Below are 57,671 nucleotides of genomic sequence, written 5' to 3'. Positions count from 1 at the left end.
AGACCCTAGTACAGTACCAGATACATATCCATTAATTTGGCTGACTCAAAACTCTATCACCCTCTCTTCCTTACCTTTGGGTAGTCGCTGGGTTTTATGGGAAAATACTTCTTCACCCTCACCACAGGCGATCGTTAACAGAGATTATCCCGGTATCATTTTACAAAATGAACAGGAATTACAACTCCAGTTACAAAAGCCTTTAAATTGATGGTAACGAACCGCAGAGAACGCAGAGAACACAGAGAAATAAGAGTTTGAGCGGTTTTTGCCTTGTCTATTTGCCAATTTCCAACTTTGGGGAAATCTCCCTAGCAAAAGCAGACTAAGACTGAGGTACAATGCAAAGAAATGTTTAAATAATGAGCAGCCGATTCAAATGATTTCATCAGAAGTTAACACAACATCCAGCGATAAAAGTCTAGAAGCAATGCGGCATTTTTCTGAACAATACGCAAAGCGGACTGGAACATACTTCTGTTCAGAACCTTCCGTTACTGCTGTCGTCATTGAAGGATTAGCCAAACATAAAGATGATCTTGGCGCACCTTTGTGTCCCTGTCGTCATTATGAAGATAAAGAAGCTGAAGTCAACGCTGCCTTTTGGAACTGTCCCTGTGTACCCATGCGCGAACGCAAAGAGTGTCACTGTATGCTATTCCTCACCCCTGACAACGAGTTTGCTGGTGACAAACAAGAAATTTCCCTAGCAACCATTAAAGAAGTGCGAGATAGTATGGGATGATTGAAACCATGCCCCAGGAGTTTTGGCAAGGCGTAGAACAGTTCAATGCTGGAGAGTTTTACGCTTGCCATGATACTTTAGAAGCTTTGTGGATTGAATCAACTGAGCCAGAAAAAAGCTTGTATCAAGGAATTTTGCAAATTGCGGTAGCACTATATCATCTCGGTAATCGCAATTTGCGGGGAGCAATGATTTTATTAGGAGAAGGTAGCAATCGTCTACGACGTTACCCAGAAAGTTTTGGCGGTATCAATGTAGAAGAATTATTAATTGAAAGTGTCACACTTTTAAAAACACTCCAACAAACAGACCCAGAGCAGATTACTACTTTTAATTTGGCTGAAAATCCTGCCTGGATCATACCTAAAATTTCTTTACTCTCTTGACTGCCCCCTACCTCCTGACTCCTGACTCCGGTCACTGAGCGTAGCCGATAGCGTAGCGTGGCGTTAGCCATAGTGCTGCCTCCTAGCCCTAACGAAAGGACTTTTTCCGCAAACCCTAAATATTATTCAAATCCGTGTAATCATTTAATCCGTTTTAATCAGTGATTTATCTTTTCTCAATTCTAACCACCACACACCAACGGCAAATAATGTAGAAATAACCAAGAGAACAGCTACCACACGAAAGGTAATTTGTGTGCCAAAAACTAAGGATTTTATAGGTGCATTGGTAACATCAATACCCGATATTAAGTTAGCATGAGTAATAGTGATAAAAGAGAATAAAGCACCTACCAAAGGTACACCTGCTATTTGTCCTAATATTCGTGACAACGATAATAACCCAGATGCAATACCTAACTGGTCTTTTGGCGCTGCCCCCATGATGGCACTATTGTTAGGTGATTGGAACATTCCTACCCCTAATCCATAGGGAATAATCTCTATAATATAATTTATTGTAGTTAATTCTGTATCAAAGGTGCTGACCAATAAACACCCGATCGCCATTAAGATTAATCCCATTAAACTAATACTACGCGAACCATAACGATCAGAAAGAAAGCCGGCAATGGGGGCTGTTAAAACAATAATTATGGGTGGTATTGCTAACAATAAACCTGCTTGTTCTGTCGGATAGTTCTGAACTAACTTGAGGAAGAATGGCAACATAAATATAACTCCTGCCATCACAAAATTCCCTAGAAAACGTAGTGTTAAACCTAAACTAAATTCTAGGGATTTAAATATCTTGAAATCTAACATGGGATCTGGTAGATTTGTTTCTGCTAATAAAAAACCAATTAAGCTGATTACAGAAGCAACAATTAAGGTTAGGGCTATTTGATAACTAAAATTTTCACTCTGTAATAAAGTTATACCGAGTGTAAAGCAAGTTAAAGTGAGGGTGAGGATTAATGTACCTATCCAATCAAAGGTTTGTTTACCGGGAATAATCACAGAAGAGGGGACAAAATAGGCAACTATTGAACAACCAATAATCCCAATGGGAACGTTAATTAAAAAGATTAAAGGCCAGTCTCCAAGACTAATTAATAATCCTCCTATTGTTGGACCAAGCATAATTCCTAGTCCAAATATACCGGCTCTAATACCCAATCCTAATCCCCTTTCTTCTGGGGGAAATACTTCTACAATCATTGCTGTTCCGAGTCCTGAAATGAAGGCTGCACCTAGTCCTTGAAGAAATCGAAAGATGATTAAAAAATGTACTGTTGGTGCAATTCCACAGAATAGAGAACTAATGGTGAATACTATTAATCCAGTGATATATAGCCATTTTTTGCTCCACATATCGCCCAATTTGGCAGCACTGAGGACAAATATAGCGATCGCTAACAGATAACTTAACACTACCCATTGAATCATCGCAAAGCTTGTGTGGAGCGATTCTACCATTATTGGTAAAGCTAGGTTAATAATGTAAACATCTAAAGCCAAGATAAATACACCAATACCAACACCCAGCATCGTCCACCATTTACTAACTTTTCGTGTTGTTTGGGTTAATTGGTCAAATTCTACTTCTAGAGATTTTGATTTTATTTCTGTCTTCATCTCAATTACCTAAAATTCTAAAATGTCTTAACTCCAACAGCAGCCGTATAAATTTCTTTAGGAATAGGAAGAATATTCATGCAGCAGCGTTCTATAATTTCCGGTAGTTCTTTTTCAATATTTATTGGTGTTCCTCTTTTGGCGATCGCTTTAATTTCTTGGAGAATTTTATCAACTAAATCTCTGTTTTCTGCTATCTCTCCCCGGCCAATCTGCTTCACAGCTATTTCTACCGCAGTATGTCCTGATTGCATCCCCAAGGCTACACTACTTTTGATCCCTAAAATTTCTGGATCTATACTTTGGTAAAGCATTTCATCTTTCGATACTGCTTTGACATGAACACCTGCATAATGAGTAAAGGCATTTTTCCCCACTACTGGACAATGGGGAGGAATAGATATATGGGTATGATGACTGACAAATTTATATAAATCATTGAGATAATTAAGCTCCCAGTTTGTTTTTTCTTCGATCATTTCTGTTAAATTTATCAGCAATTCGGCTAAGTCAACTATGCCGGCTCTTTCTCCCAATCCCATTACAGATGTGTCGATAATCTCTGCTCCACCCCGATAAGCATCTAGGGCATTTGCTAAGGCTAATCCCCGATCATTATGACAATGAACTGCTATTTGGGGATGTAAATTTTCCTTGGCTAGTTCTTCTTTCAAGGTTTTCACACAATTATAAATGCTACGTTGGGGATGAAAGGGCATTGTATATCCAGTTGTATCAGCGATACTAATAATATTCACTCCAGCCCTAACTGCTGCACTTGCGGCTGCAACTACATTTTCAATGGGCGATCGCACTGTATCTTCTGGTGTATATCTAATTAATAAATCCTGCTTCTGCTCTCTGGCATAACTAATAACTTCGACTATTTTCGCGATCGCTTCCTCTAAACTAATATTGTAGTCTTGATGTAACCTTCTTTGCGAAACACTGAAAAATATACCTAAAAAATCTACTCCACAATCTAAGGCTCTATTCACATGATCTATTCTGCACAGCGAATGAGCGCCTATTTTAGCTTTGAGTCCAGCTTTGCTAATTTTGCTAATAGCAAGGGCAATTTCCCTATCTACTGCGGGATTTCCAGCCTCAATAATATCAACTCCGATTTGATCTAAAAACTGCGCGATCGCTAACTTTGTTGGCGGAGTAAAATAAACTCCAGGAGTTTGTTCTCCTTCTCTCAAGGTAGAATCAAGAATTTGAATCATATCTGCTATGAATTGAGAAATATATTGTCAACAACACTCGTTTATAGGTAATTAAATTAATAGTGTAAAGCTATTATTCAATAAATTGCTTTAACACCCATGTTAAGTAAAAAAATATACTATTACAATTCAATTAAACTAAACTAAGGTTAGCACAACTTATACACCATAGAATTGGACTTAACGAATTTATCAAGATTAGGACTTACCCATTGACAGAATCTATTAGGGTTATAGGTTTTATCACTGGTAGGGTGCGTCAGACCCGATAATTTAGCATCTAACAGATTTTTTCTATCTGACGCACCGCACTAATAGGCGATTTCAAAAGCCTGAAACTAGGCAATTTCCTATCTGGATTATACATCTGGTGAAAAATAATGTAGAGCCGAGAATCCCTACATGAGGAACGTCTCTACAAGGATTGTGGATAACGCATACTTAGTTGAAGGAGATGTCTATTGTGTACACAGTAAAATCCAAGTGATCAACCCTCGTTAAGTTGACACCCATAAAAACATTAAAAATCCCTCAGTATTATAAAACCGAGGGGAGCTATTTTGTACAAATAAAGTTAAGTGTTGACCAATACAGAAAATATGCTATAATTACCTGCGGTAGTCAACAAGGGTTTAGTAGTAATCGTGTTGTCTTTCTAACTCTGGCTGGGTCATGACAAAGTTAGAAGAATCATAGAGATAACGGCTTGCTTCTTCCTCTAGTCGATGAATCAGATAAGCCTCAATAGCGTTACTGTTTCTCAATGCGGCTAGATACCCATCCAAATACATCCGCATATCATCCATGCGATAACCGCGATTCCATAGCTCGACGAAGGCATCGGTGAGTCTTTGGTAATAGCGAATGGTTTGTGTGTCTTGGAGCATAACTGCTGTATTTATCTCTTTAGAATGAGAATTGTAATTGATTCACACAAAAAAGTGAAGTCTTACATCCTTCTTTAGTATTAACTCAAAGTTAACATTTTGGCATTGGTTGATACCCCCAAAGCCAAAACTTTAATTGGGGAGTGGCTTGGGGTAAGCCATAAAGGTTTTTTTGTGATAATTTAATTAGGGTTTGCGGAAAAAGTCTTTTCATTAGGGCTAGGAGTCAGGAGTCAGGAGTCAGGAGTCAGGAGGAAGAATTAGAAGGAGATTAGAATAGTCTCGAATCTTGGTAAATGAACAGTTTTTGATGATTTCATCGCTTATTACTTGCATCTTCTCCAACTTTTTCAGCCTGAAACTGTTGATATATCTAGGTTTTTGGTTTATATGCCTAACGGCACGCTACGCTATCAGCAAACCCTAATTATTTATTTTCTTCCCTGTTCCCTGACTTTACTTTGATGTCACAAGCATAACAAAAATTTAACAATATAACTAACTTGGCTGTGGTTAAAGCCTAAATTAAAGTTATTGCAAGTTTTTCTATAGTAAAATATGAAGATAATAGCACTTGAAGTAACCAAGGCTACAAAACCTTGGGCGTGAGATTGTTAATTTGAGAGTCATCGACGCTAAGGGGTCTTGACACTGTGGGTTCGGTTTGTATAGAAATCGTTGAGGGGAATCCCCATCTTAGATCATTGTTGGGTTGGCACTTGCAACAATTAGAATACCGAGTGCATCAAGCCGCTAGTATTTATCAAGCAAGGGAATTATTCCTCAGCTACCAACCAACGCTCGTGATTCTAGATGCGGATTTATCGGATGGTGATGGGATTGAGTTTTGTCGTTGGTTGCACCGTCAGCAACAGCCTTTAATTTTGATGCTTTCTGCCAAAAATAATGAAGCTGATATTGTTGCGGGGTTGAAAGCGGGAGCAGATGATTACTTGAGTAAACCTTTTGGGATGCAAGAGTTTTTAGCCAGAGTAGAGGCTTTAATTCGTCGCAATCGCACACCTACAGCACCAGCTTATTTAGATTATGGCACATTGCAAATTGATTTAGTACAGCGCCGTGTGCGTTTTCAAGGAGAATTTATTGATTTAACACCCCAAGAGTTTAGTTTATTGTATGTTTTAGCCCAAGCTGGGGGTGTTCCTTTAAGTAGATCGGAATTACTGCGTCGTGCTTGGCCTGACGCAATTGATAACCCCCGGACTATTGATACTCACGTTTTATCACTACGAAAAAAAGTAGAACTTGATCCGCGTCAACCTAGTTTAATTCAAACTATCCGTAATGTGGGATATAGATTTAACATGGAAATTCTCAATACTAATGTTCCCCAACCACCAGCCAAGTTGGAGTTGGCAAAAGAGAGATTTAGCAATCAACGTCCTACATTGACTACTCAAAGATCATAAGTAGGGATTTTCAGCGATCGCTCTCTGTGTAATATACCAAAAAGAGCGATCGCTTTTATTATTAAGTTAGTCATGGTGCAACATCAAAAGATTGACCTACAACCGTAGGGTGTGTCAGACAAAACGATTTAGGCTAAGATCATTAAATTTAAAATTCTGACGCACCTTATTTAATCTAACTGGCAACTTATGGTTAATTAGGAAGTGAGTGCTAAAGATTGTCTGGCTAATTGTTCAATTATAAGCGATCGGCAAAGTGCCTCAATTTTGTTGTTTCCACCGATATCAAAAAATATATGCAGCCATTCATCCGGGGAAAGAGAGAGGTTTTCTATCCAAGGGGAGGGGGTGACTTTACCCCAGCCAATAATTGTGCCAAGATTAGCCGGGATTCCTTCTAAGTCGTTAAGATTTGAATTAAGTTGTATATCGAGCCGAATGCAGGATTTCAGGATTACTTTTAAGACTTGTTGGGTGGCAGCAATTTCAGAATTTATATTAGTTGGATTAAGTTCCCAGTAGTAATTAAAATTGAGGATATAATCATGGGGAAATTGCCACCCCATTGAGAGCAATTCTGCTTCAGTAAAGTCATAAGTTAAAATGTTACCTGACGGCATGGTTTAGTAGTTTGGAGAGGCGAAAGTTATTCATTGAGATAGTTCTTCTTCTAAACGTTGTCTTCCCCTTGCTTTGATGGAGGTGAGTAAAGAAGGTAAGCTATTTTCGTCATACTCTGTATATTCTCCTTTTTCGAGTTGTTCAATACCTGCGGCTATATCCTGTTTTAAGGATATAAAATATTGTTGTTTTTGTTGTGATGTTAGGGAAGAAGGTTGAATTTTTTTTATCAGAATTTGGTATTCTTCTTGGGAAAGGGAAAGAATAATTTGAGCGAGGGAGTCTAGGAGTTTGGTGTTAATGGTAGAGGTAGGTTGATTCATAATTAAGTATGTGGCTGTTGTAGGAATCAATAATGCAGCTTGTTAACTGGTCTAATTATACCAAAAAGAGCGATCGCTTTTATTATTAAGTTAGTCATGATGCAACATCGAAAGATTGACCTACTAGAATTAAGTCTTGTGTTTCTTGTTTTTCTAATTTAGCTTTAATAGTTTCAAATTTCCTGATTGTATCTGGGTGATAATAACGTTCACCGCAATTATCACAAACTAAAGCACTGATTTTTAATGTTGCGGTATTACCACCACCTCTAATAATTTCAATGACTTTTTTTTCTAAAAGATTGCCATTACAAACAACACATTTATCAATGGGAATCATAATTATTACTTCCTATATGTTATATTAGGTCATTAACCAGAAAAGAAATAATTTAGTCTAATTGGGATCTCCGTATATTTTTCTAATACGCCAATTAATCCATTTATTTGAATCAGGACGATAGACAGTAATTAGCACGGCGAACCCTGTATCCTTATTATATGCCCACACACTATGAATAGGATCGCCTTTCTGATTATGTCCATAAATTAAGCAACTAGGATAGGGAGTATCTTTGGGATAGTCTTCAATTATCTCTCCTACAGTGACAGAAAAATTAATTTCGTCTATAACTAGATTATCTTTCTCTGCTTCTTCTTTTGCATGACGAGTCACAACTAGCTGATTTGATTTAATCGCTACAATAATATTGTTAATCATTATAATAAATTAAGTTGTAGGAATCAATAATGCAGCTTGTTAACTGGTCTAATTATACCAAAAAGAGCGATCGCTTTGATTATTAAGTTAGATATGATGCAAAATCGAAAGATTGGCCTACATCTGTAGGGTTATATTCAGACACAACAATTTAGGCTAAAATCACTTGCCAATAATTTATTGTTACTAAAAGTTCTTAGTTAACAAAGTATCCACATCACTGGGAAACGGGCAAATATCAGAAAAATAAACATCAGGATAACCATCTCTCACATTTTCTAATGCCATTTCATAACTTTTAGAGAGAATTTCTAAAACAAAACTTTTTAAACTTGGTGAATCTTCTAACTCAATTTGTAACCTTTGTCGAAAATTTCTAATTTCAATTTCCCAACCCCGATAACAGTCTGATATTGGTACATAACACCGCTTTAATAAAAGTTCCAATAAACGTACTAAAAAAATCCGCACAGTTTTACGGTGACTTTTTCCCAAAGATTCTACCTCTTCAATTAAGTTTTCCCAGTCTAAATTTTCGTTGTCTCTTGCTTTTAATTTACTGACTGTATCTTCAGTCCAGAGATAAAAATCTTCATCATATAGATTTTTTACTGGTGTTTTAATCATAATTTGTATCTCCTAGTATAACTTTAGCCTTGGTAATTAAGGCTCGGGCGATCGCTCTCTTGTAATATACCAAAAAAGAGCGAGTTTTCACCGACATCAAAAAATATATACAGCCATTCTATTTATGTTGATCGTATAAGACAATACAGTTTTATTGAATGGAAATTTTGGCAAATTGGCAGCCATAATTGCTGCGTTGTAGTTTTAATAGAAATATCAACAAGGGAATAGGATTGTCAAGCAGTTATGAGAGGAATGGATTTGTGCCAACCCTCAAAATTCCTACCCCGTTGCCAGTTGTTGAGAGAGTGCAGTTAAACATCTCTACAAATTGCTGCATTCTCTCACCGCTTCACGACAACTGGCTAATAATCTCACAGCAAAAATATGGTATTCGATTAGTTAATTTCATGAATACCTCAAAGTGTACATTGTTTAATTGTGTTTAGATGACAATCTGAAAACCAAATTTTTTAATCACTCAGCATTTGGGATATGATTGCATCGGCTTGTAATCTTTTATAGGTCAAACGGATGAGATTTGCAGAATCAAATAACCCACAAACATAACAGGCATAACCTAAAGCATCTAATAACATTAAAGTAGTCACACCTTCTAAAGCTAGAGATGAGATGAACTTTGTTAATCCATGATCGTTAGGGTTGACATCTATGGGCATTGCCAACAGCAAAAATCGAAAACAATCGACGGAGACAATCATCCCGTCTAATTCATGGTTTTCTGTTGCTAGATGAACAATACCTAGCATAATCTGATTGGGGGTGATGCCCTCTCTGATGAGGAGGCTAAATAAGGATACTAGATACTCAGGAGTGTGGTGGTCAAGTTTAAAGTTCATAATGCTGACCTATTTAGGTGTAACAATAAACGACGATTTTTTTGCAGATCCGGAAAAATTTGAGGCATTTTTTTTTATTTTTTGGTAGCGAGTGCATCCAAATTGATTAGATATTGATTTATTCAATCCAGCAAGAAGGGTGATACACTCTTTCCATACGGCTACTTGACTGGGATTGGTTTGTAACACTTTATTATTTTTGTCGAATATATATGCGTAAATCAGGTTTAATTTTAGCGATCGCTCCCATCATATTTACTCTAAGTGCTTGTAACGGTGAATCGCAAACAACTACAACCAGTACATCTCCAGCACCAGTAACTCGTAATCTCTGGGATGGGATTAAAAGCCGTAATCAAATCATCTGTGGTGTTAGTGGTGAATTACCAGGATTCAGTTTTGTGGGGACTGATGGTAAATATAGTGGGATTGATGTGGATATTTGTCGGGCTGTAGCTGCGGCTGTGTTTGATAATCCTAATGCTGTGGAATATCGCAATCTCAATGCTAAAGAACGGTTTACAGCTTTACAAACAGGGGAAGTAGATATTCTTAGCCGTAACACTAGCTGGACTTTTAGCCGTGATACTTCCCAAGGTTTAAATTTTGCTCCCGTGGTGTTTTATGATGGGCAAGCGTTAATGGTTCGCCAAAATAGCGGGATTAAATCTTTAGCAGACCTACAAGGAAAGGCGATTTGTGTCCAAACGGGTACTACCACTGAACAAAATTTAGCGGACCAAATGCGAAAACGGGGTATAACTTACAAACCGATTGTTTTTGAAGATATTAACGTTACGTTCGCAACCTATCAGGAAGGGCGTTGTGACGGTGTTACGGCTGACCGTTCGGCTTTGGTTGCCAGAAGGTCAACTCTGCCAAAACCTGAAGATAACACCATTCTCGATGATGTTCTTTCTTCAGAACCTCTTGCTCCAGCAGTAGCAAAAGGGGATGCAAAGTGGGCTGATATAGTGAAATGGACGATTTATTCTCTGGTAAAAGCCGAAGAGTTGGGGATTAATTCTCAAAATGTTACTCAGTTAGTTAGTAGTAACGACCCAGATATCAAGCGTTTTTTGGGTGTAGAAGATAATTTAGGTGAGGGATTAGGTTTAACTAAGGATTTCGCTGCACGGATAGTTAAGCACGTTGGTAATTATGGAGAAATTTACGATCGCAATTTAGGAACTAAAACTAAACTTAATTTACCTCGTGGTCAAAATCAACTCTGGTCAAATGGTGGGTTGTTGTATTCTCCACCTTTTCGGTAAACAGATTTGATGTATAGCAGGAGGCAGGAGGCAGGAGGCAGGAGTCAGGAGGCAGGAGTCAGGAGTCAGGAGTCAGGAGTCAGGAGTCAAACCCTGTTTTAGCAGGACTAAAAAACCTCAAACTCTTATTTCTCCGCGTCCTCTGCGTCCTCTGCGGTTTGATATTCCGTGATTAAAAAAACCCAACATTTTGGGGATTGTGTTGGGTTAGGGGATTAACTTTTTCAGCTAAATGCTAAATGCTGGACGGTGCTGAATCCAAGGTTTAGCGGCTTCTATTTGGGCAGCGAGACTAATGAGAGTAGACTCAGCCGCAGGTTTACCAATTAGTTGTACACTGATGGGTAAGCCATGACTATCAAAACCCATAGGAATAGCGATCGCTGGCAACCCAGTCGCATTGGCCACAGGACATGGTGCAACCCAATTCATAATATTTTGAAATGCCTCTTCTGGACTTAAATTAGCATATTCACCAACCATAATCGGTGAGTGCATATAAACAGGCAAAACTAGCACATCTACGCTATCAAAAAACGCCACAATCTGCCTTGAAAAAATCTGCATTTTAGAAAGCGCGTTTAAATAGTCAGCTACCGAACCAGTTCTAGCTAACAACCAGCGATTTATCGGTTGTAAAGCCGACGCAGGAAGTCCAGATGCAGCTACTCCCGATTGCCATACCATTTGAAATGGTTCTATTAACCCACTAAAATCGGGGCATTTTTGCTCAACTTGGTGCCCAAATTGTGATAGTAACTCAACAGTTTGTAAAACCCCTTGCTGACAGTTAGCGTCTGCTTCCCCAAAGGGAATGATCCCCGTGCTAAAGGCAATTTGCAAAGTACCAAGTTTTTGTTGAGTAGCAGCGAGAAAGCTTGGTTCTGGATTAGGTAGCCAATAAGGATCACCAGTCACATAACCAGAGATTGTGTCTAACATTGCGGCTGCATCAGCCACAGTTCTGGCAATTGGTCCATTGACAGCTATTCCCCCCAAGCGATCGCCCACCGGGGCTTTTGTGACTCTGCCCCTGGATGGTTTAATCCCTACCAAACCACAACAAGCCGCAGGACCACGAATAGAACCACCACCATCAGAACCTTGAGCGATCGCACATAATCCGGCTGCCACAGATGAAGCTGCACCACCACTAGAACCACCGGGGGTATATTCTAAATTCCAAGGGTTTCTGGCTGCGGGAAAGCCTGTAGGCTCACTGTAAGGTAAAGAACCTATTTCGGAAGTTGCGGTTTTGCCGAGAATAATAAACCCGGCTTTTTTAATTAGCGTTACTACGCCATCATCATAGTCAGGGATGTTATTCAGCAAAGCGGTATTACCGTAGGTACAACGAACACCAGCTACAGGATTCAAGTCTTTAATCGAAATCGGGACACCAAAAAATGGTGGTAATTCTGAAGTCGTAGCTAGTAATTCTGTTTTACTGGTGGCTTCAGCGATCGCCCTTTCTGCCGTAACCGTAAAATAACTTCCTAGTTGGGGGTTTAAACGCTCAATTCGGTCTAAATATATTTCTACCAGATCCAGGGGTGAGACTTCCTTGTTGCGAATCAACTGCGCCAATTCTAGGGCTGGAGTAAAAGCTAAATCAATTTTATTCATTTTTTTTAATCAACAACACCATACACCCTATACCCTACATCCTACAATCTACACTGGATTTGCAATTTGCCATAACTGTTTGGTCATTTGGCAAGAATTGGGTTAAAATGAGCGATCGCATATAGTAAGTAATGCCCGGATATTTCCCGGAGGTGTAATTGACCAAGTTCATTTTGAAAATTCTCTGGTTAGACGAGAACGTTGCTCTAGCAGTCGATCAAGTTGTCGGTAAAGGCACCAGCCCTTTGACTAAATACTTTTTTTGGCCCAGAAATGATGCCTGGGAAGAATTAAAAAAAGAGTTAGAATCCAAACACTGGATTACAGATGTTGATCGCGTTGAATTGCTTAATAAAGCAACAGAAGTGATTAACTACTGGCAAGAAGAAGGCAAAAACCGTCCCATGGCAGAAGCTCAGTTGAAGTTTCCAGAAGTTACCTTTACAGGTAGTGCTTGAGTATCACTTAAATACCTGTCGCTAGAATTTGCCCATCTGCACTGAAGGCGACTATCAAAACTGCCCATGTATGACCCAAAAGGTTGCTTAATCAGCTATAACATGGGTGGTTTTGAATTTCTTTAAATCCCACATTCACTAAGTTTAAAACTCAGGGTTTTGATCTCACCAATTACCCATTATAATTCAGGCGCTTGCAATTAACTTCGCAATTTGCTAATATTATTCCATGCAAAATCTAAAGCCTAACTTCTTCCTATTAATTAGGCAAGGCTTTTAGTTACTGAACATGAAATCAGGAGAAAAGATGATGAAAAGTATTTTTATTTGTATACGAGGAAAACCTGATTATGCGAATTGTTACCAAAACCAGGCTCAAGAACGCTTGTGAAAAGTATCCAGACGCTCAAGGAAGTATACAAACCTGGATAAAACTTGTAAAATTACAAGAATGGAATAGTTTTACGGATGTTAAAACTACTGTACCTTTTGCACCTGACCAAGTTAAAAACTTTGTCATTTTTGATATTGGAGGAAACAAATACAGATTGATAACCTGTATCAATTATAAGAAGAAAGCTATATATATTCGTGGCTTTCTTACTCATGCAGAATATAGTAAAGATAACTGGAAGAATGACGAATGGTTTGATAGCTAACCTGAATTAAAATGCCATTATTGAAAACTAGGATTAACGTTTATTAATCTGAGTTTGATTAACCAAATAATCCCATCAACATGAAATGCTAAATCAAAACACTAGCTATATAGAATTAATTACGTCTTTTCCTCCTCGTACCATAAAATCTGAAGAAGATTTAGAAAAAACTCAAGTAGTTGTTGATAAACTTCTTGATAAAGGAGAATTAACAGAGGCGGAAGAAGATTATTTGGATCTGTTGGGAATTTTAATCCATGAATATGAGCAACAACAAGATTTAGTTCCTGATATTTATGGAGTAGACCTTCTCAAAGTTCTGATTGCAGAATTAAATCTCAAACAAAAAGATTTAGTCCCTATCTTTAAAACCGAATCCATTGTTTCTGATGTACTCAATGATAAACGTAAATTAACTGTTGAACATATCCAAAAACTTGCAGAGTTTTTTAAAGTTTCACCTGCTGTATTTTTTCCAGAAAATCCCTTACAGCAAGATTTTTTAGAGGCTGCTTAAAGTTTGACAATCAAGACATTTACCAAGTGAAATGTAATACTTGTCAGTTAAGCTAAAAACATTAAATCAGGTAGGTTCGGTTGACGTTAGGAAACCCAACATTTACGGGCTTTTGTTGAGTTGCGCTGTCGCTTGACCCAACCTACAAAAACTGTACCTTTTGCACCTGACCAAGTTAAAAACTTTTAATAGGAATCCGAATTGAAAACTTTGTTCCGACTCCTGGAGTTGAAAAACAACTTATTTCACCATTATGCTTTTCCGTAATAATTTGATGACTAATAGCCATTCCCATCCCCGTACCCTTGCCAATAGGTTTTGTTGTAAAAAAGGGATTAAAAATCTGCTTTTGAACTGATTCAGGCATCCCTGGTCCATTGTCAGCAATGCTAACTTCTACCCATTTTGAATTAATTACGGTGGTAGAAATTGTAATACAACTGGTATGATTTTTAATTTTTGGATCTGTCTGATTATGATTAAATTCTTCTATAGCATCAATGGCATTTACTAAAATATTAAGAAATACTTGATTGAGTTGAGCCGGATAGCAACTGATTAGGGGTATATTCCCGTATTCTTTAATTAATTTAATTGCAGAATCATCAGAGTTAGCTTTCAAACGATGTTGCAAAATTAATAATGTGCTTTCTATGCCTTCATGAATATCTATGCCTTGAGTTTGTAATTGATCTAAACGGGAGAATGTTCGCAAAGATTTGACGATTTCTTGAATGCGTTCAGTCCCGATTTCCATTGAAGAAAGTAATTTTATAATATCTTCTTTGAGGAATTGTAAATCAATATCTGCAACTTTATCTTCAATAGCTACATTGTCACCAGGAAATTCTTGCTGATAGAGTTCTACCAATTCCAACAGATTTTGAGTATATTCTTTAATATGAATAACATTACCAGAAATAAAGTTCACGGGATTGTTAATTTCATGGGCAATACCAGCCATCAACAAACCCAAACTAGCCATTTTTTCACTTTGAATCATTTGGGATTGAGAATACTGGAGTTGTTCTAAGGTTTCTCTTAGTTGTGATGTTCGCTCTTCTACCCTTTGTTCTAATTGTTCATTAGTCTGTTCTAAGGCAGTAAATGATTCGCGCAGTTGTTGTGCCATTTTATTAAATACCTGCGCTAAAACCCCCATTTCTTTGACATTTGCAGGTTCTACAGTTTGGTTTAAAGCCCCATTAGCGATCGCTTCCGATGCCTGAATTAAGTGTAAAATCGGCTGGGTAATCCATTGTGAGGTATAAATTCCTAAAACAATGGCTACTATTAATGCTATTAGGCATAAAAAGATAGTCAATCGAGTGTTAGCCTGAATTGCTGCCATAAAATCTGATTCAGGAATCACCACCACACTCAACCAATCAATCCCTCTAGTATCTTGAATGACTGATAATTGAACAAACTGCTGCTGACCATTAAGTGAAAAATTAATTTGTTCATTGCCTTGAACATTCCGAAAATCACCGAATTTTTGTAACACGGTTTGGGCTGTGGAATGAATAATTGGATTTTCTGCTTTGATTGCCGGAATTAAAGTGAGTTTTTGATCTTTAATCAGATAAGGTCGCTCAATTACTGAACTAACAATTAAATTACCTGACCGATCAATAATAAAAGTTTGACCAGTCCGCCCAATTTTTAAATTTTTCAAAAATTCATGGATTTTTTCAATCCTAAATAGAGCATTCTGCACCCCCAGAAATTTGCCAGTTTTACTGTAAATAGGCTCAGATAAAGAAATTGCTACTGATGAAAAATTAAAACTGGCACTGATATAAAGATCACTCCATACTGGTTGATTGGCCTTAATAGGAGCCAGATACCAGGGACGATTTCGGGGGTCAAATTTTTGAATTTTTAACAGTTGAGATGGCTTACCTTGATCATCAAGCTCTTGGATGCGTCGATTGGGTAAATTAGCTGCTTCTCCAATGCGAGAGACAATTTTTTTATTTTGTAAGCGTTCTACACCAAGACTCGTACCTTGAGGAGTGCCGATTTGAAGATAATCTGTGGTGTTTTGCTGAATTAAGCGCCAAAATAATTGCTGTAATACCTGTAAATCTGTCAATTTAATGTGTTCTTCTGCAATAGCGATCGCTATAGTATGGTTAACCACATAATGTCTATCTAGAAATACCAATACTTGCTGACGAATGCGATTACTTGTTTCTTCCCGTAATTGACTTGCTACATCATTAATTGCCTTTTCACCATTACGCAGAGAGAAATAACCAGTTAATCCAACTGCTAAACAAATCTGTATAACAAAGGGAACAACCAAAATCAACCGCAGGGGAATCTGCTTGGTCATATTGATACGGATATGTTTTTCAGGTGTTAGACCCATAATTTTGATATAAAAGGTTTTGGCTAATAGTGTGTCCAGATATTAAAAATTAAACGTTGTTCTAAATCCACCGATCACAATATCTTCGTTATCAGCATCCTGATTAGGCGCTGTAATCCAAATAACAGAGGGGGTAATGGAGAGGTTCCTTGTAATTTGATGTCTATAATAACCTTCAATATGTAGTGATGTGTCTTTTTTAAATTGCTGATAGGGTAGTTCACTTCTCACACCTGTAAGAGTAGGTTCTACTCCCACAATTAAGCCTCCTTGATTTCCCTGTTTAAACAAATCAGGAAAGGCTGTTTGAATTGAGTAAGTCCAAATATCAGCATCTCCTTTTCCTAGTAGTCTGGCTTGAATTAAATTAGCCCAACCGCCAACTAAAACCTTGGGAGTAATGGCAAAATAGCCGCCAATTTGATAAGCATTGGTGCTAACGGCAGAAGCCTCATCAAACAATACACCAGCATCATCAAACCGATTGGCTAAAGCTGTACCAACAAAACCATTACCTCTAAAGGTTTGACCATTGTTAAAACCGAAATTACCAGGAGCAAAGTAACCGTGTTGATATAAAAGTTGTAAGAACAAACCAGGATTGGGATTATAGTTAATTTGGGCAGCAGCAACGTAGTCTCCATTAAATAGACCTCCTGCTTGGGATTCATTAGCAAAGGTAGATAGGTAGGTCAAGGTTAAAACAGTGGAATCAAAAATTTTAGAACTAGCTGAAACTCCTGTTCCAGCGCCTACTAAATAAATGGGGGGGGCTTCAGCAAAGGTACTTGTGGGACCAAGACCAATTCTATAATAAGGGGCAAATCGAGAGAGTAAGACAGGGCTAAAACGATAGCGATTAGCGGCAACTACGTCTATAATTAAATTTTTGCCGACGGGAAATTGATATTCCAAACCTATTATTCTCGCATTACCAAAGGTATCACCTGAACCTGTGGTATCACTAGCACCTTCCCTAGTTGAACCAACATTTCTCCCATTATTGTTGGTGGTTAATTCTGCAAATTCTGAATTTGTACTACCAATAGCTGTCAACAATAAATCTTTACCTGTGAAGCTAGTCAGCAACCCTAAAAAGAGGTTATATTGCATATTAGCTTGAGGATTTCCATCACCTGAAAAATAGGTATTGGTTTGAACTCTTAAATTTCCGAATAGTTTGGTGGTGGTGGAAAATTGATTTGTTTCTAGTTTGGTGATATTACTTTCTAAGGTATCTAGTCTATTGCTTAATGTTGCTAAGTCACCAGAAAATTCCTGTTGTAAACGCTGTAAGGTAATCAAGTCTTGCTGATTAACTAGATCCTTGGTTGATGTGGCAATTAGTTCATTAATTCGCTCTAAACAAGCATTTAAACCTGCGGCAAATTCATAACGGCTGATGGGACGATTACCACGATAGGTATTGTTCGGATAACCTGCAATACAACCATATCGTTCAACTAGGGATTGTAAAGCTTGAAATGCCCAGTCTGATGAAGAAACGTCTTGTAATTGAGAAACATTGGTGAACTGAGCTACAGGGTCAGTATTGTTACTTATATCATCAATGGGTAAATTAGGGGTTGTGGGAATGGAGATACCTGTTTGAGGTTTTGGGGTTGGTAATTCTTGTTCAATTTTATTGCCAAGTATAGGCGATATCTCTGCTTCTAAGGGTGACTGAGCGATCGCTGGTGTTAAAGTAGAAATTAACAATTGGGAAACTAAAACTATCAGTCCCATGCTCGAATTGGAAAAATATTGTTGTTTCATATTGAATATGAATTGATTGCCTTGTTTTTTTTGATAATTAGCTCTGTATACTAGCAGAATTTGGTTGATAGGAGTTATGCATTGACAGAATCTATTACATCAAGGTTATAAATTGTATCTCTTTTAGGATACCTCAGACCCACATAGTCTTTATAATTCTTTTAGCTTCTGTAGAAATCGAACATGATTAACTAAAATCAAAAGCTTTGCTGGGAGGTGAACCTAGTACACAAAACTGATTCTTGCCATTTACCCGGCAAATACTTACTTAAATATTCAGCTTTGAGCAATTTTTTCCATCTCTAAACTAAAAAGGAAATTAACTATATGACACATCCCATAGGTTCTTTGCCAACAAACTCATCCGGCACCGAGACTGATTCTAGTCACTCCGATGAAACAAAAGACTATTCTATATTCAACAACACATTGGCGGGTAATTATCTAATAGTCCCCCAAGACGCTCCCCCAGATAAACGTCCGGCCATCTATACATCTGGTGACTTATACACCTTCCTACTCACCACCAAAGAAACCAACTTCGGATTAAATGCCTTTGATTTCTTTATTCCCACTGCTGGCGGTCCACCACCACACATTCACAACTTTGAACACGAAGCATTCTTTGTCGAAGAAGGTACAGTTAGCTTCTTTGTTGGTAACGAAGCCGGCGCACTAGATATTCCATCAGGAGATCCTGGCAAAGCAGAATTTATCCTACAAGGATTACCAGAAGGTACTTTCATCTTCGGACCGAGACTCAGACCCCACGGATTTGCCAACCCAAGCTCAACTGTGGCAACATCAGGAACAAACACCGGGGCAAGGATTCTCTCAATTACTACCCCCGGAGGATTAGACCTGTTATTTCAATTTGCAGGTATTCCCGTTACAGACAGAAATGACCCAATCCCCCCACCACCAGCCGGTATTGACCCCAAACAATTAGAATTTGGACAACGCACCGGCGGAGGAGTGGCATTTAATGGTTATGTCCCCCCCGCAGGAACTCCAAATTATATATTGGTGTTACCAGATAGCGCATCTCAAGAGTTAAAGGACACAATACAGTCTCAATTAGCCGGGGTAGAAGGATTCACTATTTCAACCTATAGTGAGAGACCAAAAGTTACAGGACCCTTTGGCATCGAATATACTTCCCTGAGTAGCTTTGCAGAAACAGTAGATGATCAAGGTAATAAACTTGCATACAATAGTTTTTCCCTAGCACCTCAAACCACTGACAGCTTTGTTCAAGCATACTTGAATGGTAGTCAAGTCGTACAGCCAAAACAATCACCGGGTACTGGCACTGCTGATCTAAAAATCAATGATCAAGGAGAAATTGAGTACACCTTAACCGTGAAAGGCCTAGATTTTGGCGAATTGGTAGAAGGTGGTACACCCCAAACTGCTGATACTCATGATGATGTCACAGCTATCCATATTCACGCGGGTGAACGGGGTAGCAATGGTGGACATATATTTAACATTTTGGATGCTAACGCACAAGATGAAACGGACCTGAGCATTGAGTTAAGTGAAGGAGAAGCTACTATTAGCGGGATCTGGAATCAGACAGAAAAAGAAATTCCCGCCATTTTAAGTAGTTTTCTCAATGATCCTGGTTTACCTGGAACTGAAAGCAATTTCTATCTACAGGTGCATACCAAAGGAAATCCCAGTGGTGAAATCAGGGGTCAAATTGCCAGCAGTACGGATGCTTTTCCCGAACATACTCAAACTAACAACCACGAAGCTTTTTATGTCCGGGAAGGTACACTATCATTAAAAGTTGATCATGAGGTCAGACTGGTAGAACCTGATACTTTTGTCTATCTGAAACCAGGGACTGAATACTCTTTTGCCAACTTTGGAACTGAAGAAGTAAACTCTTTGGCAATTTCTGTAGACTCACCACAAGTCGTAGCAGCAGTTATACCATCAACTTTAAATGCTCAGAGTAGCGTCTTGCCGACAGAAGTTAAATTCATTGGTAGTAGCGAAAGTGTCTTTGGAGACACGACTGGTAGCCGCCGCCGAATTTACGGTGGTGAAGGAAATGATGAAATCTTGGTGAATAAAGATGATCGTGCCTTTGGTAAAAACGGCGACGATATCATTGATGCTTCTCAAGGTGAAGGTGGAAATCGCCTTTACGGAGGAGATGGCAATGATGAAATCTTAGTTAGCACCAATGATCGTGCCTTCGGGGAAGATGGAGATGATACCCTTGATGCCTCTGGAAATGGTGGTTACAACCGTCTAGATGGTGGCAAGGGTAACGATATGCTTTTTGCTGGTATGTCTGACGAGTTGTTTGGTGGAGAGGGGAATGATACCCTGATCATTGGCACTGGTGGTAAAAATCTTCTCTATGGTGGTGCTGGAGAAGATTTATTCGTGGTTGCTGATGGTGGATTTGCTGAATCGGTTGTGGAAACTAGACAATTGACTAATTTAGGTCTGCCACAGTTAACAGATACCCAGAATATGATTATGGACTTTCAACCAGGTGGCGATCGCATCGTCATTAAAAACATAGCTCATATTACCTCTTTTGCTGACTTGACCCTATTACCAGCTTTTGGTGATATCAGAAGTACGAGCATTGTCGCTAATGTTAATCCTTTGGGAAGCGCCGATACCTCTCAAATAACCCTGGCCACTGTATCGAATATTTTGTTTAACGAATTGACAGCTACTGATTTTGCTTTCGCCTAAAACACGAATTTAGTTAACGACCCACAAGGTGAAATAATGATCCTTGTGCAATACCTTGTCCAAATCGAAAAGAGTGTTGATTTGTAGGTTGGGTTGACGTAAGGAAACCCAACAAATGCGTCGGGTTGCGCTGTCGCTTAACTCAACCTACAAAAAATGGACAAGGTATTGTTGTGGGTTTATTTTTACTAACTTATTTAATTTGATGAATAAAAATTGGTGGCGATCGCCTATATTAAGAGTTGGGGAAGACCATGAACAAAGACGTGCCACTTGGCTGGAACTGTTTTATGATCTAGTATTTGTGGTAGCGATCGCTGAATTGGCTCATAATCTCAGTCAAGATGTCTCATGGTGGGGATTAATTAGTTTTGTTGCCCTGTTTGTGCCAATTTGGTGGTGTTGGTTAGGTGCTACCTTCTACGCTACTCTATTTGACACCGATGATCTGGGTGATAGACTCCTGACTCTATTACAAATGATGATCATTGCTGCTTTGTCAGTCAATGTACATCATGGTCTAAGTACATCTTCCCTGGGCTTTGGGATCACTTATGTAGCCGCTCGTACTATTCTGATTATTCAATATCTCATCGCTGGATATTATATTCCCCAGGCTCGTCCTTTAACCAATTGGTACATCAAAGGCTTTAGTCTAAGTATGCTATTTTGGTTAATATCGCTGCTTGTCCCCACTCCTTGGCGGTTTGGATTTTGGACATTGGGGCTAATGTTAGAATTTATTACTCCCCTGGGTACGGGTCATTTAGCAGCCCAGATTACACCAAACTTGTATCATGTACCAGAACGTTTGGGACTATTTACCATCATTGTTTTAGGTGAATCATTTGCTGCTGTAGTTAAAGGTGTAACGGAAAAGCAATGGGATACTTCATCTTTACTCGTCGCTGGCTTTGGAATGAGCATAGCCTTCAGTTTTTGGTGGCTGTACTTCGATAGCGTCGATGGATCACCCCTAGAAACGATGAAAACTGGCAAAATGGGAATTTTTATCACTTGGCTTTATTCTCACCTATTCCTGGCTATGGGACTGGCAGCTACAGGGGTAGGAGTCAAGCATTTAATTACTAACAGTGCAGTTACGCTTTTACCAGTTAATGAACGATGGCTTTTCTGCGGTGCGGTAACAGTTTGTTTGCTAATTTTAGCAGTGATTAACCTAACTACCTGTATTCTGGAAAAAAACCGTTTAGGTAGGATTTTGAGCTTTTATCGTTTGGGTGCGGCCGGATTTGTGTTATGTTTAGCGATCGCTGGGACGATGTTATCTCCTGTAATATTAACTACATTAGTAGCTACCGCTTGTCTTGTCACAGTTGCCCTAGATTTATTTGGTACAACTCAACAAGGTAGCTGATAAATAGGACTTCCAAACTGTTCCCTGTTCCCTGTTCCCTATAGATGAAGTTTAAAACTCAAAAACCTGCCCACACTTAACAAAACCACAAAATCCATCTTTTTTAGCATCAGGAAGATTCCCCGGTTGATAACCATAAAGCCACATTTTAGTTCTAATTTTTTCTGGTAAAGTTGAAAGTTGCTCATAATTAGCATGAACAGGAGTTTGATATAATGAAGTTTCACAATCATGAAAAATTATATCTGCTTGTTCATAAAATTCCCCATTTTGAGGAATACATAACTGAGTATCAGTAGATAAAAATATTTTAACTCCTGCTAAAGTAAAAAATAAACCATAGCTGGGCATGATAAAGTATCCATTGTTAACATGAATAACTTTCACCAACTTAAAGTGGATTCCTTCCCAGACAAAATAACCTTGATGATCAATTTTATGCGGTTCAAAAAAAGTTTCTAAACTAGCAATATCCCCATCAAGAGACATCAAACCACCAGATAAAGTTCTATTCCACAAATCATTAGCTACATCCTTACTCAAATAAAGATGGGGTTTTTTGCATTTGGGGTCAAACAATGTACTAAAAGCAATATATTCCAGCCCTCCCACATGATCAGAATGCAAGTGACTAATGTAAATATCAGTAACATCAAGATGGGATAAACCAGCCTTATGTAGAGAAAATCTAATATCTGTACCACAATCAATCAAAAGTTTATGATTTTGCTCAGTGACTATGAGCATATTTGACTGAAAATTATCAGCGCCAACAGTGAAAGCCGAACCTGAGCCTAAAAACATCAACCTGATCATCTTTACCAGTAGTCAATAATTGGATGTTGTCAATTAGTTTATAGCAAATCTGCAACAAATATCTGTAATTTATCGACTATTTACTGTATTTTTACAAAAATTTGACTCCATGATCCAGTTTAACATTGTTACTACAGATGGGGTCTTGGAAGTAAAATAAATGTGGAATTTGCCATTTTCTAGAGATGTTTCCAAGACTTTGGCATAAACATCTTCCTCTACTGGGTAATTAGGTGTTAATAAGTTAAGTTTAATGTTACACAATCCTGGTGGTATTTGTTGTTGGGTGTTATCACAGTTAATTTCGGCTTGTTGAGATGAAAGTTTGACTAAACTTCCAGAGAATAAAACATCACCGATTTGCTTACCGTCTAGAACTGCATATTGAATGGGAATTGGTTCAATCAGAGTCACTAACTCTTCTGTTTCTGGAGATAGAAAGAGATTATATTCTCCAGCAATACCACCAACTTCATAGATAGTAATGGGTTGTTTAACTCCCTTGAGTGATACCTGTTGTTGTCGGTTGATTTGGACAATTGATCCTGCTTCCTTTAAAGTCGATTCAGAAATAAAAATTTGACCACCAATGGTAAAGGATTCAATCCGATAAGTTAAATTAACTTGGCTACCAACAATACCATACTTAGCGCGTTTTTCTGAACCAATATTCCCTACCACTACAATACCTGTGTTAATGCCAATACCCATTTCTAGTGGGGGTAAATTCCACTCTTTCATTTTTTCATTAACTTTGACCATTGCTAATTGCATGGCTACAGCGCAAGCAACAGCCCTTACAGCGTCGTCTTTTCTAACTGTCGGCGCGCCAAAGAGAACCAAAATTCCATCACCCATAAATTCATCAATTGTTCCTTGATAATGGGTAATCACATCCGCCATACATTCCAGATAAAAGTTGAGGACTTTTACTACTTCTTCTGGCTGCAATTGTTCTGATGTGGCGGTGAATCCTCTTAAATCGGAGGTAAAAATGGTGATTTGTCGTCTTTCGCCACCAAGTCTCAATCCTTGGGGGCTTTCTAATAAATTGGCGACTACTTCATCAGTTAGGTAGCGTCCAAATATTTTGCGGATATCGCCGGCAGTGCAAGCAATGTAAGCGGTGATGGCAATGACAGACCCTGCTAGGGCGACAAATGGGGGGACTATGGGTAGCCACCAGCCGTTGATAAAGGCTATGTAGGTGCTACCCAATAATATCCCACCGGAGACAATAACGCTGGCTGACCTGTGGAATGTGAGCAGGTTCTGTAATCGCAATTTCCAGGTTAGAGTAGCCCCAATTGCGCTCCAGATGGTAATCCATAGCCATTCTTGGGGTTCTGTCCAAGTTTGGAATAAGGGACGGTTTTCTAGGGCAGCACTGATGATTTGGCTGGTGATGTTGGCATGGATTTCTACCCCATTCATGGGTTCTGGTAAACTCAGTAATCCACCGCTATAGGGAGTGAAGAATGAGTCTTTGAAACTTTCTCCCACGTACCCAATTAAGATGATGCGATCGCTCCCCCAGTCTGCTGACACCCGATCTTCTAAAATATCTGTCATGGAGACAGTATCAAAGTACAGGCTTGGTCCCCGGTAGTTAATTAGGATCTGGTAGCCACGAGCATCGGCTCGCACATAACCACCATCGTAGCTTTCAAAAGGGATAAATTTTGTTTTCCCCATCTGCCAATCTTGACTGGGAAAAATTCCTGCTTTTTCTAAATAATGCAAAGCCAAGTGCAAACTAAAGCTGAACACATCTTCCCCATTTTGATCATTAACGTGCAACAAACCACGTCGGATTTTGTTATCTGCATCAAAAATCAGGTCGTTTGCCCCTACTTGCCCTAAAGCTTTGAGTACAGGTGGTGGATCTACTGTTTCTCGTCTAGTTTTTCCCACTACTTTCTGGATACCCACTAAATAGGGGGTGGATTTGTAAACTGCTGTTAATTCTTCATAACCTGGTTCTACGGGTAAATCACGATAAATGTCTAAACCGATCGCTCTTGGTTTTTTAGCTTTGAGTTTATTTAACAACTCAGCTAAGGTGCTATCTGGGATACTGGGACGTTTAAGCCGATGCAGGTCTGTTTCATCAATACCGACGATCACAATGCGGGGATCACGGGGTTCTGGGGGGCGCGATCGCATATATTGATCGAAAACTCCCCACTCCCAAGACTGCAATAACCCTGTAAACCGCAATAAGATCACCAATGCCGCCACGGCAGGAGTCGTAATCCATACACCACGCCATTGCCAAAGCAGATTTTTCCAATTTGTCCACATCTATCGCTATCCCCATTAGGGTTTTGTGCAGCAGTTTAGGAAAGGTTCTTTAGCGATCGCTTCTAAACCTACAGATTTTAAAAGTTCTTCCCACTCTTTCGGCTTCTCGGTTTTCAACTCAGCAATATTGCTCAATGTCTCCTGCCAAATATTATACTTGGCGTATATTTCCGCCTTTTTTAGAGGGGTGGCTGCGTCGAGGTAACTATCTAAGGATGAACTCAGTGTGGTCTTTTGCAGTGAGCCATAAGTATACTCATCCTGGCTTCTGTCTTCAGGATTGCAAATTAAGGTGAAGAACCAACGATATTTTTGACCTGTTTTTAAAGTAGCACTCTCTGGAATGGTGAGTTTAACTATTCCCGGACTACCTGGAACTGTAAAATTTGTTTGATAGATCTCATTCTCCAGTTCATCCTTCACCACAAGTTCTCCAATGGTTGCCGTAGTTTTAGGAATATACCAGTACAATTGGGGATTATTGGCAACCGTATTCCCTTGATTGGCTCTTGTGGGCATTAAGGCCGTTAAAGAAGGTTTACCTGACTCTACACTAATACAACTCGCCCCTCTTCTTCCTCCTCCCACGGTTCTTTGGGGATTACCTCGCGGATCTGCTGATGGAAACTCAAGACTGATTTTGATCGGTGAAGGCTGGGCTAACAATTGACCTGGTAAGGCTGAAACAATTAACATTGTTGGTGAAATGCCAACAACCATTTTGATTACGGACTGAATATATTTGTGGTAATACATGATGGTAATATTATGTTTTTTGATTTTAATCTGTATGAGGTTTTGAGAAAATTTACTTTTCGTTACATATTTCTGCTTTTCCCAGTCCACCTAACTCAAGTTGCTAGGTATTAATTTTTTGGATATTTTGTAGTATGTAGGGTGCGTCAGACAGAATAATTTAGGCTAAAATCGCTAACTTTAAGTTTCTGACGCACCTTATTTGACTAAAAAAGCAACTTATGTCACTTACTTGTCTAGATTTGTCTTTAAACTGTGTGCCTCGCTTGCCAATATGTCCTAAGTCTTAATTTAGTAAAATACTGTTCCCAAGTTTTCGCCCTCAAATTAATTATAACTCAGTAATAGCCTCTGTATTTTGCTCACTTGCTAAAAGACATTAGCAGATTTAGGAGCAATTGGAAAGAAAGATTTTTATTGGTGGTAGGGGTACAAATAAATCATTCCCGATCCCCCATCCTCCCAGATGAGGATCGACCGTATTTTGGCCGATAAATTGGACTCTTAACATGATATTGATATTAAAGTGACTCAATCTCTATCTAAATAAAAAGCATTATGGATTTTGCAAACCTCTGGAGTGCAGAGATAGGGGCAGACCATAAAAATACTGGAAGTAGCAATATGGAGATTGAGTATCGCTGTTTTATCTGTGTTGAGCATCAAAATCTTTAAGGAGAAATATGTTTAGAACACTATTTGGTTTTGTGGCTGCTGTTTTGCTTACGTTTCAATTGTTTGTCGGTAGTGCAGTAGCAGTGGAACTGGATGAAGCCATCAGAACAGTTCCATTAAATGCTCAGGGTGAGACAATTGTACTCAGCCTAAAACAAATCAAACAAGGGAAAAGGTTATTTAATGATACTTGCGCCCAATGTCATGCTGGGGGAGTTACCAAGACAAACCAGAACGTGGGACTAGAACCAGAATCCTTGGCACTAGCGACACCAAACCGTAATAACATCGCAGGATTGGTAGATTATATGAAAAATCCTACCACCTACGACGGTGAAGTGGAGATATCTGAACTCCATCCCAGTATGAAGAGTGCAGATATTTTCACAGAAATGCGAAATCTGACTGATGAGGACTTGGAAGCGATCGCTGGACACATTCTACTACAACCAAAAATTGTTGGTACTAGATGGGGAGGCGGTAAAATCTATTACTAAACCTCAAGGCATCACCTTCATAATTAAGTAGGTAGGGTTAGAATTACCCTGACTCTCCAACAGAATCTAAGTTCCCAGTCTTGATACCTTCAGCCTTGGAGATCATTCACCAAAGCATTTCTTGAAACTTTTTTGGGAATCGGGGCTGGGGACTTAGCATTTTCAGGCATTAAAAAAAATATCTATAAAAAAATATCTATGACAGACTGTCATATTTGGTCATAATTGTATTTAAAATAAGAAAGCGAAAATAAAATTATCTGTTAGGAGAAAGCCATGAAAATGATTGCGACAAGTTGGAGACGCTTGACTCTAGCAGTCTTGACCGTACTTTTAGTTGTTGGTAGCTTTGCTGTATTTACTCCCTCAGCTTCTGCTGAAACATACACAGTCAAACTCGGTACTGATAAAGGAATGCTGGCATTTGAACCCAAAAAATTGACCGTTAAACCAGGAGATACCATTAAATGGTTGAACAACAAAGTTCCTCCCCATAACGTTGTCTTTGATCCTGCTAAAAACCCTACTCATAGTAAAGAACTAGCAGCATCTCTGTCTCACAAGAAATTGTTGATGAGTCCTAAGCAAACTGATGTAACAGTTGTCCCCGCAGATGCACCTGCTGGTGAATACACCTTCTACTGCGAACCTCATCGTGGTGCTGGTATGGTTGGTAAATTGACTGTTGAAGGTTAAAAAGCCTAGTTGGGGGTGAATAACCATTCGCCCCTCTCAATTGGTCATAGAACTACCAAATTTTGGAACTCTTCTTCTTCACCTTCATCACCATTAGCCACAAGTTTTTCCATGGCTTGATCAATCAAATCCAACCCTTGCTGTACAGTTTCCACCAAACTTAACTTACCGCGTAAATCAGCAGCGCCAACAAAACCTTTAGCATACCAAGTCATGTGTTTACGGGCTTGACGCACACCGCGATCGCCTTTATACTCCCATAAAGCAAACAAATGTTCCCTAGCACACTCCAGTCGCTGCATCGGGTTTGGTCTAGGTAATAATTCCCCAGTCTTCAAAAAGTGATCAACCTCACCCACCAAAAACGGATAACCTAAAGTACCACGGGAACACATCACCCCATCCGCACCAGTTTGTTCCAAGCACTTCACCGCCGCCTCAACGGAAAAAATATCTCCATTGCCAATCACCGGAATCGAAAGCACTTCCTTGACCCTAGCAATCCATTCCCAACGGGCATTACCATTGTAACCTTGGGCGCGAGTCCGTCCATGTACAGTAATCATTTTTGCTCCGGCATCTTCCATCCGTTTAGCAAAATCAAGAATAGTAATTTCATTGTCATTCCAGCCAATGCGAGTTTTCACCGTCACCGGCACATCCACAGCCTTGACCACCTCCCGCACAATCAACTCAGCCACCTCCGGCTGACGTAACAAAGAAGAACCACCACCATTTTTAGTAATTTTATTAACCGGACATCCCATATTAATATCAACCGTATCAGCACCTTCTTCCACAGCCTTAATCGCCGCTTGGGCCAAAAAATCTGGGCGACAATCAAACAACTGAATACTGATAGGGCGTTCCTTGGGGTCTACCTCCATGATTTTGGGCAATTGTTTAACATAATGTAAACCCGTAGCATTCACCATTTCCGTATACATCATCGAATCTGGTGCATAACGACGCACCAAACGACGAAACACCAAATCTGTCACCCCAGATAAGGGCGACTGTAAAACACGGCTTTTAACTTCAAAAGAGTCGATTTTTAAAGGTGTAGAGAGTTTAGCTTGGAGACTGGGAGACAACGAAATCATAACTACAAAAGACCGAGATTTATAGGGGTTGAGCATCGCTCATTGGTGTCAACTTAGGCTCTAATCGTTGCCCCACAGCTATTTTACCCTTCCCCTCTTGAGGGGAAATTTTGATTTATCAAAAGCGGGGGTGGGGTTTTTCAAGATTAGTTGGGAACTGAATAAGTTTCATGTTAAGTTGACACCTGTGACATTGCCAAACCCCCATTCTAAAGTCAAACTATTAAGCTATTTTCAGTATAATAGAAAATTACAGACCCCCTCTCAATTCTTTGAGTATTCTACTAATTTCCAGAAAATCTGGATCCTCAGAGAGTTTTTGAAGAGTTACAGGACTGCTTTCTTGAACAATCTGGTTGTAGACATCAATAGCACCATTTAGTTTATTGATATCTACATTTACGTCTTGTGCTTGGGAAAGTAAAAAATCCGCCTTTAGATCTTTAGTAGTTGCTATTGCTGTACCTGGGTTAGCTGCAACAGGAGAATTTAACAAACCAAGTAGAAATTGTGTCAAATTTGTCGCCAAAAAAGAGTTTACACCAAAGCCCTCTAACTTAGCTTGTAGTTGACTAGCACTGACATCGGCTCCCGGTCTTCCCAATGCTATGGTAATCACAATATTAGTTTCCTCTCTAGCATCTAGAGTCACACCAGGTATGGGACTATTGGTTCTGACTAGATTAGATGCGATCGCTCTCAGTCTGTCTACAATTTGTGGCGAAGTAATGTTGATGATGGCGGTATTATTCCCATCAATAAAAACCGAAATACCAGCAGGAAGTCCTACTCCTGGAGTCGGACCAACCCCAAAGCCCGAACTATCTAGGCTGTTTCCTGGATTAGGAAGGGGATTAGCATTTGCCTTAATAGAGGAAGTAGCCAGAGTACAAAACAACACAATGGACAAACTAACATTGAGGGGGAATTTCTGCATATTCATGTTTTTGCCTTAAATTTCAGCAGTGAAACGACTTAGAACTTAGAACTGAAAAACATACCCGGCAGTGAGACTAAAGCCAAAACCAGCACTACCATCTGAAAACTCTAAACTGTCAGTTATGTCGGTGAAAATACCGTTGATCACCAGAGGTATATCTTGTGAAGGAACAAAAGATGCACCAACATTAAGGCTATTTCCAGTCCAACTGGAAATCAGAGATGCTTGAGGTGAAACTTTCAAACCTAAACTACCAAAAACATTGGGTGTATTATCACCAGCCCTGCGTGCGTCTTGGGAAGAAAAACTACCTGTACCAACGCCAACAGAAACAGTTAAAGGTAATTGATTATCTGAGTTACTGGGATTCAGAGGAAAGGATTTAGTGACAACTCCGTAAATCGTTTCGTCAAATTGATCTGCTTCCCCCCATTTCACTGGATTTCCCCATCCGACAGCGATCGCCGTACCATCTTGAAATAATTTATGCAGTTTTAAACCAACAGTTCCACTTTCACCGAAATCATTATTACCTTGACCACCTATACTGTTGATGTTCAAGGCAACTTCTAGTCCGACTGATTTAGCTGAGTCACCTAAACCAAAACCAAGAGCTAAAGAACCATCACTAGATCCGTCATCTAATGGAATATATCCACCACCACCTATGTATGCCTGTCTCCAGTTAGCACCATAACCAGTGGGAGTACCTGCACTTGAACTAGGTGCTGCTTGTATCTTCTGACTACGTTTGATGATTGGTTCAATTAAAAGCTTTTCACGCAGTTGATTAATCTCTCCCAAAGAATCACCCACAACACTGGAAGGGTCTACTTGAGCAATTAGTTCCGGTTGTTTTGGTTGACTGACAGATGCTCGTTTGTCAACAGAAATTACTCTTTGATTTACATCTTCTGTTGCTACAGGTTGATCACCCAAAGAAGGAGTTGGTACCGTTGATTCAGAACCTAATTCAATATCCTGAACTAAAGTATTTATTTTATCTTTACTAAACGCGGGCTGTACTGAAATGGTCGTGCTAATTAATAAGGAACTTAGGGTTATTGTTCCTATAAACTGTACCCAGACGGTCAGTACACCTGAAAATTTTAATTGTTTCAAACTACCACTCCTCATGATGTTGTATGCACGTTTAAGACACATAAAATATAACAGAAATTATGGAAAAAGATTAAATTTTTACTAAATACCTGATCCAAATCGGTCTTTGTTGACCCTAGTTAGGACGTTATACCATTTCCTCTAACATATCTTTCGCATACAAGATTGGGGTGAGGTGCGAAACCCAACAAATACCTTGGATTCCACTGTCGCTTAAACCAACCTTTTATCTTAGATGTACTGTTACTAAATAGGGCTTGCTTAATAAAGCTAAAACTTAGATATATCAAGAGTTTGAAGGTTGAAAAGGTGAGTCTGGTGCAAGGAATAAGCGTTGAAACTACCAAAAATCTATCACTTGACCAGATTCAAGTATATTCTTCTCTTCTTCTAATTCTTCCTCCTGACTCCTAGCTCTAACCAAAAGACTTTTCCAGCAAACCCTAAATAGTAATTTCTGTAAGACGAAATCAATGTTTCTGGCTGGGAAATGATTTTAAAAAAGATAAAAACCACAAGCTTAATATAGCTTGTGGCTTGTAATTTCGACGTATTACCCTGTATTTTATAAATGTGTGATTAACTAACAGCCAATTGAAGGGCGGCTCTTAACCCTCTAAGGGTTCTACCAATTTCCAGAAAATCTGGATCTTGTGAGAGCTTTTGCAAAATTACAGGGCTGCTTTCTAGGACAACTTTGTTGTAGGCGTTAATAGCAGCATTCAGCTTATTGACATCTACATTTACATTTGCTGTCCCTGATTCTTGAGAGATCACAGAATCAATTTTTAGATCTTTAATGCTGGCTGTGGATTGTGCTGGTGCTAACTGAGCTACAGGTTCACTAGAATTTAACACGCCAAGTAAGGCTTGTATTAATCCTCCTATCAATTCTGGGTTTACACCTGTAGAAGTAGCTATTTTTTCCTGAAGTTGGGTAAGAGCCACATCAGAACCCGCTCCCCCCTGGGCTAGAACAATCACCAAACTTTTACCATCAGTAGAGAGAGTAGCACCAGGAATACTGGCATCATTTATTGCTCCATTAGCAGCAGCACTCAATCGAGCCAAAATAGCTTGGTTTGTGATGGTGATGATAATGTTACTACCACTACCTGTAATGCTAACACCTTCAGGTAAAGCTCCTCTGCCAAACAAACCTCTTACCGAACCATCGTTGGTACGGTTAAAACTGTTACCAGTAAAGCTTTCTGATCCGGCTCCGGGAATAACTCCCTTAGCTCCAGCTTTACCACCAATTGCTCTGCCAGATGAAACTACCAGAGAACTGAAGATCATCAATACCAGGCTAATACTTAGAATTAATTTTTGCTTTTTCATGATTTTGCCTTAAATTCCAGAAGCGAAAAAACTTAGAAGTCTAGAATCGCAGGCTATAACCTGCTGTCAGACTAAAACCAACGCCTTCATCCAAATTATCAGTTACGTCCGTGAAAACAGTGTTGATAACTACGGGAACTTGCTTGAAAGGGGCAAAAGATGCACCTAAGTTTAAACCACTTCCAGTCCAGCTACTTACCAAAGCGGCTTCAGGTGCAACTCGATAACCTAAGCTACCAAAAACGTTGACTGCATTCTCGTTGGCCTGTTGCGCGCCTTTGGAAGCAAAGCTACCAGTACCAATACCGCCAGAAACCGTTAGTTCTCGATATGATCTAGTAACTACTCCGTAAAAAGTATCTTTTACCGATGCGTCTCCCCATTTAATTGGGTTTGCCCAACCAAAAGCTACTGCTGTTCCATCTGGTAATATCTTGTGTACCTTAAAACCAACAGTTCCATCTTCGCCAAAGTCTTCTAAAAAACTTTTGTCACTATCACCAGTTGCACTTCCCAGACCTGAACTGATAATATCTGCGGCAATTTCTACCCCAACAGACTTAATAGGATCTCCTAAACCGAAACCCAAACCAAAGGAGGCATCAGCGTTATCGCCATCTAGAGGAATGAATCCTGCAACCCCAATAAAAGCTTGACCTTGACTCGCACCATAAGCTGTGGGAGTACCTGCACTAGAACCGGGTGCGGCAGCAGCTTTGTCAGCTTCTTGGATAATTGGGTCAATTAAAAGCTCTTGGCGCAATTTGTTTGATTCTCCTAAGGAGTCGCCCACAAAGTTAGAAGAATCTCTCTGAGCAATTAGTTGTGGTTGTTTTGGCTGACTGACAGATACGTTGTTATGAGAAGATGGGTAGTGATTGGGCGAAGCAGAGACTTGTGAATTTATATCAGCACCCAATTCAATTTCTTGATTTGAAAGATTTGTTTTATCTTTAGTAGAAGCGGATGCAACGGAAACGGCTGTGGTGATCAGAAGGGAACTTAAAAGGGTTGTGCCGATAAACCGCACCCAGTTAAGTCTAACTATAGCTGGAAATTTTAATTTTGTCAAAGTACCACTCCTCACATTATTTTTATGCACACTTGAAACATACAAAAATATACCAGAAATTTCCGGTTAAAAACCAAATCTTGATTAAGTAATAATTTTTCTCAATTTGAGATTAAATATCTTTTTGTGGGGGCGACATGGTATTTGGTTACGGATAAAAGCTCGAAAAGATGATCAAGTCTTGAGTTACCGAACATTTGTGAAGATGGCTTTGAAGTCTTTGTGAAAATTTCAGTATAAATTAATATTTAGCCCTAAGAAAAATCACTATTTGGGTTCGAGAATGGCAGAAAATCATCAGTTGATGATGGAGTTATTTGTTCTTGATTTAGGCAATCAGTAAAAATTGCTGAATTTAAGGGATGATTACTACAATATTTCTAAATATCTTTTGTTACTAACGATGCCACTTTTACCATCCCATTGTCAAGATTTATCAAGAAAAGTTGAGTCTGTCTTGCAACTGTTACAGCAAGAACCCTCTTTACGTTCTCAAGATATTAGACCTATACACATTTCGCTCAATAAAGCAATCTCTCCTAAGTTTGAAATTGTGTTTGCAGGTGCTTTTAGTGCGGGTAAGTCGATGCTGATTAATGCACTGCTGGAGAGGGAGTTACTTTACAGTGCGGAGGGACACGCTACGGGTACGGAATGTAAAATTGAGTATGCACCAGCAGATGGGGAACGGGTTGTTTTAACGTTTTTGAGTGAGGTGGAGATTCGAGAACAGGCGGTTTCGCTGTGTCAGAGGTTGGGATTTAAGACGGTAGAGGATATTCATCAAGCTGATGTGATTGATTTGCTTCAGCAAGGTTGTACGGCGATTATTCAACAGGAGGGGGGCGAAAGTAAGTCGGAACGGGCTAAACAAGCGAAGGCGTTAGTTTTGTTGTTGGAGGGTTATCAGACAAACAGCGATCGCATAGGTACTGTTAATAATGCTACCTATTCAATGGAACAATTTAATTTTACTAATCTGAAGGAGGCGGCTGGTTATGCCCGTCGTGGTAGTAATAGCGCGGTTTTGAAAAGGATAGAATATTATTGTCATCATCCGTTACTGGAAGATGGCAACGTAATTATCGACACGCCGGGAATTGATGCACCGGTAGAGAAAGATGCACAATTAACTTACGCTAAAATTCAAGATGCTGATACTTCGGCGGTGGTGTGTGTTCTTAAACCTGCATCAGCAGGAGATTTGACGAAGGAAGAAACGGAACTTTTGGAAATGATGCGGGGGAGTGGGGCAATTCGCGATCGCGTTTTTTACGTTTTTAACCGCATTGATGAAACATGGTATAATAACCAGCTACGACAAAGATTAGATAGTTTAATTAATGCACAGTTTCGGGATAGTAGCAGGGTTTATAAGACCAGTGGTTTGTTAGGATTTTATGGTAGTCAACTTAAACAGACAAATGCGGTAAATCGGTTTGGTTTGGATTCTATATTTGCAGAAAGTGTGAAAGGTTTGAATGGTGAAGAAGAAACACCACAATTTGTTTATGCTTTTAATAACTACTGTGTCAGCTCTGGTAAGTTATCTCTCAGCCAATTTCGGATTTCTCTGAATGGTTTTGAGACTCCTAATCAAAATTATGTGAGGATTTTGACGGAACAGGGAATACCTTTAATTAACCAGTTAATTCAAGATAGTGGAATTGAAGAATTTCGCACAGCAATTACTCGCTATTTGATGGAAGAAAAGCGTCCACAATTATTTAGAAATCTGGCTGATGACTTAGAAGATGTTTGTATCAAAATCAAGAAATACTATCAAGATTTACAAAGAGATTTAGATAGTCAGCCACGAGAAATTGAGAGTATGAAAGCGCAGGAGTTACAACGTTTAAATCAGCAACTCCAGCAAGTAGGGAAAGAGTTTAATCAACACATTAATGATGAAGTTAATAAGTTAATTAACAATTATTGTGATGATTTTGAAACTGATTTTCGGCAATTGCAATCAAGGATGATTCGTCGGCTGGATGAATTGTTAGATAACTTCTCTGTTGCTGATGCTTATCGTCGTGCAACTTTGAGCCATCCCCGTAATGCGACTGCACCATTACTTGCTATTTTAGTAGAGGCATTTTATTACTTAGCAAATCAACTGGAAGATATTTTAATTGAATCTTCCCAGCAGGTAATTGTCAATTATTTTGGGCAATTAATGGACAATATTCGTAAATCTGAATATTATCGTCAATTGTACCGTTTATTGGGTAATGATGGTGAGATTGAGCAGCAGGTAAAACTAATAGAAAAACAAGTTTTACAAGGGTTAATTAGTTCTGCTAGTGTAGAGTGCGATCGCTTTGTGCGAGAAAGTTATAGATTTTATGATGAAGGCACTTTTTCAATTTATCAATTTCGCCAAATTTTGCAACAAACTTCTCAAAATTATGATGCAGAAAGTATTGTGGAAGCCGAACCTGCAATTAGGCAATTATTGAAGTTAGATTTTGAGCCTAAAGTTTCTCAAACTATCCGTATTTCTTTCCGTCAAACTATTAACCAAACCTTGAAAACACAGTTATTACCAATGGCTGAACAGCAAGGGGATTATATTTTGCAGCAGTACCCCCAAGCGCGTGCTTATTTAGAAAAGAGTTTAGAACAAGAAGCTGAGGAGAAAATTGCCAATAATGAGCGATTATTAAATGTTGTAAAACAAAAGATTGAGGAATATAATTCAGCAGTTTCTGGTATTAACAGTTGTTTGCAAACAATGCAGTTATTCGACCATTTATTACCGTTAATTGGGGAAGGGGATATCATAGCGCCCACTGATGATCTTCTTGACGAGTTAAAAGCAATTTAGTATTTAATATAAGGTGCGTCAGAATCTTAAAATTAATGATTTTAGTCTAAATTATTCTGTCTGACGCACCCTACAGACTACAAAACTGCGTTTACCCTCTGCGTCTCTGCGTCTCTGCGTCTCTGCGTCTCTGCGTGAAAAAAAATTATTACTCTCTAAAATCAGAAGACGACTCTATTTTTTCTCGTACCCAAACGCGGAAAGATTGCACTAAATCAATTTCATCCATAATTTTACTTTTTTGGATAAATCTATTGATATCGCTAACAGAAATTAGAGGAAAAGCTATACTCAATGTAATTTCAATATATTGATTTTCTAGCAATTGATAAAATTTTAAACGTTCACCGTCATATCTCCAAAGTTCTACTATACCTAAAGCTATGTAAATATTCAATTTATTGAGAGAAGTGCTAGTAATATCAATTTCAAGTGCTAAATCTGGTACAGGGTCTTTTGTTAGATCTAATTCTTGTTTACCTCTAATTGCTTGCTCATTTTGGATATAATAACAATTATCCGGTTCTATTGCCTTTGTGATTGATTTACGTTTTAATGTTGTAGAACCAGCACTTCTAATTTTAATTTTTAATTCTTCAGCTAAAACAAATATCAAACGATCAAATTGAATTTTCGGGTTTTCGTGTTCAAACAGTGGAGTCATAATTTCTAAAGTACCGCAGTCATAAGCAAACCGAGAACCTCTATCCTCACCTGTATCTCTCAATAACGCTTCAAAGGTTTCCCAACTAACGTTATATAGAACCGTTCTTTGTTCTGGAATAATTGACTGGAGAAGCATATACAATACCCATGCCGTCAGGTTACTAGATAAAGTATCTATAATTTTATCAATATATATTATAAGTGATAGTGCAAAATTAATTTCCTACGTTGAGAAAGGGAACAGGGAACAGCGGTATGGCTAACGCCACGCTTCGCGGTAAGCTTCAGCTATGCCGTTAGGCTTTACGGCTACGCTCACCGACCAGGAACAGGCTTGCCCTGAGCGCAGTCGAAGGGGAACAGGAAAAGAATATGTGTAATTTATTCCGCCTAATTACTTACTACTTACGGGGCTAAATTGCGATTTTTATGCTTCCATGAAGCAGGGATTTAGCAGTGCTAAACCCCTTTGGTAATTTTCTAAAAGTAATCCGAGTTATGGTAATTTGCTGAATAAAGGAGTTACATCAACGGCTAATTTTTGTCCTAATTTTAATAATTGACGGACTTGATTGGTGTCTGCTTCTGTGTCCTGGGTGGTACAGAGTGGTGCTATTTGACTGTGTAAACAACTAAAGTATAGTTCTTGCGATCGCTGTAAGGAAATCCCTAAATTGAGTTCATGTCCCACATCAATCAGCCGTTCTAACCGTTGCATATCTGCACCAAAGGAACCATTGGCATCATACAATAGTTGCCACAGTAACCGCACAATCAACTGTTCTAATATCTGTTTGGCTTCGGGAACATTGAGACGACAACGCAGATGTTTGGCTTCCGTAGCGATCGCTCCCAGTTCTCCTAGATGATTCCAGCTTAACTGCGCTTCGGCAATATCCTGTTCTAACGCTCTTAATGTCATCATACACCGATAACCTAAAGCGATCTCGGCTGCCACTTGCAATTCTTGGGGAACTTCTAATTCATCGCGGTGAAAAGCCATGATCACCCCATAATTATCACGGTATGCTTGAGTGTATAGCTGGTCTAACCTTGTTAAGGTTTCCTGACTTAATAACCGCATGATCCGATGGCGTTCTTCTGCCAAAAGATTTTGTAAACTAAAGGTTTGATCCCCAAAAATCTGGGTCATGGCTAAAATTACCTGAGCCGCACTAGCCTGTTCTAAGGCTGTAAATAACTTTTCTTTGAGGTGACTGTAATCACGTCTACCGGTAAATTGTTGAATGCAGCAATGAAAATCCCAACCTCCTAAATGCAGGACAGCGAAGACTAAATTTTCACTTTCCCAAGTAATATCCGAAACCAGCTTTAAATGACCAACAGCTAAAGTCAAAGATCCCATGCGTTGCATTTGGTAATCTAACTGATTGGCACTGTAACAATAGACTCGCTTTTGGTCTGGAAGTTGTTTAGGTGCATCTGGGGTATGGATCTGACTATTAAAGAGGTTAGTAATAGCATAATGAGCAGTAACTTGTTTAAAACCAATTTGGGCTGTTAACACCAATTGACGATAAATTTCTGCCCCATGCTTAAAGTGTTCTACATTACTCGGAGCTAAACTCAAGCGTTTGATAAAACCTTTTTCTAGTTGAACACCGGCCACATCTCCGGCTAATTCTAAGGCACGGGAGGCATAGCGGAGGATTTGTGTACCTTCGGGACGGGAAATTTCTTCAAAAAACCAACCGCAACTGGTGTACATTAATAAAGCGTGACGCTGCATTTCTAGTAAACGTAGAGCGTCTACTTGTTCGGCGGCGGTGAGTTTGTGGGTTTGATGACGGGAGAGAAAACGGGTAACATTGGCAGGAGAGCGATCGCGAATTACTTGAATATATTCATCCCTAGCTAACCAGGGATCACGAAATAATTGTCTGCCATACTCTTCATAGACCTCAATCAACTGATCCCGTAACCAGTTTAAAGCATTCCGCAGCGGCCGCCGCCATTTTTGATGCCAGACACCACCTTCACCACCACAACCACAATCATCTTGCCATCGATCTACACCGTGGGCGCAACTCCAAGCTGTAACTGATTTTAATTCGACTTCCCACTGGGGACTGTTCAAACTGAGGTAATGGGCAAAATTCGTGACTGTCCAACCGTGACGGGGAAATTCGCCAATAAAAGCATAGGCCAAAGTTTTCTCTGTCCCCTTTTTATGATGCCCAAAGGTTTCCCCATCGGTGGCTACAGAGATTAATTGGGCTGGACGATGATCCCCACGGACTGCTGCACCAACTCTACCGGCAAAGTGGCTAGAGCTATAAACCACGTCACTAAAACCCATGTCCCGGGAAATGGGTCCGTCGTAGAAGAAAATATCAATATAGGGTAATCCCTCTATGCTTTCTGATGGTCTGGATTTAGTGGTAGCTAGAGGTGAGGAGGCAATACTCAAAGAAGGCTTTAAATAACAACGATAGGGACGGGTGGGATCAATTTGACTACCACCAACCTCTTGCCATTGGGGATGGGGATCATCTTGGTGGGGCAGTGGACGACAACGCAAGGCTTGGGAAGGGGCTAAAACGATAAACTGGATTCCCTCCTTGACTAAAGCCTCTAGGGTGGCATAATCTACGGCTGTTTCTGCCAACCAAATACCTTGGGGATCACGACCAAATCGGGATTTGAAGTCTTCTTTACCCCAACGAATTTGAGTATGTTTATCTCGTTCGTTGGCTAGGGGCATGATGATGTGATTATAGACTTGAGCGATCGCATTGCCATGACCATGCAACCGTTGACTACTCTTGACATCTGCTTCTAATATGCGTTGGTAAACTTCCACATCGTAGCGTTCTAACCACGACATCAGAGTGGGGCCAATATTAAAGCTCATGTACTCATAATTATTGACGATCCCCACCAATTCGTTGCGATCATTTAGCACTCTAGCAAAGGCATTGGGGCGATAACATTCCCAATGAATCCTTTCGTTCCAATCATGAAAAGGTGAGGCGCTGGGCTGACGTTCAATCGCATCTAAATAGGGATTTTCTCTTGGTGGCTGATAAAAATGACCATGTACCGTTATGTATACACCTTGAGCCTTTTTCAGAGGGTCTTGATCAGGATCAGGTTGAGAATCTTGGTTTAATTTAAATATTGCACCAGAACTAACTGGCAATTCAGCAGTAGAAGTCATGATATTTTGATCCAAAAAAATTTGCAGTTGTGGCGAAAATCTTGTTATATGTCTCTTTCTACAGTAGTATTAGCACAAAATCCGGTATAAACAAAAGTCATTACACCCACTATTCTTATTATGGCGAAAACAGTCATACTATAGATTTTATTCTTTTTAATATACAGGTTATCTGATATAAATTCAGTCATGTCTAAATTATTTAAGTATTTCAGTATTTTGCTCATTACTGGCTGGCTGCTATTTGCTTGTCATGCCTCTACACCGAATGTAGTCAAACGCCCTCCTTTAAAAGTAGCCTGTGTCACTTTCATTGGCTACAGACCAGCGATTATTGCTCAAGAGAAAGGATTCTTTAAAGCCCAAGGGGTAGAAGTAGAATTGAGCTATGTAGATTATGCCCAATTACAACAAGCCGATTTCAGTGCCGGAAAATATGACGGTATCGGATTAACCTTGGGAGATTTTATGATCTTGAGTGCGACAAATCCCGATATGCAAGCCGTGATGGTTGTGGATGAAACAAATGGAGCAGATGTGGTAGTCGCACAATCAGACATTAAAACAGTCAGTGACTTGAAGGGGAAAAAACTGGGGGCAAATTTAGGTGGTTTTAGTGAAGTATTTGTGACTGAGATGTTAAAACAGTCTAACTTAACTACCGATGATGTGAGCTTAGTCAAATTCGATGCCCTACAAATTCCCCAGAGGCTAGAAAACAATACTATCCAAGCAGGACATACTTGGGAACCCTATCTTTCTGAAGCGGTGAAATCAGGGGGACATATTTTGTTTACAAGTCAGCAAACACCTGGTTTAATTTTAGATGTGGTGGCGTTTCGTGGTGAAACTATACGCGATCGCCCGGAAGAGATTCGGGCTTTTGTGCGGGGATGGCTGGAAGCTTTGAACTATTGGGAAGCAAACATTGAAACCGGAAATGCGATCGTTGGTAAAGCCTTAAATATTCCTCTCGCTACAATCTCTTTGGATGGAGTCAATCTCACGGATCTTGAGGAAAATCAGCAGTTTTTTCGCTCTGTCAATGCCAATTCTATCTACAACACCGCCAAGATATATGCAGATTTTTTCATTCGCACAGGTAATGTAACCCGCATTCCTGACATCAAAACCTTATTCAATTCTACTTTTTTAACTTCTCCTTCCTAATCTAAAGCCATGCAGCACTCGCTTTTGGGCAGCATCCGTACAAAATTGATCCTATCATTTCTCATGGTGGCTCTGATGCCCTTACTGTTGTTAGCCTTTATTAACAAACAGACAACTGAAAAGGCACTGACTGAAAATGCCCGACAAGCCCTAACTGCGGCGGCTAACGAAACCGCTAACAGAATAGATGCCTTTATTGATGGAAATCTCAATTCCGTGCGTGTAGAGGCAATTTTACCGGGTTTGGCAGCTTATTTGAGTCTCCCCCCAACAGAACGAGAAAATAGCCCGGAAATGACATTGGCAACAGAAACATTAATCCGTCTCAGTCGCAAAGATATGCTGAATGTACTTTCTTATGCTTTGCTAGACTTAAATGGACGCAATGTGCTGGATACGAATACATCGGATCTAAGACGGGATGAATCTGGGGAAGATTATTTTCAACAACCTCTGAAAACTGGGTTATCCTTTGTTTCTAGTATGAAGCGATCGCCCACAATACCCGATTTGGTGACACTGTTTTTTAGTAGTCCTGTTCGTAATGCCAAGGGAGATATATTAGGTGTATTACGAGTTACCTACAATGCTACAGTTGTCCAGCAGTTGGTGACGCGACAAACAGAACGGGCTGGGGAAAAATCTTTGGCTATTCTTTTAGATGAACATTATATCCATCTGGCACATAGCACTGCCCCTAAATTGTTGTTTAAATCCGTCGTACCTCTACCAGCTAATATTGTCACCCAACTGCAAGGAGAAAGACGGTTGCCTAAGTCTTCTATTCAGGAACTAGCAACTAATCAACCGCAACTCAAGCAAGCATTGGATAATAAAGAGTCTTATTTAATTGCAACTTTAGAGGCAACCGATAATAAGAATAATTTAATAGCGATCGCTCCTTTACAATATAAACCATGGTCGGTGCTTTTTGCTCGTCCCCTGGCTGTGGCTTTAGCACCTGTAGAAAGGCAAATTAGTGATGCCCTCTTGTTATTTGCCTTAATCGCTACAGTTGTCACTATTATTGCCTTGATTATTGCCCAACTGCTGACCAAACCTTTGATTTATTTAACCAATATCGTTTCCCAGTTTACCGCCGGTAACTTAGATGCCCGCGTTAATATTAAATCAAAAGATGAAATAGCTAAACTGGCAGCATCTTTTAATAAAATGGCCTTTGAATTACAAACATCCTTTGCAACTTTGGAACAACGTGTAGAGGAGAGAACCGCAGAGTTAGTCATTGCCAAGGAAAAAGCAGAGGTGGCAAATCAAGCTAAAAGTGCCTTTATTGCTAACATGAGTCATGAATTGCGATCGCCCCTCAATGCTATCATCGGTTTTTCTCAATTGATGTTACGTGCCAAAAATCTGCCCTCTGACCAATATGAAAATGTCGGCATCATCTACCGCAGCGGTGATTATCTTTTAACCATCATTAATAATATTCTAGATTTATCGAAAATCGAAGCAGGTAAAACCACCCTCAACCCCAGGGACTTTAACCTCTATCGTTTGCTAGATGAGTTAGAAGATATGCTGTATTTACGGGCGGACAATGCCGGATTAAAACTGATATTTGAGCGTGGTGACTCAGTACCCCATTATATCTGCACCGATGAAATTAAACTGCGTCAGATTTTAATTAATTTACTCAGCAATGCCATTAAATTTACTGAAAATGGATTCGTTTATTTGAGTGTTTTTAAAGAGGATAAAAACACAGAAGATGCTTTTATGCTCAATTTTAAGATTCGTGATACAGGTGTGGGTATTTCACCCCAAGAATTGCCAAAACTCTTTGATGCCTTTACTCAAGCCCAAGCCGGGAAAGAATCCCAAGAAGGTACAGGATTGGGTTTAGCCATTAGTCGTAAATTTGTGCAATTGATGGGAGGCGATATTTCCGTTGAGAGTGAATTAAACAAGGGTACAACCTTCCAATTTTCAATTCAGGTTAAATTGGGTCAAGGCTCGATTAGCGATAGCGCCGAAGGGCGACAAAAGGTATTAGGACTTGTTCCTGGTCAGCCTACCTACAAAATATTAACAGTGGATGATAAGCCTATTAATCGACAACTTTTATTTAAACTCCTTAGTCCATTCGGTTTTGAGATCAAAGAAGCTAGTAATGGCAAAGAAGCCATAACCATTTGGGAAGAATGGGAACCCCACCTAATTTGGATGGATATGAGGATGCCTGTAATGGACGGTTATGAAGCTACTAAATATATCAAATCTACCACCAAAGGCAATGCCACGGCGGTGATCGCTTTAACAGCCAGCGTATTAGAAGAAGAAAAAGCCATAGTGCTTTCTGCCGGTTGTGATGACTTCCTACGGAAACCCTTTGCCGAACATACGATTTTTGACACATTAGCTAAACATTTAGGAGTAAAATACATCTTTGCTGAAAATACCTCCCCCACCTGGGAAGATTCAGCAAAAAGTAAATTAACATCCCAAAACTTCACCTGTATGTCTCAAGGATGGATGACTCAACTATACGAAGCTGCACTTGAAGCTAATACTCAACTTGTCCTACAACTTGTAGAAGAAATTCCTAAAACAGAAACTTATTTAGTAAAATCATTAACAAAACTAGCTCATCAATTTGAATTTGAGCAAATTGTTGATTTAGTAGAACCCCTGATCAGTAATGAATAGAAATTTTGCCCAAAAATACCGACAAATTCCCCTCAGATTAGTGTTAATTATCCCCTTTGTCTTGCAAATTGTCGGTGCAGTGGGGTTAGTTGGTTATCTTTCTTACCGTAGTGGGCAAAAAGCGGTAGAAGATATGGCCAAACCTTTGATGAAAGAAATTGGCGATCGCATTCACCAAAATCTAGCAAATTACCTCACTAAACCCACAGAAATTACCCGAAATCATGCCGTAGCCTTCCAGCTTGGTATCCTAAATTGGCGCGATTTAGCGACTTTAGAAAAATATTTTTGGCAACAATCAGAAATTTTTGATAATATAAATTCCATAGCGATCGCTAACGAACAAAAGGAAATTTTAATTATCCAAAGGCTAGATAAAAACTCTCGCGCAATTCGATTGAGAGATAAATCTACTAACTATAATTGGGATAATTATCTAGCAGATGATCAGGGAAAACGCATCAAATTAATTAGACGTTCCAAAACCTACGATCCCCATAACGATCCTCCTAATAACCCTTGGTATAAAGCAACAAAAAAAGCAGGTAAATCTCTCTGGAGTCTCAATGTAGCCCTGATCAAAGAAAATAGCCCTAATCTTCTTGCTGTTCACTTGCAGCCGTTTTATGACCGGAATAATACCTTTCAAGGAGTTCTCGGTTCTTCTGTTTCTTTATCGGAACTAGGCTCATTCCTAAAAAGTTTGAAAATTGGTAAAACTGGTCAGGCTTTCATAATCGAAAGAAATGGATTATTGATTGGTACATCAACCGGAGAAATTCCCTTTCAACAAGGATTAATTGATCCCTCAAATCCCAATAATTGGGCGAAAAATGTAGACCCAAATCGACGTAGACTAAATGCCCTTAAAAGTAGCAATTTACTAACTCAGAAAATTACCACCTATTTAAAAAATAAATTTACCGATTTTGATGACATTGAGCAAACACAGCAACTTAACTTTACTTTGAATAATCAATCTTATTTTGTTCAAGTTGTGCCATTTCAAGGTCAAGAAAATCTAGATTGGATCACAGTTGTTGTTATTCCTCAATCTGACTTTATTGGAGAGATTCAAGCAAATGCCCGTTGGACTATTATATTATGTGGTTTGACTCTTGTTATTGCCACAGGAATTGGTATTGTCATCACCAGATGGATAACTAACCCAATTCTCAGCTTAAATAGAGCTAGTCAAGCTTTAGCATTAGGAAAATGGCAAAATTCTGAGATCAAAACAAGCAAAATAGAAGGTCAAAGTATTACAGAAATAGCAACTCTCGCTGATTCTTTTAATAGTATGGCTGTTCAATTACAAACATCTTTGGCAACTTTGGAACAACGAGTACAGGAGAGAACAGCAGAATTAGTAATTGCTAAAGAAAAGGCTGAGGTTGCTAACCAAGCCAAAAGTGCCTTTATTGCCAATATGAGCCATGAATTGCGATCGCCTTTAAATGCAGTCATTGGCTTTTCTCAATTAATGTTACGCGCTAATAATTTGCCCTCTAATCAATACGAAAATGCTGGGATTATTTATCGCAGTGGAGAATATTTACTCACATTAATTAATCATGTTCTTGATCTATCGAAAATTGAAGCAGGTAAGGCAACTTTAAATGTCCATGATTTTAACCTTTATCGCTTACTAGATGATTTAGAAGATATGCTACATTTACGGGCAAGTAATGGGGGATTGTATTTAATATTTGAACGTGGTGAAAACATCCCCCAGTATATTTGCGCCGATGAAGTGAAATTACGCCAGGTGTTAATTAATTTAATTAGTAATGCGATTAAATTTACTCGCACAGGTGGAATTACCGTTAGAGTAAATAGAGAAAATGAAGAAATAACAGATATTTTTATTCTTAATTTCCAAGTACATGATACAGGGGTAGGTATTGCCGCAGCCGAATTGCCAAAACTATTTGATGCCTTTGCCCAAGCACAAGCGGGAAAAGAGATGCAAGAAGGAACAGGTTTAGGTTTAGCAATTAGTCGTAAGTTTGTACAGTTAATGGGAGGTGATATTGCCGTTGAAAGTCAATTAGGCAAGGGAACAACTTTTAAATTTTCAATTCAAGCAAAACTAGGTCAAGTAATTGTTGATAATCATTCAGGAGAATATCAAAGAGTAATAGGACTTGCACCAGATCAACCTCAATATAAAATATTAGTAGTGGATGATAAACCTATTAATCGTCAATTACTAATTAAGCTTTTAGAACCCTTGGGTTTTGAGATGAAAGAAGCTAGTAATGGCAAAGAAGGGATTACTATTTGGGATGAATGGGAACCCCACCTAATTTGGATGGATATGCGAATGCCTGTGATGGATGGTTATGAAGCTACCAAGTATATCAAATCTACCACCAAAGGTAATGCTACTGCTGTGATTGCTTTAACAGCCAGTGTTTTAGAAGAAGAGAAAGCCATAGTCCTTTCTGCTGGTTGTGACGATTTTCTACGAAAACCCTTTGCCGAACATACGATTTTTGAAACCTTAGCTAAACATTTAGGAGTAAAATACATCTTTGCTGAAAATACCTCCTTCACCTTGGAAGAACCGGCAAAAAGTGCATTAACATCCCAAAGCCTCACCTGTATGTCTGGAGAATGGATTACTCAATTATACGAAGCTGCACTTGAGGCTAATACTAAACTTGTCCTCAAACTTATAGGAGAAATACCCGAAACAGAAACTTATTTAGCGCAATCTTTAGCTAAATTTGCCCGTCAATTTGAATTTGAGCAGATTGCTGATTTAGCAGAACCTTTGATCAGCAATAATTAGTTATACATCATTAGAATCTCAATCTAATCATGGCAATTTTATGAATAAACGACTCTCAAAAAGACCATTAGGACAATTGTTGGGCAAATTCTTCAAATATTTAGCTTGCGGTATTATTACCGTGATATTAGCGATCGCTCTTACGAATTGTACCACCCAAACGACCTCACCATTACGCATTGGTACTAATCTTTGGACGGGATATGAGATATTATATCTAGCCCGCCATTTGGGTTACTATAACGAAAAGTCGATTAAGTTGGTCGATTATCCTTCGGGAACAGAGGAAGTAAGAGCTTATCGCAATGGGGAAATTGAAGGTGCAGGGTTATCAATTGATCAAGCGTTAGTGTTAGCAGCAACCCAAGAAAACATCAAAATCATTAGCATTGTGGATGTTTCTCATGGTGGGGATGTGATTTTAGCAAAACCAGAATTTGCCGACATTAAAGCCTTAAAAGGTAAACGAGTGGGTGTAGAATCAACCGCTTTAGGAGCTTTTTTTCTGGGACGAGCGCTAGAAAAAAATGGAATGTCTGTTAAAGATATTCAGTTAGTTTCTTTAGAACTTACAGAACATGAACGAGCTTATAAAGAAGGGAAAATAGATGCTGTTGTCACCTTTGGACCAGCCAGAATCAAACTATTAGCAGCCGGGGCTAAGTCATTATTTGATAGTAGTCAGATTCCCGGAGAAATTGTAGATATTATCGCCGTTAGTACAGAAGCGATCGCTAATCATCATGATAGCATTCAAGCATTAATAACTGGTCAATTCCGTGCCTTAGATTATTTCCAGAAAAATCCCCAAGATGCAGCTACTAGAATGGCTAAAAGAACCCAAGTAACCCCAGAACAAATTTTAAACGCTTTTAAAGGATTACGCCTACCTAACTTACAAGAAAATCAAAAATTACTAGATCAAAGCGATCCTACACTGGTCAACGGAATGAAGAAACTCGTACAAATCATGGTAGAGAAGAAATTGCTACCAAAAACGATTGATCCTGTGAGCATTCTGGACGATAGCTTTACTAAGAATGTCAAGTTATAAAGTCTAAAAAACCTAATGAAAAGTTTTCCTTTACCCCTTAGATTTTCAATTCCGGCAATTTTAATCTTTTGTGGTAGCCTATTAGGAATTAATTCTTTTAATCAGGAAGTTAGTGATGCCTATAAAAAAACAGAAATAAATACTAAAAACTATGTAGCAATTTCCGCAGGACAAACAGCAAGAATTTTGGATTATTTATATCGCAGAACAGATATTGAAGATGCAGAAATTACGATTATTAGTCAGCTTGGCAGCGATCCAAACCTGAATTTAGTAATGGTAATTGATGATCAAAATATCATTCATCTATCAAACCGTTATGAACTCAGAGATATTCCCATCAGTAAAACTGTTGCTGGTGCTTATACTTCTGAGTTAACTACGGTGCGAACAAAATTGGCAGGAAATATACTACTTTCTCAAGATAGAAAAAAGCTGATTGCCATTTATCCTATTCTTTTACAGATTTTGCCCAATGAAATACGCCCTTCAAGGGTGGGAATTTTGTTTTTTGAATATGATCTTAACCCCGCTAAACAACAAGCTTACAATGATGCTTTAAAGCGATCGCTAATATTTAATGGTTCATTAACTATATTTTGTTTAGGCTTATGGTTTTTCTTTGAATTTAGCCTAACTCGTCGCGTTTCTCAGTTAGTTGCTGCTAGTAATAGTTTAGCTGAAGGCAACCTCAATGTCAGAACTAGATTATCAGGTTCAGATGAACTTGTGCAAATCTCTGTGGCATTTGATCACATGGCGAGTAAAATTCAGGAAAATACTAGAATACTACAACAGGAGTTAATAAAAAGGGAACTTATAGAAGCACAATTGCAAGAAACTAACGAGCAACTTTCTATTTCTAATGTTGAACTTGCCTCTGCAACTAAAGCTAAAAGTGAGTTCCTGGCTAATATGAGTCATGAAATCCGTACCCCGATGAATGGTGTAATTGGTATGGTGGAACTCCTTGCTATGACAACTCTTTCGGAGGAACAAAAAGACTTAGTTTATACTGTTAGAGATAGTGGAAAAGCCCTTTTGATAATCATTAACGATATTCTTGACTTCTCTAAAATTGAATCAGGAAATTTAGAATTAGAACAACATCCTTTTGTGTTGAAAGATATCATTAAATCTGTATGTAATCTTCTATCTAAACAAGCATCAAATAAAGAAATTAATCTCGAATATTCTATTAATCCTAATGTTCCGATCAATCTTTTAGGTGATAGTTCTCGTTTACGTCAAATATTGCTAAATCTTATAGGAAATGCGATTAAATTTACCCATCAAGGCAGGGTTCTTGTCTCAGTTATCAGTAACTATCATCAAGAATTGACAAAAAACACAGTCAGGAAAGTTGAAGAATATGAATTAATGATCACGATTCAAGATACGGGAATTGGTATTGATAGTAATCGTATCAAGCAACTATTTCAACCTTTTACCCAAGCTGATGCTTCCATTAGTCGTAAATATGGGGGTACTGGTTTAGGTTTAGCAATTAGCAAAAGTTTAGTTAATTTAATGGGAGGTACAATTTGGGTAGAAAGTCTTGGTAATATTGCTGGTTATCCTCCTCAGAATTGGATTTCAGATTTAGAAACACCACAAAATCAAGGGTCAAGTTTTTATTTTACGATCATAGTCAAAGCAGTTTTATCACCTGAAATTAACTCACAAATAAATCCTGATCAGCCTAAACCAGAAGCGATAATTACCCAATCTAAATTAAAAATATTGATTGCCGAAGACAATAGAATCAATCAAAAAGTGGTAACATTAACACTTAAAAAACTTGGCTATATTGCTGATATTGCTAATAATGGTATAGAAGCATTAGCAATGCTAGAAAAAGAATCTTATGAAGTAATTTTAATGGATATGCAAATGCCAGAGATGGACGGCATAACAGCAACAAAAATAATTCGTCAATCTGACCAACCACAACCTTGGATTATCGCCTTAACCGCTAACAGTTTAGAGGAAGATCGCCAAATTTGTTTAGATGTAGGAATGAATGATTTCGTTACTAAACCCATAGCGATCGCTGAACTGAACCGTGTACTATCAGAATATTTAAAAACCCATAGTTAAGTAGAAAGCCAGTTTTTCTCCTGACTCCTGAGTCCTGCTGTATATTATGTACAAATATCCTATTCTGAAAGCTCTCATTGATCTTCACTTAGTGCTAAAGGAAGCCACAAAACAGATCAAATCTACCACCAAAGGCAATTTCACAGCAGCGATCGCTATAACAATCAGGGTATTATCAACAACAGAGAGCTATCGCCCTTCCTACCTATGATCATAAATTTTTTCCAAACCGCAATTTATCTGGTAAAATCACTGATAAAACTAGCTCATCAATTTAAATTTGAACAAATTGCTGATTGAGTAAAACCCCTAATAACCAATGAATCATGACTCTCAACCTAAAAACAAAGGCAATATTCTTCTGGTAGATGACATCCCAGAAAATTTGCAACTCCTAAGTAATTTACTCATTAATCTTGGGTATAGCGTTCGTAGTGTTACCAGTGGACGAATGGCACTCAAAACCGTAAAAATTAAGCGACCAGATGTAATCCTTTTAGATATCCAAATGCCAGAAATGGATGGCTTTCAAGTTTGTCAAGCTATTAAAGCCGATGAGAATTTATATAATATTCCAGTCATTTTTATTAGTGCTTTAGATGATGTTTTCGACAAAGTAACCGCCTTTAAATCCGGTGCAATAGATTACATCACAAAACCCTTTCAAATCGAAGAAGTCGCCGCACGTCTAGAAAATCAATTAACCATTCAACGTCAACAACGGATTTTAGAACAAGAAATTTCTAACCGCAAAGAAGCAGAAGAGGTACTTTATCAATCTAGAGCATTATTATCCAGCGTTTTGAATAGTTCACTTGATGGTATTGCCGCTATGCAAGCTGTTCGGGACCCCATAACCGGGAACATAGACGATTTTCGTTGCTTAGTCGTCAACCCTGTAATTGCTAGAGCCTTTGGCAATAAACGGGAAGAGATGGTCGGTAAGCTAATCCTCAAACAAATCCTCAGCCACATTGAGCCAGAACTATTCGACGAATTTGTTAACATAGTCGAAATTGGTCAACCTTTAGAACGAGATTTTTACTATCCATCAGGCAATTCCTCTTGGTTTCACTTTGTCGCTGTAAAATTAGGCGATGGTTTTGCTATTACTATTCGTGATATCACAGCACGTAAACAATCCGAATTTCAATTACAACAACAAGCTAAAAACTTAGAAATTACTTTGCACCAACTACAGCGCACCCAAGCCCAACTCATCCAAAGCGAAAAAATGTCTTCTCTTGGCAATATGGTTGCAGGTGTTGCCCATGAAATTAATAATCCCGTTAATTTTATTCACGCCAATCTTATTCCTGCCAGTGAATATTTACAACACTTACTGTATTTAGTGCAACTCTATCAACAACACTTTCCCAACCCTCCAGCAGAAATTAAAGCACAACTAGAGAATATTGACCTAGATTTTCTGCAACAAGACATCATTAAACTTCTTGATGCTATGGAGAACGGAACTAATCGCATTCGGAACATAGTTCTATCCCTGCGTAATTTTGCCCGTCTGGATGAATCTGAATTGAAACGAGTGGATATTCATCAAGGTATTGATAGTACACTGATGATTCTGCAACATCGTCTCAAAGCCACACCAGATCGTCCAGAAATTATAGTCATTAAAGAGTATGGTAAAATTCCCTTGATCGAGTGTTATTCTGGTCAACTCAATCAAGTATTTATGAATCTTCTTGATAATGCTATTGATGCCTTAGAGGTAAAATTTATAGAAGCAGAAAGACAAATTAAAATTCGCACCGAAGTTCTCAATAGTCACCGAGTATTAATCAAAGTATCAGACAATGGTTTAGGGATTGATCCAGAACTACAATCAAAGTTATTTGATCCTTTTTTTACAACTAAACAGGTGGGAGAAGGTACAGGTTTAGGACTATTTATCAGTTACCAAATTGTCGTCAATAAACATGGTGGAGATTTATACTGTCAATCAATACTGGGAAAAGGAGCAGAATTTGTGATTGAAATTCCCATTAGTAACAGTCTACAACCATCCTTGTAAGGATTTAGAATAAAAGCAATAATTCTAGGAGTTACCCATTGACAAAATCTATTACACAAGAATTATGGATTTTATCTCTTGTAGGGTGCGTCAGACCCGATAATTTAGTACACAACAGATTTTATCTATCTGACGCACCGCACTAATAAGCGATTCCAAAAGCCTGGATTTAGGCCATCTCATTCATACATATTATCTGTATTTTGTACAGTGCGTAAGTCCTAAATTCTATTGAATACAAATAATTAATTTAGTATTCCTGATAACAATGAATCATGATTCTCAATCTGAAAACAAAGGAAACATTCTTCTGGTCGATGACATTCCAGAAAATCTGCAACTTCTAAGTGATTTATTAAACGATCTTGGTTATAATGTTCGTAGCGTCACCAGTGGAAGGATGGCACTTAAAACCGTAAAAATCAAGCAACCAGACGTGATCCTTTTAGATATCAAAATGCCAGAAATGGATGGTTTTCAAGTTTGCCAAGCTCTCAAAGCCGATGAAAATTTATGTAAGATTCCAGTTATTTTTATCAGTGCTTTAGATGATGTCTTTGACAAAGTAACCGCCTTTAAATTTGGTGCCATAGATTACATCACCAAACCTTTTCAGATCGAAGAAGTAGTGTTACGTCTAGAAAGTCAATTAACTATTCAACGTCAGCAACGTCTTTTAGAAAAAGAAATTATTAAGCGCAGAGAGGCAGAAGAGGTACTTTATCAATCTAGGGCATTACTATCTAGCATTTTGAACAGTTCACTTGATGGTATTGCCGCTATGCAAGCTGTTCGTGACCCCACAACAGGGAATATAGAAGATTTTCGATGTTTAGTCGTCAATCCTGTAATTGCCAAAGCCTTTGAACGTAGACGTGAAGATATGATCGGCAAGCTGGTGTTAAGAAAATTTCTCAGCCGTCTTGAGCCAGAACTATTTAATAGTTTCGTTGATATAGTTGAGATTGGTGAATCCCTAGAAAGGGACTTTTACTATCCATCAGGTGATTCTTCTTGGTTTCACTTTGTGGCAGTAAAATTAGGAGATGGTTTTGCAATTACCATTCGTGATATCACAGCACGCAAAAAAATCGAAATATCTCTACAAGATGCCAACCAAAAACTAGAAGAACTGGCAAATTTAGATGGTTTAACTCAAGTAGCCAATCGTCGTTGCTTTAATAAAAAACTACAGACAGAATGGGTAAATCTGGCGCAAACACAACAATTGTTGACCCTAATTTTGTTTGACTTGGATGAGTTTAAACACTATAACGACTACTATGGACATCTAGCAGGTGATGATTGCTTGTTAAAAATTGCACAAGCAGTTTATCAATGTATTCGTCATCAGGATCCTTATCGTCCCATGGATCTTATAGCACGTTACGGTGGTGAAGAGTTTGTGGTACTCCTCCCCAATACCGATTTAGAGGGAGGAATTAAAGTCGCAACTAGGATTCAGCAAGCAATTCACAATTTAGCAATTCCCCACGAACAATCAACGGTGAAGGATATTGTCACAGTCAGCTTGGGAATTGCTTCAATCATACCCACCTTGGATGTTAAACCAGATATAGTTATTGCCTATGCAGACAAAGCACTATATGATGCCAAACAGCAGGGACGCGATCGCTATTGTAGATATACTTCACCCAATCCTTAATTAAAGTAACATAATGTCAGGTAAAAACATTCTTTTTTTGACTCTATTGTTGTTTATACCAGTCTCCCTAACGGCACACTTTCTAGAATGGGGTGACTTAATCGTTTTCATCACAGCCGCCTTAGCCATTCTACCCCTAGCCGGTTGGATGGGTACAGCCACAGAAGAAATTGCCGTAGTAGTCGGACCCTCATTGGGTGGTTTATTAAATGCCACCTTTGGCAACGCCACCGAACTAATTATCGCCTTAGTTGCTTTAAATGCCGGCTTAATAGATGTCGTTAAAGCCAGTATCACAGGATCAATTATCAGTAACTTATTATTGGTCATGGGTTTTTCAATGCTTTTAGGCGGACTGCGCTACAAAGAACAAACATTCCAGTCAGTTGTGGCCCGGGTAAACGCTTCTTCGATGAATTTAGCAGTAATTGCCATGCTGTTACCTACCGCAATGAACTACACTTCCATCGGCATTAGTGAAAGAATCGTCCAAAATCTTTCTCTAGCCGTGGCAGTAGTGTTAATTGTCGTTTATGGTTTAACCCTACTCTTTTCGATGAAAACTCACTCCTATTTATATGATGTCGGTGTAGCAGACACAGAATCAGAAGCAGAAGAAGTTGATCATCAAAAACCAAATATTTGGTTGTGGAGTGGTGTATTGCTAGTTTGTACCCTGTTAGTCGCTTTAGAATCAGAATTGCTAGTAGACACCTTAGAAGTAGCCACCTCTAAACTAGGTTTAACAGCCCTATTTACCGGAGTAATTTTAGTCCCTATTATCGGTAATGCCGCCGAACACGCCACAGCAGTCACTGTGGCAATGAAAGATAAAATGGATCTTTCCATGTCTGTGGCTGTAGGATCAAGTATGCAAATCGCTCTCTTTGTCGCTCCCGTTTTAGTAATAGCTGGACGGATAATGGGTCAGCCTATGGATTTAGACTTCAATCCCTTTGAATTGGTGGCAGTAACTGTATCCGTGTTAATTGCCAATAGCATTAGTTCAGATGGTCAGTCTAATTGGTTAGAAGGAACTTTACTCTTAGCCGCTTACATGGTATTAGGTTTTGCCTTCTATTTCCATCCAGTAGTATAAGCTTTTATCCGTGGGATCAATCCAAAATCTCAAGAGGCGATTTGCACTAAACCAAAAAAATCAAACCTCAATACTCAAAATCTAAAATTTCTTTTAACAAAAGGAAATATGGGTTTTAGTAACATCAACTAAAATGACTGAAATTGGCCTGCTGATGAAAGGCGTATTAAACGCCAGACTATCAACTTTGTCCCATTTAGCGGTACAAGAAAATTTTCAGCCGAAAAATGGTTTACATAAGTCAACAAATCGCCAATCTACTAGGTTAGTTCCCACCACTCAAATTACACCCCCTGAATTTATCCAAACAGAAGGAAATACCCATGCAAAAAGCGCCATATTAGCACTTAGACGAAACAACTTACTCCAGCAAATTAAACAGAAATACCCTAACTCCGGCTTGTTAAACCTAGCTTCTGCCCAGGATATTCCCATATCACGTCAAAAAACTGTAAAACTATCACCAAGATATCCAGGCTTCACGAAACAACCACCACCAATCCTGCGTTTTGGTAGTTCAGGTATTTCTGTCAGAATTTTGCAACGCTTGTTAATGTCTAAGGGCTATGGTGTTGGGGTAGATGGTAATTTTGGACCTCTCACAGAAACGGCTGTCAAAGCATTTCAACATCAGCGTCGTTTATTAGTAGATGGTATAGTCGGTCAAAGAACTTGGTGGGAGTTGACAATTTGATTGATGAGTTGACACTATCCTCCTTCTCTACCCTGTAGTTGGACACAACTTGAGGGAAAGGGTTGGAGGTTTGATCTATTTGGTGTTGAAAAGATGACCTACAACAAGACCTGGCGATTATAAATCACGGCTACACGAACAAAGTCCACCTGCGTGGACTGAATAAAAACTACTTATTTTTCTAAAGTTGGGTAAAGGCAAAAGTAAAGATTCGGTAAAACCACTGTCTTATCTTAGCATTGGCAAACTATACTAAAAAGGGCGAACGATGGGAATTGAACCCACGAATGGTGGTACCACAAACCACTGCCTTAACCACTTGGCTACGCTCGCCATTGTTATCCATTAACTGATTTTATTAGTTTAACACGAATTCAGAAAAATAGTCAAGTTTTTTTCTAGGAACGCGCTCAATTTATTTTTAGTCTTGACTGTTTAACGACCACACCATACTTTTGGAGTTTATGAAGACCTGGACTATTATAAAATTTGCTGGTGCGACAGCGATCGCTGTCTTGGGAGTGATCATGGCAAAGACAAATCCCGATCAGGTAAACTATGAAGCCTATGCCATTCAACGGTTAACACAATACCTGAAAACCGATGTTTGTCAAAAAGCTCCAAATTTTTTGGAACGTTTAATCAAGTTCAACTGTCATGAGTTAGTTGATTCAGCTAACCCACAAATCCGGGAAATTATTGCCAGAACTACAGAACGGCAGAATTATTTAATTTTTAGTGTTTATCGCACGGAATTAAAACTTAATGCTTTGATACCTAATTATAAATTTGAAACCGTAGGAGCATTCGACAACTTTTATACCTATAAGGCAAAACAACAATAAGTGAATAACCAACCCTGTCTAAACCATTCCTAGTAAAGCTGATTTAATAACCGAATAACTTTTGTAACTTTTGATAGCGATCGCTCGACGATAGCAGGACGCACTTTTTTAATTTCTGCACCAACAGTAGGATCGAAGTTGACTAACCAAATTTCTCCACGTTTTGGCAGATCAGGGTTAATACTCAATGATGTCACCTGCCATTAACTCCTGCCATTCAGAATCTTGTTGATAGTGAGAGAGCATTATTTCAGCTTGACTTTCGAGAATATTCCTACGTTCAGTCATTGGTAACTTCAGAAAAGCAAGACGCTCTTTTAAGGATGGAGAGATATCTTCGGTGGTAGAAGAATGATAACTAACTTCTTGAACCAAAATAACGACTTCAACAGTTTGTCCTACAGTCAGATTTGGAGATTGAATTTCAATTCTATTTCCTGGTAGGACTTTTGCTGTCGTGTACAAAGTTGATTTGACCATTTTTAGTCTTTTCTTTAAATATTTTTATTGTAGTTTATAATATTTGGCAATCGCACTATAAAGCCGCAATCATGCTTTAGATAACTCATTTATGGTAATATCCTGAATAAGTAGTTAAAGACTAAACTGGATAATTTTGGATAGCGATCGCTATGCCCGCCGCAGGCATCGCTCACATTACACTATCTTGGTTACATTATTTCTATACTACCACTACTACAACTATAAGCTAGGTTATCAGTCGAATCACTCAACCTAGAAGATAGGCGATTGAGTAGCGTCTCTTAGTCGATCTTTCAGTTTATTATCCCTGCTCGGAAATTTAGGCGATCGTTAGTATGTTAATTTTGTGTATTTTGGAGCTATCACCTCGGAAATTATTGATGTTACCGTAGTTCATATCAAAAGCATATATAGGAATCCTAGTTGAATCTTGCTCAATATACTGAGACTCAATCGTTGATGATATACGGTTTAGGGTTTACAACTCGTTCAAAAATCAAATAGGAGTTCTATATTTCAGGTACTTTATCATAAAAACATGGGGCACATTTTGTGCATGAAGCCTTATGTAATAAGGGATTCAGAATTAATATACTAGCTTATCCCCGACCTCTCTAGGAAGCCAGGGATTTTGCTGTTTATGAATAATTTAAGATTACTATCTTAAACAATCAAATTAGACTCATAAAGAGAGATATTGCGGAAAAGACTATTGGAATTAGGATTAGCCACATCATGGTCGTTAGCAAAAGTCAGATAATTGAAATTACCTGATAAGTAGTCTCCTACATTAATAGTGTAAG

47 protein-coding genes and 1 tRNA gene (1 of these 48 running past the window's edge) are annotated in these 57,671 nt (G+C 38.8%); 23 read left to right on the top strand and 25 right to left on the bottom strand.

Going from position 1 to position 57,671, the window contains the following annotated elements; genetic code table 11:
- The 3 genes from VB711_RS16365 to VB711_RS16355 form a co-directional block, all read left to right on the top strand.
- On the top strand, positions 1–211 hold the final stretch of the coding sequence (locus tag VB711_RS16365) for a DUF58 domain-containing protein (protein WP_323287222.1). 944 nt of this gene lie to the left of the window's left edge; 211 of the gene's 1,155 nt are visible here — the last part of the coding sequence; the start codon falls outside the window, past its left edge; it ends in the stop codon at positions 209–211.
- A 168-nt stretch (positions 212–379) separates the two neighbouring features.
- Positions 380–745 carry a ferredoxin thioredoxin reductase catalytic beta subunit gene (locus VB711_RS16360; protein WP_323287221.1) on the top strand — a complete coding sequence of 122 codons (366 nt, stop codon included), beginning with the start codon at positions 380–382 and terminating at the stop codon, positions 743–745.
- Complete coding sequence (locus VB711_RS16355) at positions 742–1,131, top strand: DUF309 domain-containing protein (RefSeq protein ID WP_323287220.1); 390 nt, start codon at positions 742–744, stop codon at positions 1,129–1,131. Before VB711_RS16360 ends, VB711_RS16355 begins: the two co-directional genes overlap by 4 nt.
- A 144-nt stretch (positions 1,132–1,275) precedes the next feature.
- Here VB711_RS16355 and VB711_RS16350 read toward each other — a convergent pair whose 3' ends face one another.
- The 3 genes from VB711_RS16350 to VB711_RS16340 form a co-directional block, all read right to left on the bottom strand.
- Positions 1,276–2,769, bottom strand: a complete 1,494-nt coding sequence (locus VB711_RS16350; RefSeq protein WP_323287219.1) for an MFS transporter — start codon at positions 2,767–2,769, stop codon at positions 1,276–1,278.
- A gap of 17 nt (positions 2,770–2,786) precedes the next feature.
- Positions 2,787–3,998, bottom strand: coding sequence for a 2-isopropylmalate synthase (locus VB711_RS16345; protein WP_323287218.1), 1,212 nt, complete (start codon positions 3,996–3,998; stop codon positions 2,787–2,789).
- 632 nt (positions 3,999–4,630) lie between these two features.
- Entirely contained in the window at positions 4,631–4,885 is a 255-nt protein-coding gene (locus VB711_RS16340; protein WP_323287217.1) for a DUF6761 family protein, read from the bottom strand.
- Positions 4,886–5,538: 653 nt separating this feature from the next.
- Between VB711_RS16340 and VB711_RS16335 the strand changes: the two genes are divergently transcribed.
- The gene (locus tag VB711_RS16335; RefSeq protein WP_323287216.1) at positions 5,539–6,315 is read left to right on the top strand and encodes a response regulator transcription factor; all 777 of its coding nucleotides are present in this window, start codon (positions 5,539–5,541) and stop codon (positions 6,313–6,315) included.
- Between the two features lie 197 nt (positions 6,316–6,512).
- Here VB711_RS16335 and VB711_RS16330 read toward each other — a convergent pair whose 3' ends face one another.
- From VB711_RS16330 to VB711_RS16305, 6 genes are all read right to left on the bottom strand, one after another.
- A complete protein-coding gene (locus VB711_RS16330; protein WP_323287215.1) occupies positions 6,513–6,935 on the bottom strand; it encodes a hypothetical protein in 423 nt (140 codons plus the stop codon).
- A gap of 30 nt (positions 6,936–6,965) precedes the next feature.
- Positions 6,966–7,259 (bottom strand): hypothetical protein, encoded by a 294-nt coding sequence (locus VB711_RS16325; RefSeq protein WP_323287214.1) that lies wholly within the window; start codon positions 7,257–7,259, stop codon positions 6,966–6,968.
- 94 nt (positions 7,260–7,353) lie between these two features.
- Positions 7,354–7,599 carry a YgiT-type zinc finger protein gene (locus VB711_RS16320; protein ID WP_323287213.1) on the bottom strand — a complete coding sequence of 82 codons (246 nt, stop codon included), beginning with the start codon at positions 7,597–7,599 and terminating at the stop codon, positions 7,354–7,356.
- A 57-nt stretch (positions 7,600–7,656) separates the two neighbouring features.
- On the bottom strand, positions 7,657–7,980 hold the full coding sequence (locus tag VB711_RS16315) for a DUF4258 domain-containing protein (RefSeq protein ID WP_323287212.1): 324 nt from the start codon (positions 7,978–7,980) through the stop codon (positions 7,657–7,659).
- Positions 7,981–8,166: 186 nt separating this feature from the next.
- Positions 8,167–8,607: a DUF29 domain-containing protein gene (locus VB711_RS16310; RefSeq protein ID WP_323287211.1), complete on the bottom strand. Its 441-nt coding sequence runs from the start codon at positions 8,605–8,607 to the stop codon at positions 8,167–8,169.
- Between the two features lie 473 nt (positions 8,608–9,080).
- The gene (locus VB711_RS16305) at positions 9,081–9,467 is read right to left on the bottom strand and encodes a hypothetical protein (RefSeq protein WP_323287209.1); all 387 of its coding nucleotides are present in this window, start codon (positions 9,465–9,467) and stop codon (positions 9,081–9,083) included.
- A gap of 212 nt (positions 9,468–9,679) precedes the next feature.
- Between VB711_RS16305 and VB711_RS16300 the strand changes: the two genes are divergently transcribed.
- Positions 9,680–10,741 (top strand): amino acid ABC transporter substrate-binding protein, encoded by a 1,062-nt coding sequence (locus tag VB711_RS16300; RefSeq protein WP_323287208.1) that lies wholly within the window; start codon positions 9,680–9,682, stop codon positions 10,739–10,741.
- Between the two features lie 228 nt (positions 10,742–10,969).
- Here VB711_RS16300 and VB711_RS16295 read toward each other — a convergent pair whose 3' ends face one another.
- Positions 10,970–12,367 (bottom strand): amidase, encoded by a 1,398-nt coding sequence (locus VB711_RS16295; protein WP_323287207.1) that lies wholly within the window; start codon positions 12,365–12,367, stop codon positions 10,970–10,972.
- Positions 12,368–12,525: 158 nt separating this feature from the next.
- Here VB711_RS16295 and VB711_RS16290 point away from each other — a divergent pair, with 158 nt between their 5' ends.
- From VB711_RS16290 to VB711_RS16280, 3 genes are all read left to right on the top strand, one after another.
- Entirely contained in the window at positions 12,526–12,825 is a 300-nt protein-coding gene (locus tag VB711_RS16290) for a 30S ribosomal protein PSRP-3 (protein WP_323287206.1), read from the top strand.
- A gap of 350 nt (positions 12,826–13,175) precedes the next feature.
- Entirely contained in the window at positions 13,176–13,484 is a 309-nt protein-coding gene (locus tag VB711_RS16285) for a type II toxin-antitoxin system HigB family toxin (RefSeq protein ID WP_323287205.1), read from the top strand.
- A gap of 85 nt (positions 13,485–13,569) precedes the next feature.
- On the top strand, positions 13,570–14,001 hold the full coding sequence (locus tag VB711_RS16280) for a transcriptional regulator (protein ID WP_323287204.1): 432 nt from the start codon (positions 13,570–13,572) through the stop codon (positions 13,999–14,001).
- A 175-nt stretch (positions 14,002–14,176) separates the two neighbouring features.
- On the opposite strand, the gene VB711_RS16275 is transcribed toward VB711_RS16280, so the two are convergent.
- Together VB711_RS16275 and VB711_RS16270 are read right to left on the bottom strand one after the other, a co-directional pair.
- A complete protein-coding gene (locus tag VB711_RS16275; protein ID WP_323287203.1) occupies positions 14,177–16,378 on the bottom strand; it encodes a sensor histidine kinase in 2,202 nt (733 codons plus the stop codon).
- Positions 16,379–16,420: 42 nt separating this feature from the next.
- Positions 16,421–18,124 carry an iron uptake porin gene (locus tag VB711_RS16270; RefSeq protein ID WP_323287201.1) on the bottom strand — a complete coding sequence of 568 codons (1,704 nt, stop codon included), beginning with the start codon at positions 18,122–18,124 and terminating at the stop codon, positions 16,421–16,423.
- Between the two features lie 357 nt (positions 18,125–18,481).
- Here VB711_RS16270 and VB711_RS16265 point away from each other — a divergent pair, with 357 nt between their 5' ends.
- Both VB711_RS16265 and VB711_RS16260 read left to right on the top strand, forming a co-directional pair.
- Positions 18,482–20,878: a CHRD domain-containing protein gene (locus tag VB711_RS16265; protein ID WP_323287200.1), complete on the top strand. Its 2,397-nt coding sequence runs from the start codon at positions 18,482–18,484 to the stop codon at positions 20,876–20,878.
- A gap of 205 nt (positions 20,879–21,083) precedes the next feature.
- Positions 21,084–22,256, top strand: coding sequence for a low temperature requirement protein A (locus tag VB711_RS16260; protein ID WP_323287198.1), 1,173 nt, complete (start codon positions 21,084–21,086; stop codon positions 22,254–22,256).
- A 51-nt stretch (positions 22,257–22,307) separates the two neighbouring features.
- Here VB711_RS16260 and VB711_RS16255 read toward each other — a convergent pair whose 3' ends face one another.
- The 3 genes from VB711_RS16255 to VB711_RS16245 form a co-directional block, all read right to left on the bottom strand.
- Entirely contained in the window at positions 22,308–23,060 is a 753-nt protein-coding gene (locus VB711_RS16255; RefSeq protein ID WP_323287197.1) for an MBL fold metallo-hydrolase, read from the bottom strand.
- 81 nt (positions 23,061–23,141) lie between these two features.
- A complete protein-coding gene (locus VB711_RS16250; protein ID WP_323287196.1) occupies positions 23,142–25,376 on the bottom strand; it encodes an adenylate/guanylate cyclase domain-containing protein in 2,235 nt (744 codons plus the stop codon).
- A gap of 15 nt (positions 25,377–25,391) precedes the next feature.
- Positions 25,392–26,096 carry a DUF928 domain-containing protein gene (locus VB711_RS16245; protein WP_323287195.1) on the bottom strand — a complete coding sequence of 235 codons (705 nt, stop codon included), beginning with the start codon at positions 26,094–26,096 and terminating at the stop codon, positions 25,392–25,394.
- A gap of 719 nt (positions 26,097–26,815) precedes the next feature.
- Here VB711_RS16245 and psbV point away from each other — a divergent pair.
- Positions 26,816–27,304, top strand: coding sequence for a photosystem II cytochrome c-550 (gene psbV, locus VB711_RS16240; RefSeq protein ID WP_323287194.1), 489 nt, complete (start codon positions 26,816–26,818; stop codon positions 27,302–27,304).
- 276 nt (positions 27,305–27,580) lie between these two features.
- Positions 27,581–28,000: a plastocyanin gene (gene petE, locus VB711_RS16235; protein ID WP_323287193.1), complete on the top strand. Its 420-nt coding sequence runs from the start codon at positions 27,581–27,583 to the stop codon at positions 27,998–28,000.
- 44 nt (positions 28,001–28,044) lie between these two features.
- Here the strand turns inward: petE and dusB are convergent, their stop codons facing one another.
- From dusB to VB711_RS16210, 5 genes are all read right to left on the bottom strand, one after another.
- Positions 28,045–29,103, bottom strand: coding sequence for a tRNA dihydrouridine synthase DusB (gene dusB, locus VB711_RS16230; protein WP_323287247.1), 1,059 nt, complete (start codon positions 29,101–29,103; stop codon positions 28,045–28,047).
- Positions 29,104–29,353: 250 nt separating this feature from the next.
- Positions 29,354–30,046, bottom strand: a complete 693-nt coding sequence (locus VB711_RS16225) for a hypothetical protein (RefSeq protein ID WP_323287192.1) — start codon at positions 30,044–30,046, stop codon at positions 29,354–29,356.
- A gap of 39 nt (positions 30,047–30,085) precedes the next feature.
- Positions 30,086–31,165, bottom strand: a complete 1,080-nt coding sequence (locus VB711_RS16220; protein ID WP_323287190.1) for a hypothetical protein — start codon at positions 31,163–31,165, stop codon at positions 30,086–30,088.
- Between the two features lie 579 nt (positions 31,166–31,744).
- Positions 31,745–32,506 (bottom strand): hypothetical protein, encoded by a 762-nt coding sequence (locus VB711_RS16215; protein ID WP_323287188.1) that lies wholly within the window; start codon positions 32,504–32,506, stop codon positions 31,745–31,747.
- Positions 32,507–32,546: 40 nt separating this feature from the next.
- On the bottom strand, positions 32,547–33,578 hold the full coding sequence (locus VB711_RS16210; RefSeq protein WP_323287187.1) for a hypothetical protein: 1,032 nt from the start codon (positions 33,576–33,578) through the stop codon (positions 32,547–32,549).
- A 403-nt stretch (positions 33,579–33,981) separates the two neighbouring features.
- Here VB711_RS16210 and VB711_RS16205 point away from each other — a divergent pair, with 403 nt between their 5' ends.
- Entirely contained in the window at positions 33,982–36,408 is a 2,427-nt protein-coding gene (locus VB711_RS16205; protein ID WP_323287246.1) for a dynamin-like GTPase family protein, read from the top strand.
- Between the two features lie 148 nt (positions 36,409–36,556).
- Here the strand turns inward: VB711_RS16205 and VB711_RS16200 are convergent, their stop codons facing one another.
- Positions 36,557–37,210, bottom strand: coding sequence for a Uma2 family endonuclease (locus VB711_RS16200; protein ID WP_323287185.1), 654 nt, complete (start codon positions 37,208–37,210; stop codon positions 36,557–36,559).
- Between the two features lie 360 nt (positions 37,211–37,570).
- Positions 37,571–40,255, bottom strand: a complete 2,685-nt coding sequence (locus VB711_RS16195; RefSeq protein ID WP_323287183.1) for a DUF3536 domain-containing protein — start codon at positions 40,253–40,255, stop codon at positions 37,571–37,573.
- A gap of 189 nt (positions 40,256–40,444) precedes the next feature.
- On the opposite strand from VB711_RS16195, the gene VB711_RS16190 reads away from it, so the two are divergent.
- From VB711_RS16190 to VB711_RS16150, 9 genes are all read left to right on the top strand, one after another.
- Positions 40,445–41,425 carry an ABC transporter substrate-binding protein gene (locus VB711_RS16190; protein ID WP_323287182.1) on the top strand — a complete coding sequence of 327 codons (981 nt, stop codon included), beginning with the start codon at positions 40,445–40,447 and terminating at the stop codon, positions 41,423–41,425.
- Positions 41,426–41,500: 75 nt separating this feature from the next.
- Positions 41,501–44,095, top strand: a complete 2,595-nt coding sequence (locus VB711_RS16185; protein WP_416233590.1) for an ATP-binding protein — start codon at positions 41,501–41,503, stop codon at positions 44,093–44,095.
- Complete coding sequence (locus tag VB711_RS16180; protein ID WP_323287180.1) at positions 44,088–46,892, top strand: ATP-binding protein; 2,805 nt, start codon at positions 44,088–44,090, stop codon at positions 46,890–46,892. Before VB711_RS16185 ends, VB711_RS16180 begins: the two co-directional genes overlap by 8 nt.
- Positions 46,893–46,932: 40 nt before the next feature.
- Entirely contained in the window at positions 46,933–47,946 is a 1,014-nt protein-coding gene (locus tag VB711_RS16175; RefSeq protein ID WP_323287179.1) for an ABC transporter substrate-binding protein, read from the top strand.
- A 15-nt stretch (positions 47,947–47,961) separates the two neighbouring features.
- Entirely contained in the window at positions 47,962–50,046 is a 2,085-nt protein-coding gene (locus VB711_RS16170) for a response regulator (RefSeq protein ID WP_323287176.1), read from the top strand.
- A gap of 319 nt (positions 50,047–50,365) precedes the next feature.
- Positions 50,366–52,081, top strand: a complete 1,716-nt coding sequence (locus VB711_RS16165) for a response regulator (protein ID WP_323287174.1) — start codon at positions 50,366–50,368, stop codon at positions 52,079–52,081.
- Positions 52,082–52,349: 268 nt separating this feature from the next.
- Positions 52,350–53,747, top strand: coding sequence for a diguanylate cyclase domain-containing protein (locus tag VB711_RS16160; RefSeq protein ID WP_323287173.1), 1,398 nt, complete (start codon positions 52,350–52,352; stop codon positions 53,745–53,747).
- 13 nt (positions 53,748–53,760) lie between these two features.
- Positions 53,761–54,846 carry a calcium/proton exchanger gene (gene cax / locus VB711_RS16155; protein WP_323287172.1) on the top strand — a complete coding sequence of 362 codons (1,086 nt, stop codon included), beginning with the start codon at positions 53,761–53,763 and terminating at the stop codon, positions 54,844–54,846.
- A 133-nt stretch (positions 54,847–54,979) separates the two neighbouring features.
- Entirely contained in the window at positions 54,980–55,540 is a 561-nt protein-coding gene (locus tag VB711_RS16150; RefSeq protein WP_323287171.1) for a peptidoglycan-binding domain-containing protein, read from the top strand.
- Between the two features lie 260 nt (positions 55,541–55,800).
- On the opposite strand, the gene VB711_RS16145 is transcribed toward VB711_RS16150, so the two are convergent.
- Positions 55,801–55,873 (bottom strand) — tRNA-His (locus VB711_RS16145).
- A gap of 131 nt (positions 55,874–56,004) precedes the next feature.
- Between VB711_RS16145 and VB711_RS16140 the strand changes: the two genes are divergently transcribed.
- Positions 56,005–56,385, top strand: coding sequence for a DUF4359 domain-containing protein (locus VB711_RS16140; protein WP_323287170.1), 381 nt, complete (start codon positions 56,005–56,007; stop codon positions 56,383–56,385).
- 29 nt (positions 56,386–56,414) lie between these two features.
- Here the strand turns inward: VB711_RS16140 and VB711_RS16135 are convergent, their stop codons facing one another.
- Together VB711_RS16135 and VB711_RS16130 are read right to left on the bottom strand one after the other, a co-directional pair.
- Positions 56,415–56,582 (bottom strand): type II toxin-antitoxin system PemK/MazF family toxin, encoded by a 168-nt coding sequence (locus tag VB711_RS16135; protein WP_323287169.1) that lies wholly within the window; start codon positions 56,580–56,582, stop codon positions 56,415–56,417.
- A complete protein-coding gene (locus VB711_RS16130) occupies positions 56,563–56,865 on the bottom strand; it encodes a hypothetical protein (protein WP_323287168.1) in 303 nt (100 codons plus the stop codon). Before VB711_RS16130 ends, VB711_RS16135 begins: the two co-directional genes overlap by 20 nt.
- Positions 56,866–57,671 lie beyond the last annotated feature (806 nt).

Source organism: Cronbergia sp. UHCC 0137 (assembly GCF_034932285.1).
Lineage (GTDB): Bacteria > Cyanobacteriota > Cyanobacteriia > Cyanobacteriales > Nostocaceae > Cronbergia.
This window is presented reverse-complemented; position numbering and strand designations above follow the sequence as displayed.

Excerpts from the sequence above, each read along its gene's own strand:
- VB711_RS16360 (WP_323287221.1), top strand. The coding sequence starts at position 380 with ATGATTTCATCAGAAGTTAACACAACATCCAGCGATAAAAGTCTAGAA.
- VB711_RS16355 (WP_323287220.1), top strand. The coding sequence starts at position 742 with ATGATTGAAACCATGCCCCAGGAGTTTTGGCAAGGCGTAGAACAGTTC.
- VB711_RS16350 (WP_323287219.1), bottom strand. The coding sequence starts at position 2,769 with ATGAAGACAGAAATAAAATCAAAATCTCTAGAAGTAGAATTTGACCAA.
- VB711_RS16345 (WP_323287218.1), bottom strand. The coding sequence starts at position 3,998 with ATGATTCAAATTCTTGATTCTACCTTGAGAGAAGGAGAACAAACTCCT.
- VB711_RS16340 (WP_323287217.1), bottom strand. The coding sequence starts at position 4,885 with ATGCTCCAAGACACACAAACCATTCGCTATTACCAAAGACTCACCGAT.
- VB711_RS16330 (WP_323287215.1), bottom strand. The coding sequence starts at position 6,935 with ATGCCGTCAGGTAACATTTTAACTTATGACTTTACTGAAGCAGAATTG.
- VB711_RS16325 (WP_323287214.1), bottom strand. The coding sequence starts at position 7,259 with ATGAATCAACCTACCTCTACCATTAACACCAAACTCCTAGACTCCCTC.
- VB711_RS16320 (WP_323287213.1), bottom strand. The coding sequence starts at position 7,599 with ATGATTCCCATTGATAAATGTGTTGTTTGTAATGGCAATCTTTTAGAA.
- VB711_RS16315 (WP_323287212.1), bottom strand. The coding sequence starts at position 7,980 with ATGATTAACAATATTATTGTAGCGATTAAATCAAATCAGCTAGTTGTG.
- VB711_RS16310 (WP_323287211.1), bottom strand. The coding sequence starts at position 8,607 with ATGATTAAAACACCAGTAAAAAATCTATATGATGAAGATTTTTATCTC.
- VB711_RS16305 (WP_323287209.1), bottom strand. The coding sequence starts at position 9,467 with ATGAACTTTAAACTTGACCACCACACTCCTGAGTATCTAGTATCCTTA.
- VB711_RS16300 (WP_323287208.1), top strand. The coding sequence starts at position 9,680 with ATGCGTAAATCAGGTTTAATTTTAGCGATCGCTCCCATCATATTTACT.
- VB711_RS16295 (WP_323287207.1), bottom strand. The coding sequence starts at position 12,367 with ATGAATAAAATTGATTTAGCTTTTACTCCAGCCCTAGAATTGGCGCAG.
- VB711_RS16285 (WP_323287205.1), top strand. The coding sequence starts at position 13,176 with ATGCGAATTGTTACCAAAACCAGGCTCAAGAACGCTTGTGAAAAGTAT.
- VB711_RS16280 (WP_323287204.1), top strand. The coding sequence starts at position 13,570 with ATGCTAAATCAAAACACTAGCTATATAGAATTAATTACGTCTTTTCCT.
- VB711_RS16275 (WP_323287203.1), bottom strand. The coding sequence starts at position 16,378 with ATGGGTCTAACACCTGAAAAACATATCCGTATCAATATGACCAAGCAG.
- VB711_RS16270 (WP_323287201.1), bottom strand. The coding sequence starts at position 18,124 with ATGGGACTGATAGTTTTAGTTTCCCAATTGTTAATTTCTACTTTAACA.
- VB711_RS16265 (WP_323287200.1), top strand. The coding sequence starts at position 18,482 with ATGACACATCCCATAGGTTCTTTGCCAACAAACTCATCCGGCACCGAG.
- VB711_RS16260 (WP_323287198.1), top strand. The coding sequence starts at position 21,084 with ATGAATAAAAATTGGTGGCGATCGCCTATATTAAGAGTTGGGGAAGAC.
- VB711_RS16255 (WP_323287197.1), bottom strand. The coding sequence starts at position 23,060 with ATGTTTTTAGGCTCAGGTTCGGCTTTCACTGTTGGCGCTGATAATTTT.
- VB711_RS16250 (WP_323287196.1), bottom strand. The coding sequence starts at position 25,376 with ATGTGGACAAATTGGAAAAATCTGCTTTGGCAATGGCGTGGTGTATGG.
- VB711_RS16245 (WP_323287195.1), bottom strand. The coding sequence starts at position 26,096 with ATGGTTGTTGGCATTTCACCAACAATGTTAATTGTTTCAGCCTTACCA.
- psbV (WP_323287194.1), top strand. The coding sequence starts at position 26,816 with ATGTTTAGAACACTATTTGGTTTTGTGGCTGCTGTTTTGCTTACGTTT.
- petE (WP_323287193.1), top strand. The coding sequence starts at position 27,581 with ATGAAAATGATTGCGACAAGTTGGAGACGCTTGACTCTAGCAGTCTTG.
- dusB (WP_323287247.1), bottom strand. The coding sequence starts at position 29,103 with ATGATTTCGTTGTCTCCCAGTCTCCAAGCTAAACTCTCTACACCTTTA.
- VB711_RS16225 (WP_323287192.1), bottom strand. The coding sequence starts at position 30,046 with ATGAATATGCAGAAATTCCCCCTCAATGTTAGTTTGTCCATTGTGTTG.
- VB711_RS16215 (WP_323287188.1), bottom strand. The coding sequence starts at position 32,506 with ATGAAAAAGCAAAAATTAATTCTAAGTATTAGCCTGGTATTGATGATC.
- VB711_RS16205 (WP_323287246.1), top strand. The coding sequence starts at position 33,982 with ATGCCACTTTTACCATCCCATTGTCAAGATTTATCAAGAAAAGTTGAG.
- VB711_RS16200 (WP_323287185.1), bottom strand. The coding sequence starts at position 37,210 with ATGCTTCTCCAGTCAATTATTCCAGAACAAAGAACGGTTCTATATAAC.
- VB711_RS16195 (WP_323287183.1), bottom strand. The coding sequence starts at position 40,255 with ATGACTTCTACTGCTGAATTGCCAGTTAGTTCTGGTGCAATATTTAAA.
- VB711_RS16190 (WP_323287182.1), top strand. The coding sequence starts at position 40,445 with ATGTCTAAATTATTTAAGTATTTCAGTATTTTGCTCATTACTGGCTGG.
- VB711_RS16185 (WP_416233590.1), top strand. The coding sequence starts at position 41,501 with ATGCCCTTACTGTTGTTAGCCTTTATTAACAAACAGACAACTGAAAAG.
- VB711_RS16180 (WP_323287180.1), top strand. The coding sequence starts at position 44,088 with ATGAATAGAAATTTTGCCCAAAAATACCGACAAATTCCCCTCAGATTA.
- VB711_RS16175 (WP_323287179.1), top strand. The coding sequence starts at position 46,933 with ATGAATAAACGACTCTCAAAAAGACCATTAGGACAATTGTTGGGCAAA.
- VB711_RS16170 (WP_323287176.1), top strand. The coding sequence starts at position 47,962 with ATGAAAAGTTTTCCTTTACCCCTTAGATTTTCAATTCCGGCAATTTTA.
- VB711_RS16165 (WP_323287174.1), top strand. The coding sequence starts at position 50,366 with ATGAATCATGACTCTCAACCTAAAAACAAAGGCAATATTCTTCTGGTA.
- VB711_RS16160 (WP_323287173.1), top strand. The coding sequence starts at position 52,350 with ATGAATCATGATTCTCAATCTGAAAACAAAGGAAACATTCTTCTGGTC.
- cax (WP_323287172.1), top strand. The coding sequence starts at position 53,761 with ATGTCAGGTAAAAACATTCTTTTTTTGACTCTATTGTTGTTTATACCA.
- VB711_RS16150 (WP_323287171.1), top strand. The coding sequence starts at position 54,980 with ATGACTGAAATTGGCCTGCTGATGAAAGGCGTATTAAACGCCAGACTA.
- VB711_RS16140 (WP_323287170.1), top strand. The coding sequence starts at position 56,005 with ATGAAGACCTGGACTATTATAAAATTTGCTGGTGCGACAGCGATCGCT.
- VB711_RS16130 (WP_323287168.1), bottom strand. The coding sequence starts at position 56,865 with ATGGTCAAATCAACTTTGTACACGACAGCAAAAGTCCTACCAGGAAAT.